Origin of the sequence: Nocardiopsis sp. NPDC006938, from assembly GCF_042869555.1 — a bacterium.
GTDB lineage: Bacteria > Actinomycetota > Actinomycetes > Streptosporangiales > Streptosporangiaceae > Nocardiopsis.
The window spans coordinates 1-57,671 of the sequence record NZ_JBIAGA010000020.1; the positions used below are offsets into that span (position 1 = coordinate 1).

Consider the following 57,671-nt stretch of genomic DNA (forward strand, 5'->3'; position numbering starts at 1 on the left):
CGCCCCCGGGGGGGGCCGGGGCGGGCGGGGGGGGGGGGCGCCGCCGGGGGGGGGGGCCGCGGGCGGGGGGGGGGGCCCCCCGGGGGGGGGGGGGGGGGGCGGGGGGGGCCCCCCCGGCCCGCCCCCGGCCTCGCGTTGCCCTGCGCCGACACCCCTCTGACCTCCCCTTTCCTTGGGCCGGAGCCGTCCGCCGCACGTCCTTCGACGCCGTCCCCCTCCAGGCCGTCCGTGAGCCCGACCTCACAGAACCGGCTCTCCACCCGCTCGGACCTCGGGACATAGCCTTCCCATGGGGTGAGAATTTGCCCTATTCATCCCTTTTGTCCGATCCGTAGAGTGAGCCGGTCCCGAGCCCGCACCGCCGCTCGGAGCTCACTCGGCCCGGGGAAGGAGACGCCATGTCCGCCGACGCGGCACCCACCGCGGTCTCCGGTAACGCCGGGAGGACCACCGACCGCCTGCTCGGCGTGCTGATGGTCTTCGCCGAGACCGAGGAAGCCACGGCGGCACAGGTCGCCGAGATCACCGGCATCCCGGTCAGCACCGTCTACCGCATGTTGGAACGCCTCTCGGCGAGCGGCTTCGTACAGCGCCGGGACACCGGTCCCGCGTACGGAGCCGGGCCCGTGGCGGTCCGGTTCGCCGAGCGGTACCGCAGCGGCGCGCTGGAACGCACCTCGATCGGCCCCCGGCTGGCACGGCTCTCCCACGAGTCCGGAGAACTGGCGGCCTTCATGGTGCCGATGGGCACCGAGGCCCTGTGCGTGGACGCGGTCGAGGGGGCCCGGGTCCTGCGCTGCTGCTACACGCGCGGAGCCGTGCGGCCGCTGCTGCGCGGCGCCACGGCCGAGGCCCTGCTCGCCCACCTCCCCGAGTCCCGACGCGAGGAGGTGTACGCCGCCTACCGCCTGCCCGCCGCGCGGGTGCGGGGCCTGGAGGCGGCCCACCCCCTGGTGCGGGAGCGCGGGGTCGCGGTCAGCGAGAGCGCCCTCGACGAGGGCGTGTGGGGCGCGAGCTCCCCCGTGCTCGACGACTCGGGCGCCCTGAAGGGGGTCGTCACCGTGATGGCCCCGGCGGCGCTGACCGAGCGTCGGCGCCCCTACTACGTCCGCCTCGTCAAAGAGGCGGCGCGTGACCTGAGTGGAGGAACGATTTGAAGAGGGTGAATCCCCCCGTCTGGACCGGGCGCGACGACGGCCCCGGCTCCGGGCACCGGCGCTGGCACACCACGGTCCGCACGCTCGACGGCGCCGACCGACGCGGCACCGTGATCGTCGGCTTCGCCTCCGACGAGGGCGTGCGCAGGAACAAGGGCCGCACCGGTGCCGCCGAGGGCCCCGCCGCCCTCCGCCGGGCACTGGCCCCGCTCGCCCTGCACCGCGACGACGCCCTCTACGACGCGGGCGACGTCCTCGTGGACGACGGTGACCTGGAGGGCGGCCAGACCGCGCTCGGCTCGGTGGTGGCCTCGGCCATGGCCGACGGGCACTTCCCCGTCGTGTTCGGCGGCGGCCACGAGGTCGCCTACGCGAGCTACCTGGGCCTGGACGAGGGGCTGGGCGCGGACCGCAGCCGCACCCTGGGCATCCTCAACATCGACGCCCACTTCGACCTGCGCGAGGAGCCCGAGCCCACCTCCGGCACGCCGTTCCTCCAGATCCACGAGGCCGAACGGGCCCGCGGCCGCGACTTCCGCTACGCCGTCGTCGGCGTCAACGAGGCCGGGAACACCCCCGTGCTGTTCGACCGCGCCGACCGGCTCGGGGTCGAGTACCTCACCGACGACCAGTGCGCCGCCCACCACATGGAGCGGGTGCTGGGGTTCGTCCGCTCGTTCGTCGACTCCGTGGACGACGTCTACCTGACGCTCGACCTGGACGCCCTGCCCGCGTGGGTGGCCCCCGGGGTGAGCGCCCCGGCGCCGCTGGGCGTCCCCGCCGAGGTCGTGCAGGGCGTGGTCGAGGCGGTCGCCGCCTCGGGCCGGCTGGCCCTGTTCGACGTGGCCGAACTCAACCCGTCGCTGGACGTGGACGGACGGACCGCGCGCGTGGCCGCGCGCATGGTGGACCGCGTACGCGCGGCCAGAGGGCGGAGCGCATGAACATCTCCCTGGACCTGATCCAGACCACGACCCTGGCCGCCGGTCTGCTGCTCCTGGGCGAGTTCGCCCGGCGCCGTATCGGCTTCCTCCAGCGGTTCAGCATCCCCGGTCCGGTCATCGGCGGCTTCGCGTTCGCGCTGGCCGTGCTGACCCTGCGGGAGACCGGCGTGGCCCAGTTGGAGCTGGACACCACGCTGCAAGAGCCCGCGATGATCGCGTTCTTCACCACCATCGGCCTGGGCGCCAGCGTGAGCCTGCTCCGCAAGGGCGGCAAGCTGCTGATCGTCTACCTGCTGGCGTGCTGGACGCTGGCGATCCTCCAGAACGTCGTCGGCATCGGCATGGCGACCGCCCTCGGCCTCGACCCGGTGCTGGGCGTGATGGCCGGGGCCGTCGCCCTGGAGGGCGGGCACGGGGCCGCCGCCGCGTTCGGGCCCACCGCCGAGGCGCTGGGCACGGACGGCGCCACCGCCGTCGCGGTCGCGGCCGCCACGTTCGGCCTGGTCGCGGGTGGTCTGCTGGGCGGACCGATGGCCTCCTGGCTGATGCGGCGCCACGGGGTGAAGGTGCCGTCCGCCGCCGAGGTCGGGAACGGTCCGGTCGAGGTGGAGGAGCGCGAGGAGCCGGTGGGTTACGGTCCCCTGGTGAACACCGCCGTGCTGATCGGCACGGTGATGGTCGCCGGGGTCGCGCTGGGCACGTGGTTCAGCGAGGTGACCGGGTTCGTGCTGCCCACGTACGTGGGGGCCATGATCGTGGCCGCGCTGGTGCGCAACGTCGGTGACCGGTTCGGGCTGCGCATGCACCAGGGCGCCCTGACCCTCGTGTCGTCGCTGTCGCTGGGCCTGTTCCTCACCATGGCCATGATGGGGCTGCGGATCTGGGACCTGTACGCGCTGGCCCTGCCGCTGGTGCTGCTCCTCGCGGTACAGGTGATCGTGCTGCTGCTGTTCGTCGCCCTGGTGGTCTTCCGCGTGCTGGGCAAGGACTACGACGCCACGACGATGGTGGCGGGCATGGTCGGCCACGGTCTGGGCGGCACCCCGAACGCGATGGCGAACATGGACGCCTTCAACCGCCGTTTCGGGGTTCGTTCGGAGAAGGCCTTCCTGATCGTCCCGTTGGCGGGCGCGGTGCTGATCGACATCGTGGCGCTGCCGTGGATCGTGTGGTGCATCAACGCGGTGGCCTGACCGAACGTCGCCGCCGGGGCTCCGGGTCGTCGTCGACCCGGGGCCCCTCGTCGTTGCGGCGCCCGGCTCCCCGGCGCCGCGCGTGGTGACCGGCCGCGGGCACTCCTGGCCCCCGTGGGGTTACTCCAGGGCGGGCGGCCCCGGTGAGCGCTGCCGGGACAGCTCTGTCAGCAGCCCGCCGAGCAGGGCGGTCTCCTCCTCCGTTCCGACGGAGACGCGCAGGCGCCCCGGGTATCCGAGCAGCGAGCACTCGTGCACCTGGACGCCGCGTTCGGAGAGCCACCGCTGGATACGGACGGCCTCGGCCGGGTCCGGGCACCGGGCCACGACGAAGTTGGTCCGGGTGCGCAGGACCTCGACGAACAGTCCCGAGGAGGCAAGGAGGTCCGCGAGGTGCTCCCGCCCCCGGACCACCCGGGCCCGGTGCCGTTCCAGGTAGGCGTCGTCGCCGATGGCCGCCGCCGCCAGGTGGAGGCTGACCGCGTCCGCCGAGTAGAACCGCTGCCGCTCCCGCAGCCGGGCCGCGAGCCGGGGCGGGGCGGCCAGTACGCCCAGGCGCAGTCCGGCCAGCCCCAACGACTTGGACAGGCTGCGGAAGACGCAGAGGTTGTCCCACTCCCCCAGGCGCGGGACGTACCCGGGCTCCTCGGAGAAGTCGACGTAGGTCTCGTCCACGCAGACGTAGTCGACGCGGTCGGGCAGCGCGTCCAGCCACGCGCCGGAGACGATCGTCCCGGTCGGGTTGTTGGGTCGGGCGACGAAGACGACCCCGTGCGGGCCGACCCGCTCCGGGACGACCGAGGGCTGCCCGTCCTCGCGCAACGGCAGCCGGGTGACGGGCACGCCGTGGGTCTCCGGGCGCGTCCAGAAGGCGTCGAAGCCGGGAACCGTGCACCACACCCGGTCGGTGAGCGAGGTCAGCAGGTCGATGGCCTCGTCGACCCCGTTGGTCAGGACCAGGGACTCCGGCCGCACCCCCCAGTGCCCGGAGATCTCCGTGCGCAGCCGGTCGCTCGCGCCGCGCGGGTAGCGGTGCAGGGTGTGCTGGAGGGCGAGGAGCCGGTCCACCGCGGACGGGGGCGGGCCCAGGGGGGACTCGTTGGAGCTCAGCTCGGCCCCTCCGGGTACGGGCTCCCGGTCGGCCTGTGCGCGTGTCTCGATCAACGGGCCCCTCCGGCGTCGGCCCGCAGTCGGTACCCCAGCAGGAAGCCGGTGGAGTCGACGCGGGGGTCCGCGGTTCGTTGCCGTTCCACCTCGGCCCCCGCCTCCGTGAAGAGCTCGTGCCAGAACCGGTCCCGTTCCAGGCGCTGTTCGGTGAGGTAGTGCACCAGGAAGTAGGGGTTGTAGTAGGCCAGGGCCAGCCGGTGGGCCATCGCCGTGCGGTCGTCGATGCGGTTGTCGACCTCGATCACGATCCAGTGGGCGTCGGGGCGGTGCGCGAACACCTCGCGCACGAGGCCGACCACCGCGTCGCGGCCCCGCTGTTCGAGAAGTTCCTGGAGGACGAACGCGGAGACGAGGCAGACGGGGCCGGAGCCCAGGTCGAGTTCGGGGGCGTCCTCCGCCCCGGCCACTCGAAGCCGGACGCGGTCGTCCAGGCCGCGTCGGCGCATGAGCTCCTCCCCCGCGCGCACGCTGGCCGGTTCGGGGTCGACGCCGACCGCGGGCAGGTCGGGCAGGAGCTCCATGAGGTCGGCCAGGGAGCTTCCGTCCCCGCAGCCCAGGTCCACCACGGAGGCGAAGCGGTCGCGGACCTCCTCGATCAGGTCGACGATCACGGGGTAGGCGTCGTACTGGCTGATGCCGCAGCTGCCGACGCCGACGTCCAGCCCCGACCGGGTGGCGAAGCCCGCGCCCTCGCGCAGGGTCTGGCCGAGTTGTTCGAAGGTCTGGGTGTAGCCGCCGACGAGGAGTTTGTACCAGGAGGAGAACACGGCGGTCTCCTTCGCCTTCTCCTCCAAGGAGAATACGCCGTCGTTCTCGCTCAGGTAGCCCTCGTTCGCGAGATAGTGCAGCACCCCCTCCAGGCGTCGGGGCTGAAGGGAAAGGGATACGGACAACTGCTCGGCGGTTCGGGGACCCGCGGTGAGCTTTTCCTGGATTCCGGAATCCATGAACTGGTGGAGTACCTGCGCCAGAACGAAGTACCTGACCGGCTGCAAAGCCTCCACCAGCCTGATCTCCAGCCCGGATTTCATGGTTTCAGGCATGACGAATCCCTTCGCGATCATTGCGCGTGATGTGCCTGGGCCCCGGTTCGGTTAAAGGCCCGGGTCGGCCGTGACGACGTGCAGTGCGAGCAGGACGAGGGCGAGCCCGCAGACGGCCTGGACCGTCCGGTACCACACGGGTTGGTGGAGGCGTCGGAGGGCGTGGTGGGCGAAGAGGGAGAGGGCTCCGAGCCAGGTCGCCACCAGGAGGGAGTCGACGAGACTGAGGAGCATCATGGCGGGCATGGGCGCCCATCCCTGCGGAACGAACTGGGGCAGGACCGCGAGGAAGAAGAGTCCGGCCTTCGGGCTCAACAGGTCGGCGAGGAGCCCTTGCCGGAAGGCCTTGTACCTGGTGGCCGGGCGTGTGCGAGTGCGACTGGCGGAAGTCCGACCGGCCGCCGGGGCCGTGTCGGGGGCGGGCTCCGCGGAGGGGGCGGCGGGGTCGGGGGGTGTGACGGGATCAGGGGAGGGCGGGCGCTCGAGGGCCGTCCGCACCCCCAGGTAGGCGAGGTAGGCCGCGCCCGCGTAGCGCAGGACGCCCAGCGCGGTGTCGGAGCCCGCCACGAGCGAGGCGACGCCGAGCGCGGCGGCGAACCCCCACGCGAGCGAGCCGAGGGCGGCCCCCGCGGACGCGGCGAGCGCGGGCCGCGCCCCGTGCACGATGCCGTTTCTCAGGACGATCACCGTGGCCGGTCCGGGCGTGACGATGACAATGGCCGAGAATACGACAAAGGACACCAAAGCCTGCTGAGCGTCCATACCACTCGTTTCGCGAGGATGCTCATTCAGATACGCGCACACGCTATAACGCACCGTGAGAACAGACAAGAGACCAAGGCACGGTTTCTTCCCCGACCCGCCCGGGAAGCGCGTTTCGCATATGAGGGTTTCACGCCGATTAATGGAACAAGAAGGCCATTTTAACCATCACACAACGCCGGACCGCCGATCGGCGGGGTGACCTCGGAGCCCCATTCGGGAAAAGCTGGCCGTCCAGGTACGACGCGGCCGCGCGACCTGCCGACCACCGATACCTCAGCGTGATATCACATGTGCTGACAGTAGCCATTCGGGCCGCGGTCGGACCTTCCGGTGCCGTCCGCGCGGCCCCCCACGACCCCCGTGTCCACCCTCGACGTCTGTCCGGTGCCCGCTCCGCCGCACAGCACACCCCTGCCCCGACCCGGCGCCAGCGTGCCCGCAACCGTGGAGAAGACCCCGTGAGCCAGACCAGCCGTCCCCCGACCGCTCCGTCCCCCGAGGAGGCGCCGTGACACGTGAGGCCGTCGTCACCGGAATCGGGGTGGTCGCCCCGGGGGCGACCGACACGGCCGGGTTCTGGGAGATGCTCACCGCGGGGCGGACCGCGACCCGGGGCATCACCCTCTTCGACCCGACCGGTTTCCGCTCCCGGATCGCCGCCGAGGTCGACTTCGACCCCACGGCGCACGGGCTGGACCCGCACGAGGTCGAGCGCATGGACCGCTACGCGCAGTTCGCCGCCGTCGCCACCGCCGAGGCCCTGGCCGACAGCGGCCTGCGCCCGGCCGACCTGCCGCCCTGGCGCCTCGGCGTGAGCATGGGGACGGCGGTCGGCGCGACCACCCGGCTGGACCGCGAGTACGCCACGATGAGCCGGGGCGGCGCCGACTGGGTCGTCGACCACCGCGCCGCGGGCCCCCACCTGGAACGGGCCCTGTCACCGAGCACGCTCTCCGGGGAGATCGCCGAGCGGGTCGGTGCGCGCGGACCGGTGCGCACGGTCTCCACCGGCTGCACCTCCGGCCTCGACGCGGTCGGCTACGCGGCCCAGGCGATCGAGGACGACCTCGCCGACGTGGTGGTCGCGGGTGCCGCGGAGTCCCCCATCTCACCCATCGCCATGGCCTGCTTCGACGCCATCAGGGCGACCTCGGACACCAACGACGACCCCGGGCACGCGTCCCGGCCGTTCGACCGGCACCGGAACGGCTTCGTCATGGGCGAGGGGGCGGCGATCCTCATCCTGGAGGAGGCGTCCGCGGCGCGGCGCCGGGGCGCACGCGCCCGGTGCCGGGTCGCGGGCTTCGCCAACCACGGCAACGCCTTCCACATGACCGGCCTGCGCCGTGAGGGGACGGAGATGGCCCGCGCCATCACGACCGCGCTGGACCAGGCGCGACTTCCGGCCACCGCGGTGGACTACGTCAACGCGCACGGGTCCGGGACCGTGCAGAACGACCGGCACGAGACCGACGCGGTCAAGCGCGCCCTGGGCGAACACGCCCGCCGGACCCCCATGACCTCCATCAAGTCGATGGTGGGGCACTCGCTGGGGGCGATCGGCTCCATCGAACTGGCCGCGTGCGTGCTGGCCATGGACACCGGGGTGGTGCCGCCCACCGCGAACCTGACCTCCCCCGACCCCGAGTGCGACCTGGACTACGTGCCGCTGACGGCGCGGGAACGGAGGGTCGACGTGGTGCTGTCCGTCGGCAGCGGCTTCGGGGGTTTCCAGTCGGCGGTCGTCCTGGACCGGGGAAGCGAGGTGCGGTCATGAGCCTGGTGATCACGGGACTGGGCGTGGTCTCGCCCTCGGGAACGGGAACCGACGGGTACTGGGCGGCGCTCTCCGAGGGCCGCTCGTCCATCGCCCCGCTGACCGGCTTCGACACCGACGACTTCCCTGTCCGCCTGGGCGGCCGAGTGCGCGGCTTCGACCCGCACGAGCACCTGGACGGCCGCTTCGTCGTCCAGACCGACGCGTTCACCTGGTTCACGATGGTGGCCTCCCAGGAGGCGCTGACCGACTCCGGGTTCGACGTCGCCGCCGACCCCTACGCCACCGGGGTGCTGCTCTGCTCCGGCACCGGCGGCGGCGAGTTCGGCCAGCGCGAACTCGCCTCCCTGTACGGAAGGGGCCCCAGCCACGTCGGGCCCTACCAGTCCATCGCCTGGTTCTACGCGGCCAGCACCGGGCAGGTGTCGATCCGCAGCGGCCTCAAGGGCATGTGCGGCGTACTGGTGACCGACGAGCCGGGCATGCTCGACGCCCTCGGCCAGGCGGGTCAGGCACTGCGCCGGGGCGGCTCCGCGATGCTGGTCGGCGCGGGCGAGTCCGTGCTCGGCGCGCCCTACTCGCTGGCCTGCCAGGCGGCGTCTGGTGTGCTTGACGACGGCGACGACCCCGAAACGGCCTACCTCCCCTTCACCGAGGGGACCCGCGGCTACGTGCCCGCGGAGGGCGCGGCCGTCGCGTTCGTGGAGGAACGGGCGCACGCCGAGGCACGCGGGGCCCGGGTGCGCGCCGTCGTCGCCGGGCACGCGAGCGCCTTCGGCGGGGTCGGCGGCCTCGACCCCGGCGGTGAGGGCCTGCTCCACGCGGCCCGGGGGGCGATGCACCGCGCGGGGGTCGCTCCGTCCGAGGTGGACGTGGTGTTCGCCGACGCCCTGGGGGTGCCGAAGGCCGACGCCGACGAGGCCGCCGCCCTCCGGCTCCTCTTCCCCGACGGGGTGGCGGTCACCGCGCCCAAGGCCGGTTTCGGCCGGGCGCACGCCGGGGCGGGGGCTCTCGACGTGGCCGCCGCCGTCCTGAGCCTGGAGCACCAGACCGTCCCGCCCACCCCCCGGGTCCCCGACCCGCCCTCCGGACTCGACCTCGTGGTCCGGGTGGCCCGGCCCGCACGCCTGCGGCACGCGCTGGTCCTGTCCAGAGGGGCGGGCGGCGGGGTCTCGGCGGTCGTCCTCACCAGCCCGCACCACGTCTGACATCCGAGATTCGAGATCCGAGGAGAAGCATGGCGCAGGAACACGTCACGTTGGAGGAGCTGGTGGAGCTGATCTCCACCAGCGCCGGGGTCCGGACCGACGCGGAGACGGCGGCCGACCTGACCTTCGACGAGCTGGGGGTCGACTCCCTCGGCGTCCTCGGCGTCGTCGCCGAGATCGAGCGCAGGGTGGGCCGCAGGTTGGGCCCCGAGGCCGAGCTGTCGCCCTCCCCCAGCGCACTGATCGCCCTCGTCAACGAGGGCTCCCCTACTTCCGTGGAAAGTGTGTGATCACGATGGCCGTCGACGTCAGGTACAGCGTCGTCATCGACGCCCCCTACGACCTCGTCTGGGAGGTGACCAACGACGTCGCCTCCTGGCCCGACCTCTTCCCCGGTCACGCCTCCGTGGACGTGATCCACCGGGAGGGGGACACCGTCAGGTTCCGCATCACCAAGCACCCCGACGAACAGGGCCGCGTGATGACCTGGGTGTCGGACCGCACCACCTACCAGGACGCGGGCGAGGCCCGGGCCGTGCGGGTGGAGACCGGACCGTTCGACTACATGCACCTGAACTGGATCTACGAGGACCGGCCCGAGGGCGTGGGCCTGACCTGGCACTACCAGTTCACGACCAAGCCGGGCGCGCCCTACGACGACGCCCGGATGCGGGAGCACTTCGACGAGAGCGCCCCGAGGGAGCTGGCCGGTATCAGGGACACCCTGGAGGCCAGGGCCCGGCAGCTGGCGGACGACCCGGTCTCCTGACCCGACCGCCCCTTCGGGGGCCTGCGACCCGACCGGCCGCCGTGACGGCGCCGGACGGGCGCGGGCCCCCGCGCGTCCCGGGGCTCAGGCGTCCGGGCGCCAGGTACCCCGCGCGACGTCGGGGACAAACCCCGCGAGGAGTTCGAGGGTGGCCGGGTCGGTGAGGTCGACCCGGCGGCCCTCCTGGGCGGACAGGTAGGCCGCCATCAGCAGCCGGGTGACGTCCCGGCCGTCGTGGAGGTCCTCCCTCGGCGGCTTTCCGTCGAGGAAGCGCTCGACCATGTGCCGGTTCTCCTCGGTGTACCCGTAGGTCGCGGCCTCGTCCGGCACCACCGGCATGAGTCCGCCCTCGGCGTTCTGCTTCTCCACGAGGTCCTCGCCGACCCCGCCGGCGATCTCGCGGCTGAGGAACACCCGCGACTCGGTGTCCAGGGTGTTGGAGGACATGGAGTACTCCGGGCCGAGGAGCTCGTAGCTGAGCCGCAGCCCCGCCCCGACGTAGCTCCAGGAGGTGGTCGCCTCGGCGATCACCCGGTGGCCGTCGCCGTTGACGTAGACCACGGTGGCCCGGGCGTAGTCCTCGGACGGGCTCCTGCGGTAGTCCACCTCCGGCCCGAACCGGCGGGCCAGCTCGTCCGCGTGGTGCGGCCGCGCCCACTTCAGGCACGCGATGGTGGCCTCCACGCTCACCGGCCGCAACCAGTCCCGGGCCCGGGTGCCGGGCGGGGTGAGCAGGTACCGGGACGCCTCGACGCTGTGGCACATCATGTCGTTCAGGACCCCGCCGCCCTGGTGCTCGCCCTGCCAGAACCACGCCCGGTGGGGTCCGCTGTGCTCCTCGGCGCACCGTGCGAGGTAGGGGGAGCCGGACGCGGAGGCGCCGCGCGCCCACACGAGTTCGTGGGCGCGCGTCACTCCGGGGGCGAAGACCTGGTTCTCCAGGTAGCCGTGCAGCAGCCCGGCGTCCTCCACCAGCCGCAGGACCTCCTCGGCCTCGGCGACGGTACGGCCCAGGGGCTTCTCGATGGCGACGCCCCGCAGCTCGGCCCGGCCCGACGCGACCTCCTCGCAGATCGCCCGGACCGTCTCCACCCGCACGTGGTTGGGGGTGGTCACCCACACCGCCTGGACGGCGGGGTCGCGCACCATCGCGCGCACGTTGTCGTAGGCGGCGGGGTCGCCCACCCGCAGCTCCCGGGCCAGGTCCGCGACCTGGCCCACGGTCTCCGCCGTCCGGCCGCACACCGCCACCACGTCCGCGTCGCGTACGCCCCGGAAGGAGCGGGTGTGGAAGTCGGCGATGAACCCGCTGCCGACGATGCCGACGCCGAGCCGACCGTTCACTGAAGTCACGTTGGAGTCTCCCCATCGAGTTGGTGGTGCGAAGGTGTGGCGGGCCGCGACGGCGCGGGGGGTGTCCGCGTCACGGCCCCGGGGGTCAGGCGCGCAGGTGTCTCTGGCGGCCGTAGGCGGTGAGCACGACGATCAGCACCAGCCCGAAGAGGATCTGGCGCGGCGCGTCACCCCACTCGCCACCACCGATCTGCATGGTGCGCAACAGCGCGCTCAGGACGGTGAGCAGGACGGCGCCCACGACGGTGCCCAGGTAGCCGCCGACCCCGCCGACCAGCGCGGTCCCGCCGATCACGACGGCGGCGACGCTGTTGAGCATGTAGTCGGAGCCCAGGTTCGTGTAGACGTTCTGGGAGTAGCCCAGGAGCAGCAGCCCGCCCACCCCGGCGAACAGGGACGAGAGCACGTAGGCGCTGAACCGGACCGCCGAGGGGTTCACGCCGGACAGGTGGGCGGTGGTCCGGTTGGCACCCACCGCGTAGAGCCGCCACCCGAACGACGTGCGCCGGAGCAGCCAGACCACCACGACCGACAGCGCCAACCACAGCCACAGGACCCCGGGGATGCCGAACACGGTGTCGCCGGTGACCAGCTGGTTCAGTAGCGGCGCCGCCGAACCCTCGGGGCGGCCGCCGGTGTAGAGCCTGATGAACCCGGCCACGACCGCGATCATGCCGAGGGTCATGACGAGCGGGGGCACCCGGAAGACCAGGACTCCGATCCCGTTGACCACGCCGATGACGCAGGCCGAGCCGAGGGCGATGAGCACCGCGAGGAGGAATCCGTCGTTGGAACCGTCCATGAAGCGGGAGGCCACGATCGCCGACAGTGTCGCGGCCGAGCCGACGGACAGGTCGATGCCCTCGCCTCCGGCGATGATCACCAGGGTCTGGCCGATGGCGATCACCCCGAGGAACGAGGCGACGGTCAGCGTGGTGACGATGTGCCCCCACGTGGCGAAGGCCGGGGAGTAGAGGCTGGCCACGGCCCACAGCACCAGGGTGACGGCGCCGGAGACGACCACCGGGTCCCGGAGCAGGCGGCGGGCGGGGAGGGTGGGGGTCATCGTTGTCCTCCTGGTGCTGCGGCCGCCGAACCGTCGCGGGCGGTGAGGAGCCCGGCGAGCGCGATCGCGGCGATGATGACGCAGCCGTAGACGAACTCGCGGGCGTTGGTGGGAACACCGGCGAAGAACACGAGTCCCTGGATGAGCGAGAGCACCACGGCGCCCACCAGCGCCCCACCCACGCCGCCGGAGCCACCGCGCAGCCGGGTGCCGCCGATGACCAGGGCCGCAATGGACCCGAGGGTGAGTTCGGTGCCCAGGGTGGGGTCGCCCGCACCGGCGTCTGCCAGCAGCGCCACCCCGGCCAGGGAGGCCACCATCCCGCCGAGCGTGTAGGAGAGCACCCGCACCCGAGAGACCGGGACGGCCGAGGTGTAGGCGGCGTCGGCGTTGCCTCCGACCGCGTACAGGTGCTGCCCGAAGCGGCTTCCCCGCAGCACCCGCCAGCCCAGGAACAGGACCACCAGCAGCACGGCGGGGACGGGGACGTACAGGGCCAGGACCATCCGGTAGGTCCCGGTGAGCACCGGGGACACCTCGCCGCCGGGGGTGGGCAGCACCAGCAGGGCCAGTCCGCCGAAGACCGAGCTCGTGGCGAAGGTCGCCACGATGGGTTGGAGCCGCAGGACCGCCACCACCAGGCCGTTGAACAGCCCGCAGGCGGCGCCCGTGGCGAGCCCGGCGGCCAGTGCCAGGGGCAGGCGGGCGTCGTCGCCCTGCATCAGCACCACCGACACCGCCGAGGACAGCGTGACGACGGTGCCGATGGACAGGTCGATCCCGCCGCCGAGCACGATGATGGTCTGCGCGGCCGCGATGGTGGCCAGTGGCAGGAAGGTGGCGAAGCTGGCGCTGAGGCCGTAGGGCGAGAAGAAGCCCGGTTGGAGGATCGCGGACGCGGTCACCGTGACCAGGAGGAGGACCCCCACGGCCAGGGTCGGCATGTGCGCGGACAGCACGGACCGCGCCGGTCCCGGCAGGTCGTGCGTGCTGGTGCCCCTCAGGAGGTTCATGTTCCGCCCTCCTCGGCGGGGTGGGGTCGGGGTGCGGGGGGCGGCTGGCCCGGGGGGCCGGGGTCGGGAAGCTCCGCGGAGCGGCCGTCCTCCCGCGCGGCGGCGAGGTCGTCGCCGGTGACGTGCATGGCGCTGGAGATCAGGGTGTCCTCGGTGAGCCGGTCGCCGGACACCTCGTCCACCACCCGTCCCTCGAACATCACCAGTACCCGGTCGCAGACCTCGACCAGCTCGCGGTCGTCGCTGGAGCCCACCAGGACCGCGGCCCCGGAGGCGGCCAGCTCCGCGACCACCTCGAACATCTCGGCCTTGGCACCGATGTCGACGCCCTTGGCGGGGTCGTCCATGAGCACCACGGTGGGTTGGGTGGCGAACCACTTGCCCACCACGACCTTCTGCTGGTTGCCGCCGGAGAGCGTCGAGACGGGGTCGTCCAGGGAGCCGTACCGGGTGTTGACGCGCTCGGCCACCGCACGGGCGGCCGCGACCTCACGGCGCCGGGACAGCCCCACGCCGAGCAGGGCGCGGCGCCCGACGGAGGGCAGCGCGAGGTTCTCCAGGATGGGTCGGCCCAGTGCCAGCCCCTGGACGCCCCGGTTGCCGGGCACGTAACAGAACCCGGCCCGGACGGCCTGCTTGGGCGAGCGGGCGCGCACGGGGACGCCGTCCAACAGCACGGTGCCGCCGGTGCGCCGACCCGCGCCGAACAGGGCCGCCATCAGTTCGGACTGGCCCTGCCCCTGGAGTCCGCCGAGCCCCAGCACCTCGCCCGCGCGCACCCGCAGGGACACCCCGTGGAGGCGGTCGCCGGTGAGGTCCCGCACCTCGAGGCGCGGCGGCGCGGCCGGGTCGTCGGAGGAGGCGGGTGTGGCCCGGGCCGCCCCCGAAGCGGCGCGGGGCGCGGGGGCGGCCCCCGGGCCCTCGGCGGGGCGGCCCGACATCAGCTCCAGCAGCTCGGCCTCCGGGGTCCCGGCCACCGCCACCGTCGCCACGTCGGTCCCGTTGCGCATGACCGTGGCCCGGTCGCACACCGCGTAGATCTCGGCCAGCCGGTGGGTGATGAACAGGACCAGCGCCCCGCGCGCCCGGAGTTCGTCCACGACCTCGAAGAGCACCTCCACCTGGCCCCGCCGCAGCGACGCGGTCGCCTCGTCCAGCACCAGCACCCGGGGGTCGCGTACCAGCGCCTTGCACACCTCCACCACCTGGCGTTCGCCCGGGTCGAGGTCGCCCACGCGTTCGCGGACCGGCACCCGGCCGCCGAAGGCCGGGGCGAACCGCTCCAACCACGGCAGCGACCGCGCCAGGGCGGCCCGGCGGTCGCGGAGCCCGAAACGGGAGGGCTCCACCCCCAGCACCAGGTTGTCGAGCACCGTGAAGTCCTCGACCAACGACAGCTCCTGGTACACGGAGCTGATCCCGGCGGCCAGGGTGTCGCGGGGGCCGCGCGGGCGCAGCGGCGCTCCGTCCAGCCGCACCTGTCCGGCGTCCGGGGCGACCACCCCGGTGAGCACCTTCAGCAGCGTCGACTTGCCCGACCCGTTGGGCCCCAGGACGGCGTGCACCGTCCCGGAGTCGGCCTCGAAGTCGGCGCCGTCCAGCGCGGTGACCCCTCCGTAGCGTTTGCGCACCTGGCTCATACTCAGGAACGGCGGTGAGTCCACGGGTCCTCTCCCTGGTCCTGTCCGGTCGCGGCCACTGCCACGGGGTGGGTACGCCTCGGCCACTACTCGAAGTAGGCGTCGGCCTCCTCGGGCGTGAGCGCGTGGTCCACCGCGTAGGCGTCGTTCTCGTCGGAGACCTCGGCGAACCGCTCGTCGAAGGTGTCGTCGGTGACGGTCTCCGGGATGGGCAGCCAGGCGTTGTTGCCGTCGAGGGCGTCGGCGGTGAACTCCTCGCCCTGGAGCATCCGGATCACCACGTGCAGGGCGGACACCGAGACGGACGGCGGGTTGGGGACGCCGATGCTCGTGAAGTCGCCCTCCCCGCGCAGGGTGTCCCACTCGCGCATGAAGCCCACCCGGGCCTCGCCGGTCATGACGACGTCGTCCACGAGGCCCTCGGCCTGCAACGCGCGGAACGCGCCGAGGGCCATGCCGTCCTGCACGAACACGCCGTCGACGTCGGGGTTGCTGGCCAACAGGTCGCGGGTGACGGTCTGGCCCTGGTTCTGGTCCCACTCGGCGTAGTCGTTGGCGACCACCTCGACCCCGGCGGAGTCGAAGACCTCGCGCGCCCCGGACCAGCGGTCCTCGTTGGCGGGGTGCCCGTCGATGCCGTTGACCGCGATGATCCGGCCGCCCTCGCCGACCTCGTCGGCCAGCCACTGGGCGGAGAGCGAGGCCCACTCGGCCTGGTCGATGACGACGTTGACGACGTCCTCGGAGGCGACGGCCTGGTCGATGGCGACGATCTGGATGCCCTGCGCGGCGGCCTCGGCGAACACCTGGTCCAACGCGGTGGGCGAGTTCGGGTTGACGATGATCGCGTCCACGTCCGAACGGATGAGGTTGCGGATCTGCTGGATCTGGCCGTTGATGTCGACGTCGGCGCTCTCCACGACCAGCTGGTCGACGACGCCCTCGGCCTCGTACTCGCCGAAGGCCGTCTCCAGCTCGGACAGCATCTGTTCGCGCCACTCGCTGCCGATGAAGCCGTTGCTGACCCCGATCGTGAAGGGGCCCTCGGTGTCGTCCGCCCCGCCGCCTTCGGGTGTGCTGCAGGCCGTGGCCAGCAGTGTTCCCGCTACTGCCGCGGCTCCCAGCGCCAGCGACCCGCGCCAGCGTCGCCCAAGCATGTTCCGGTGCCTCGTCGAACCCATCGGGGGGACCTCCATCCTGTGAGCTGAGTCACGAATCTACGCACCCTTGTGGCGACCGTCAATAACCTTTTTGCCGCCAATCGACGAAAGTATGCGATGATCCGCTCTCCGTTGACACAAAAGAACGGAGCGTGACCACCCCGGGACGGCCCTGCCTGCGGAAACGGGACGGAGCCGGTTGCGAGGTCCGGGGCAGCCCACGGGGCCTCCGGTGCCGAGGAGCGAGAGCGGAGGCCCGAAGGGGGTGCGGAAGAGGTGCTGTGCGGAAGAGGTGCGGTGCGGAGGAGGCGACGGGCGAGAGCCGCCGAGGGACGGGCCGGGGGCGCCGGTCAGCCCAGTCGCGCGGCGAGGGCGCGCAGGGCCCGCAGGCCGATCGGCTCCGAGGCGCCCAACGGCACCTCCACCGTGCCGTGGGCGGCGAAGCGTTCCCGGACGGCGCCCAGCACCGCCGGGTCCACGTCCTCGGGGACCTGGTTGACGATCACCCGGCCCAGACGGAAACCGGTCTCCACCAGCCGTGCCGCCGCCCGGTCGGTCTCGGCCAGCACCATGCGGCGCGGCAGAAGGACCAGCCTCACCTCGGCGTCCTCACGCAGACGGGCGGCGGCCCGCTCCAGCCGTCGGCGACGGGCGTGCAGCCTCTCCAGCAGAGGGTCGTCCGGTGCGCCGTCCCCGGTACCGCCGACCACGCCGACCACGAAACGGTCGGCGTCCACGGCGCGCTCACGCTGGCGCACCAGGCCCTGGACCCACGGGGTGAGCAGCTCGGGCAGGTCGAGCAGGCGCAGCAGGTGACCGGTGGGGGCGCTGTCCACCACCAGCCGGTCCCACGTGCCGGGAACCTCCTCCATGGCGTCCATGAGCAGGTCGGCCAGGGCCGACTCCGCCATCCCGGGACCGGCGGCCGCGTGCTCCAGGTGGCGGGTGACGGCGGGCAGGATCTCCCGGGGCAGGGCGGCGCTCGCGTCGTCGCCGATCCTGCGCACCCTGCGGCGCAGGGCCGCGTCCGCGTCGGGTTCGCGCGCCCACAGGTGCTCCGCCACCCGCACCGGGTCGTCGCCGAGCGGCACGTCCAGGGCGTCGCCGAGGGAGTGGGCCGGGTCGGTGGAGACCAGCAGGGTGCGCAGGCCCGCGTCGGCCAAGCCCAGCGCGTACGCGGCGGCGGTCGTGGTCTTGCCGACCCCGCCCTTGCCGCCGAAGAAGACGATGGGAGCCTCCCCCGGCACTGGCGCGGGTGGCACCCGCCGTTCACGGCGTCCTCGGCCGAGCCTCAACAGCACACCCCCGGTCCGCCGAGATCGTCGCGCCCCATACGCAGGTGCCACTCGTGCAGGTCGGCCACCATGTACGGGATCAGGTCGAGCGTCTCATAGGAGACGGGCCCCTCCACCCCCAGGGTCTCCAGGAGCAGGAGGGCCCGCAGCGTGTCCTCCTGGGTGCGCGCCTCCCGGCGCAGTTCCTGACGCCAGCGCGAGGCGAAGACCTCGTCGTGGAAGGCCTCCAGCCGTTTCCAGGCGTCACGCACGCGGGAGAGCGCACCCGTCGGGTCCACGTCGTTACTTCTCCTTCGGGTCGGGGTCGGTGCCCTCGGCGGTGACGCCCTCGGAGCCCGCGGCCCCGGACGGAGCGGTCTCCGGCGAGACGGCCCCACCGGACTCCTCCTCGCCGTCCACGGGCAGCTCCCCCGCCCGGCGCGCGGCGAACGCCTTGCGCAGCGCCAGCCCGGCCTCGATGACCAGCCAGATCGCCAGCGCGAAGATGACGAAGTCCAGCGGGGCCAGCAGGAAGAGATCGATCAGCGAGTCCGACTTCAGGAACGCGACCAGGTTGACGACGAGCGCCCACGAGGTCATCACCAGCAGGAAGACCAGCGGGATGAGGATGGCCAGCGGGTTGCGGCCGCGCTTGGTCACCCACACCGCGATCACCGCGAGCGCGAGCCCGGCGGTGAGCTGGTTGGTGGTGCCGAACAGCTGCCAGAGCGTACCGAAGGCGAAGTCGCCCGGGATGAGCGCCAGGCCCAGCGGAACGATCGAGGCGACCAGGGTCGCCGCGGTGAGGTTGCGCGCCAGCGGGCGGAAGCGGACGATCTCCGCGATCTCCTGGACGATGTAGCGCTGGAGGCGCACACCGGTGTCCATGGTGGTGGCGGCGAAGCTGACCACCACGACCACCGCGAAGATGACGCCGATCTCCAGCGGGACGCCGAGGTTGTGGGCGAACTGGCCGACACCCTCGACGAAGTTGCCGGTGGCCCCGGCGGACGCGGACCCGAAGTCGCTGTACAGGCCCTTCCAGTCCGCCAGCGGAGAGGCGGAGGCGGCGACCACACCGGCGGTGCAGGCCAGGATCGAGCAGACCGCGAGCGTGCCCTCACCGGCGGCGCCCAGGTAGCCGACCATCCGGGAGTCGGTCTCCTTGTCGATCTGCTTGGCGGTGGTACCCGACGAGACCAGGCTGTGGAAGCCGGAGATGGCCCCGCAGGCCACGGTGACGAACAGCAGCGGGAACCAGGGCGGGGAACCGGCCGGGACGTCGCTGTTGATCACCGGGGCGACGATGGTGTCCCACCCGACGATGACACCGAGGAAGATGACCACGAAGGCCAGCATCATCTGGTGCAGGTTGATGTAGTCGCGCGGCTGGAGCAGCATCCACACCGGGATGCGGGAGGCCACGAACGCGTACACGAACAGCAGGATGATCCAGACCGTGTTGGGGGTCATCCCCATGGCCTCGGAGACGCCGGTGATGTCGATCGGGAACATCACGCCGAGCGGGATGCACACGTACACCAGGGCCAGCGCGATGATCGACGGCACCAGCGCGGAGGAGCGCCTCTTGTACACGATCTGGCCGACCGCGATCGCCAGCGGGATCTCGATCAGGACCGGCAGGACGGCCGCCGGGTAGTTCACGAACAGGTTCGAGATGACCACGGCGAACACCGCGTTGACCATGGTCAGCAGGAAGAAGATGATCACCAGGAAGAGCGTGCGGGAGCGCTTGCTGATGACCTCCCCCGCGAGGGTGCCGATACTGCGGGCCTTGTGCCGGACCGACACCACCAGGGCGCCGAAGTCGTGCACGCCGGCCGCGAAGACGGTGCCGAGCAGAATCCACGCGAGTGCGGGGCCCCAGCCCCAGAACACCGCGACCGCCGGACCGACGATGGGGGCGGCTCCCGCCACCGAGATGAAGTGGTGGCTGAAAACGATGTGCCGATTCGTCGGAACGAAATCGACACCGTCCTTGTAGGTGTGCGCCGGGGTGATGTACCCGGGGTCGAGCGCGTACACCTTCTCTGCCAAATATCGCGAATAGTAACGGTAGCCAACGGCGAACACCGCCACCGACGCGAGTAGGACTAGGGCTGCGGGCATGGCCGTGGCCTACCTTTCACGCTCCGGGTCCGATCCGTCACCGCGACCCCTCGATCCGTGCTCGTCAGCCTGGGGGGTCGCGGCCGATTCGGAACATGGGTTAAAGTCACCAGAAATTAACATGCGGCATTCCTCACATATAAGGCCTGACCTTGGCTGATCTGATCACGGTTTGGCAGCGATCCACCGTCGCCGAACTCTCATGGACCACCCCTTCCGGCCCTTCGGGTATTCCCGTCGTTCCGCTCATGTGGCGTGACTTCCCGTGTGTCGCGCTGCCCTACTCGATGGCCGACACCGCCCTCTCCCTCAGGGGCCGGACGGCGGCCCTCAGCGTGAGCGCGGCGGACGCGGGCACCGGCGCGGCGGTCGTCGGCACCGGGCCGGTCGAGGTGCTGGAGGACGTCGACGGCTCCCTGTTCGTGGAGCACCTCGTGGAGCAGGAGGCGCTCAAGCACCCGCCCACCCGCCTGCGCGCCGACAGCCTCATCGCCCGCCGGGAGAACTGGTGGTGGGTGCCGCGCGTGATCGTCTCCCTCACCGAAGTCGAGGAGCAGCGCGACCTGCACCCGCGGACCCGGGCCGCCGACGCCCTGCTGGTGCGCGACCGGCGGGGCCGCCCCGAGGTCGAGGTGGTCACCGCCGAGGACTGGACGGGCCAGGACGGCGTGACCCTGTGGGCGCGCGGTGGAGCACCCCTTGACGGAGCGGGGGAACCAGCCCTCGTCTTCTCCCACCAGTACAGCCCCGACTTCGAACGGTGGGAGCGGTGGTCCCGGCGGGGCACGCTCACCGGCGACACCCTGACCGTCACCGAAGCGCAGGGGTCTCCCACCGGAGCGGACCCCGCCGGTCCCCTCTCCCCCTATGGTCTGCTGGAACGCCTCTCCAACCACCGCTCCCTGGCCCGCTCCTGCCGCACCGGCATCGCCCGCGCCGAGTCCCGCTCCACCACCTGACCCCGTTCGTCGTCACCCGCTGGAACACTCACCGGTACGTCCCCCTTCGTCACCGCGTGGTGCGTTCCCCTGGAGCCTGCGATGAGCCAGACCGGTCTTTCCCCCGAGATACCGCTCGGTCCCTTCGAAGAGGTCCCCTTCCGGGTCCTCGGTGATGGGGAGGACGGGCTGTGGCATACGGTGCACGACTGCCCGGGGCTCCTCCCTGGCACCGACCCGTGGCTACGAGTCCCGCTCACGTCGGCTGTTCTCGGCGAACTCTGCTGGGACTGCGAGACGATCAGGGGTGGTGGTCCCGTCACCGCTGTGGGCCTCTTCGTGGATGCCGTGCTCACGGTGCTTCGCCTGTCGTCCCTGGTCCTGACAGAGCCTGACGAGGAGGACTGGGACGACGAGGGGGGACTGGGAGGAGTGGACGGACGGGGCGGAACCGCGGGACGACGGAGAGCCCGCGCAGGAGGAAGCGCGCGAGGGACCGTACAGAACGGCACGCGACCTCGCCGAGGACTCCTGGCTGACCTACGTCGATCTGTCCCGACGCCTGTCGGAGACCGTGTTTCGCTACCCCTGGCTGGAAACGTGGGCGAGACCCGCCCTCACCGCGATGGCGGCGGAGACCGAGGAGCGGCGCCAGTCCTTCGTCAGCCTCGTACGGGAAACGGACCTGTTGGAGGTGGCGGCGGCGTTCCTGCTGCCTTCGCCGGAACTCCCCACCGACCACTCCGGGTTCGACGCCATGGAGGAGTCGGTCGTGCGCTCCGCGCTGGAGGACCTCAGGGACTCCTGGGAACGGAGAGTCCGCATCCACCCCGGTGGCCTCTCCGAAGAGGCCTTCGCACGCAGCCTCGAGGTCTACGTACCGGACTCCGCGAACGACGCGGCTCGCCACGCCTTCCAGGAGTTCGTCAACGAACGGATCGCGAGAGCCCGAGCGGTCGTCGAGCAGTACACCTCCGCCTCACCACGCTGGGTCCTGCTCACCCTCCCCCGGCACTGGCGACACCCCACCGGCTGGTGGACGGGAACGATCGCCACCTACTCGAAGGCTTCGGACTGGGGCAGGAGGGCCGCGCTCCTGCTCGCTCCCGAGCTGGTCGTCCGACGCCTCGCGGAGGAGGCACAGGAACACGGCATCACCTACGAGGAACTGGACCAGGACCCGGCCTCGGACGCCACCGACCTGCTCTCCGCTCTCTTGTCGTGCGCTCCTCCGGAGCCCGTCCACTTCCTGGCCCCCGGTGTGCTCGATGACGTACCGGTGCACGAGCGGCGCTCCCTGACCGCCGAGGACGCCGCTCTGCTCCGCACCACCGAAGCACTTCCCGAACAGGTCTACGTCGTTCTCTCGGCCACACACGGTGTCGAGATCCTCCTCCCCACCGTGATCGAGGAACGCTGCCGGAACGGCTGGTCCGGTGTGCTTCTCGCCGGAGCTTCGGACCTCCCCGAGGCGCTGGCCGCTCCGGTGGTGGAGCGTGCGCTCACCGCCCGGGCCGACCGGGAGGCATGGAGTCGTGATCACACCGACGAAGCCCTGGGAAGGCAGGACGGAGAGGCCTGGTTCAACCGGTTCGGAGCCGATTCCCGGCAGGAACTACGGTTCAGGAACCGCCTGCTGATCCTGGCCAGAACCGTGCCCGACCTGCGCGACCTGGGAACGATGGCCGACACCTTTCACGAATCCCGCCTGGGCCACGGCCTGCTTTCCGGGCGCCGTCTCGACCTGGACCCCTTCCATCCGCTCGGCAGGCCCCTGTTCGAGAGAGGCGGCCCCCTCGTCAGGAATCCCGGCCTGGGGCTGCCCCTCGCTCACCTGGCCGGAGTCCAGATCTACTCCACGGATATGCGACAGGACCTGGAGAGGATGGGCCACGCTCCCGGTTGCCAGCACGCCCCCAGCCGATTCGGGCACGAGTTCAGCCTGATGTCGGCCGAAGAGTTCATGGGGATCTTCTCGCGACGGTGGTGTTCCGTCTGCGGCGGCTACGCCGTCCGGTACCTCGACGACGGACAGCTCACCTACTACCGCCTCGCACACGGCCTCCACCGCCTGTGGATGGAGGTGAACGGATGGGCGGACCGACTGGACCGGCTGCCCGAGGAGGAGGTCAGGAACACCCTGACCGAACTCACCGGGTTCGAGACCGCGCCACTCGACCCCAGGATGGACCTCGCGGACCGTCTACGGTGGAAGGGGGCCGTGCGCCACGTTAGGGTCCAGGCCGACCGCGTACTGCGGCATCTCCGCAGACCGAACCGCTCCACCAGGGCCAGACTCACACGGGACCTGCGTCAGTTGCCGGAGACACCACAGGAACTGGCCAGCGTCGACGTCCGTACGGACCCACTCCTGAAGCGTCACCTCAAGGCTGTTCTCAGCAGGGCGGTGGACCCGGGTCTCCAAGCACGTGTCTCGACCGTCCTGGACCATCTCGGGAGCGGATCACCCCCCGAAGGGTTCCCGGCTCTCACCCTTCTGCGGCAGGCCCGCGCTCACGCCGCCGAAGCCGACGAATGGGAGATCGTCCCCCTCCTCCAGAACTGTCTGGACTTCGCCGAGAACCGATTGCCCGCCCCCGACCTCCAAGAACGCCACCGATTGCTGAAGGAGGGGCGCCGGGACGCCGGGCTTCTCGAGATGCTGGTCCCCCAGCTGAAGAACGACCTCAGATGGGATATTCGGTACCTCGAACGGTTCCTCGAGCAGAACCCCGGTGCGGAGGCCCACCGGGTCGTGGAGCAGCTCACGTCGCTGTACAACGACGTAGGGCACCTGGAGGCTCCCCTGAACCGTCCCGGACGCTACGTCATCAGCCGAGGCCGCTCCGAACTCGAGTCGTGGTTGCGGCACGCCGCACGCAACCGCGTCGACGTGGAGGACATCGAGGAGACCGCCCGCCGGATCTCCCTGTCCCCGGAGGCCCTGTCACTGGTGGCCGCCGACAAGGAGGGGGAACTCCTACTCAGAGCCGCCGAACTCCGCCGCAGGAAGACGAGGTTGGAGGCGCTGAGGACACTCGCCGAGGACCCCTCGGTGCGGGAGTCGCAGCTCCAGAAGGCCCTGATGAACCAACCCTGGATCTTCGGCGGACAGTACGTCGGACAGGCGACCCACCGCCGGTTGTGCCCGGGTGACGAGGTGGACCTGCCCCTGATCCGGGGCGACGGGTCGCTACACGTCGTGGAGATCAAACGCGCCGCCCGCCTCGGAGCGTCGCTCGTGAAGCCCCTCCGCGGCGAATACGTCACGACGTCGCAGGTCAACGATGCCGTCGGGCAGGCCGCCAACTACTTGGTCAACCTCGACGAGCAGCGCGACAGGATCATGGCCGAGTTCGGTATCGAAACACGACGTGCGGGCGCGACGGTCCTGATCGGCCACCCCCACGCCCAGCCCGACGTGCCCGAGGCGAAGATCAACGAGACCCTGCGCAAGATGAACACCATGGTCTCCCGGGTCGAGGTCCTCACCTACAAGGAGCTCATCGACAACGCCCAGCGTGCCCTCGGCGAACCGTTTGCGGACGGTCCCACTCTCTCCTGAGGGACGTCGGGGTCTCCGCGCGGGGCGCGGGCCCCGGGGCGCGCCTGCGCGGCGGATAGAATGCGCGGGTACCGGTGATCGAGAAGAAGCACGCATGGGGAATCTGAACAGCGAACTCTTCGCGGCGATCGACAGCGTCGCCAGCGGGGCCGACGAACACGCGCTGGCCGCCTCGGTCCAGGAACTCATGGCGAAGTACCGGGGCCGGGTCGACCCCGAGGACCTGGTGCTCGCCTCCGACACCGACGTCGCCGCCTACGCCGCGTACCGGCTCCCCGCCACCTTCACCGCCGCCCGCGCGGCCTTCGAGACCGCCGCGGCCTCGATCCCGGACCTCGCGCCCGCGACCCACCTGGACGTCGGCGGCGGCATGGGCGCCGCCGTGTGGGCCGCCTCGGACGCCTGGCCGTCGCTGCGCTCCACCACGGTGCTGGAGCAGTCCGCCCCCGCGATCGCCCTGGGCAGGCGGATCGCCCGCAGGTCCACCGCCCCGGCCGTCAGCGGCTCCGAATGGCGGCGGTTCCGGCTCACCGGCGCCGTTCCGGACGGGCCGCGCGTGGACCTGGCCACCATGTCGTACGTGCTCAACGAGCTCACCCCCCGGGTCCAGGAGGAGGTCGTACGCTCCCTCGCCCGCCGGGCCGGGACGGTCGTGCTGATCGAACCCGGCACCCCGGAGGGCTACGCGCGCGTCATCGCCGCCCGGCGACAGCTCGCCGAGGAGGGACTGACGGTGGCCGCCCCCTGCCCCCACGGCGAGGCCTGCCCCATCGCTCCAGGCGAGGACTGGTGCCACTTCTCCGAGCGGCTCAACCGCTCCGGCGTCCAGCGCAGGCTGAAGTTCGGCACGCTCGGGTTCGAGGACGAGAAGTTCTCGTTCGTGGCCGCCACGTCCGCACCCGTGGCGCGCCCCGTGAACCGCGTCCTGCGCCATCCCCACAAGCGCAAGGGACTGGTGTCGCTGAACCTGTGCACCACGCCGCCGGGTGTCGAGGAGCGGGTGGTGTCCAAACGCCAGGGCGAGACCTACCGCGCGGCCCGCAAGACCGAGTGGGGCGACGCGTGGCCGCCCCCGGAGGGGGCCAGCCGCTGACCGTGCCCGGACGCGCGTCCGTTACCCTTCGGCGTGCACCCCCCGAGCATGGAAACGAAGCCCCGTGGAACCACTGCGCCCTGACGACCCCCGAGAGCTGGGGCGCTTCCGCCTGCTCCGACGCGTGGGCGAGGGCGGCATGGGGGTGGTGTTCCTCGCCGTCTCCACCGAGGCCTCCGGGGAGGACCTGGCCGCGGTGAAGGTGATCCGCCCCGAGTACGCCGGGGAGCGTGAGTTCCGCGCCCGGTTCGCCAGCGAGGTCGACCTCGCCCGCCGGGTGCGCGGCCCCTACACCGCGCGCGTCCTGGACGCCGACACCGACGGCACGCGCCCCTGGCTGGCCACCGAGTACGTACCCGGCCCCTCCCTGCACGACGCCGTACGCGACAGCGGCCCGTTCCCCGAGTCCTCGCTCCGAGTGCTCGCGGCGGGGCTGGCCGAGGCCCTGTCGGCGATCCACGCGGTCGGACTGATCCACCGCGACCTCAAGCCCTCCAACGTCCTGCTCTCGCCGCGCGGCCCCCAGGTGATCGACTTCGGGATCGCCCGTGCCGCCGACGCCACCCAGCTCACCCGCACCGGTCAGGCCCTGGGCACGCCCGCGTACATGTCGCCGGAGCAGGCCGTGGGGTCGGTCGTCGACCGGCGCAGCGACCTGTTCTCCTTCGGCGGGGTGCTGCTGTTCACCGCCACCGGCCGTCAACCCTTCGGGGCGGGCAACGCCCCGGCACAGCTGTACCGGGTGGTCAACGAGGAACCGGACCTGGGCGGCGTGCCCGAGGCTCTGCGCCCGCTGGTCACGGCGTGCCTGGCCAAGGCCCCGGACGACCGCCCGGAGCTGGGCGCGGTGCTGGCCGAACTGACCGGCACCGTGCTGCCGCTGGGCGACGACGACGCCACCGAGTGGTTGCCCGACGCCGTCGCCACCCAGGTCAGACGCACCCTCGCCCAGACCAGGATCGTTCCGACCCTGGCCGCGACGGCCGTGGAGGTCGAGGCGGATGCGGTCGCGCGGGGAGACGCCGACGAGGAGGGTCCCGGGGAGGGCCCAGCGGGCGGGGAGGCTCTCAAGGAGGACACCGCTACGGGTGGAGGGGAGTCCGGGAGCGTCGCCGCCGGGGCGCCCACCGGAGCTTCGGAGGACCCGACCGCCGAGGTGGGTGGGACGGAGGCGCAGGCGTCGGAAGGCCCCGACGTGCCCCCGGCCGAGGCCCCCGCGCGACCCGCTGGACCCTCCGACGACGCTCCCGCACCGTCCACCGGCTCCCCGTCCGTGCCCCCGGCCCCGGACGCCGAGCCCGCGCGGGCGGCCCCCACCGCGAGTTCCTCCGTGGCGGAGCGGACCAAGGCGGCCGCCCCGGAACCGCGATCTCCCGGGGCGGACGAGGGACCCGCCGAGTACCCCGGGACACCTCTGCCTCCCCCGCCGGAACCACAGGTGGTGAACGCCGAGGAGACCCCGAGTCCACGGATGTTCTGGGTGGTGGGCGCCGCCGCCGTCGCGGCCGTGACCGCCCTCGCCCTGGTCGTCAACGCCACGGGCGAAACCACCACCGTCACCGCGTCGGGTTCCGGTGGTGACAGGAGCGCGTCCAACGAACCCCCTCCGCTGGAGCCCACCCCCGACGGCACCCGGCCGAACCACAAGGCGGTGGTGGACTCGGTCTTCCTCGGTGGAGGCGACCGCTTCGCGACGCTTTCCACCGCCGGAGTGAACGTCTTCGAGACCGACCGCGTCGAACAGGTGAGCCGCCTCACCCGCGCGAACGAGAACTTCGCCTTCAGCTACTCGCACCTGGCGGCCACCCCCGACGGCTCCGCTCTCGCGGGTAAGGCCGTCAGGTCCGTCAACGACGGCGTGGCCGCGATCCACGTCTGGGACCCGCAGACGTCGGAACGGCACGTCGTCGAACTGCCCGACGCCGGGGACGACGGGTTCTTCGCGCTCGCCCCGGACGGCGCCACGGTGTACTTCGCCGACCCCGGGGAGAACACGGTGAGCGCGTTCGGCGTGGAGGACGGCGAGGAACGCTACAGCGTGGAGGTCCCCGGGGAACCCCTCTCCGACGGCGACCCCGAACGGACGGTCCAAGGTGTGCTCCACGGGGTGGGGACCTCACCCGAGGGAGACCTGCTGGTCGCCGCTCTGGACAACGGTGTCGCCGTGTGGGACGCCGCCACCGGGGAGCCTCACCCGGAGGTCCCGGAGTTGCGGCCGTGGCCCGGCACGTTCGAGGAGGCCACCGCGATCAGCGACGGGACGGTCGTCTCCGCTGGTCCCCAGGGTGTGGCCCTGTGGGACCTGCGGTCCGGGGAGGAGCCCCGCACGTTCCCGTTGCCGGAGGAACTCCGGGAAACGACGGCCACGGTCCGGGAGGTGGCTCTCGGCGACGGCGGGGACCTGGTGTTCGCCTCGGGGCACGACGCGGATCGCGGCGACGGCTTCCTCGTCGCCTGGGACGCGGAGGGCGAACTCGTGGCGCGGGACGACTCCGCGCGCGTCTACCTGTCCCTCACCGCCTCCCCCGACGACTCGACCCTCCTGGTCTCCACCGACCGGTACGGCGGTGAGGAGACACGGCTCGTCCTCCTCGACGAGGAGCTGGAACCGGTGGAGGAGTTCACCGTCCCCACCCGCTGACCGCCCCGGGCCCTGCCGCGCGCCGCCCCCGTCCCAGGAACGGACACCCCATGCCGCATTCCGAGGAAACCGACCGCACCGTGGACGAACCGCTGGGCGGGCGGAGGGCTCCGATCGTGCTCGACACCGACGTCGGCGGCGACCCGGACGACGCCGTGGCGGTGGCTGCGGCGGCCCGCTCCGTGCCCGGGTTGGCCCTGGTTCTCACCAACGACGAGACCGGCGGGAGCGTCGGGTACGGCCAGCGGGCGCGTCTGGCCCGACGGCTCCTGGACCTGTTGGGAAGACCCGACGTCCCGGTCGTGGCGGGCCACGGTTCCGGCGGCACCCGCTACTTCTGTGCCGGGACGCTGGTTCCCGGCGAGGTGCCCGCGCAGCCCCGGGACGTCGTGGGCGCCGTCCGCGACCTCCTCTCCCGCACCGAGGGAGTCGTGCGCTGGGTGGGCATGGGGGCGCTGAGCAACCTCGCCCTCGTACTCTCGGAGGTCCCCGAGGCCCGGGAGCGCCTGTGCGTGACACAGATGGGCGGCGCCCTGAACTACCGGAACCCCTCCGTCGCCGAGCACAACATCCGGATGGACGTCGGTGCCGCGCACCGGGTCTTCTCGGCGATCGGGCGGGGGCGGCTCACCGGTGTCCGGCTGGTCATCTCGGACGTCACCTTCCGGACCGACATCGAGGTGGACCGCGACAGCGCGCTGTACCGGCGCCTGTCGGTGTTCGGCGAGCACACCTGGCAGGGGCTGCTCCACCGCCACCTCGACCTCTGGTTCGACTCCTTCCATCCGGGCAGCATCCAGCACGACGCCCTCACGCTGTCGGCCGCGCTCGACCTGCCGTTCGTTCACCTGGACCGGGCGGAGGTGGCTCTGGACGACCGGGGAAGGATGTCCCTCGCCCCGGGCGGTGCCCCAGTGTGGTTGAGCGCCTCCGCGACCTACGCCCCCTTCAACCGCTGGCTCGAGGACTGCCTCTTCCTGCCCGAGGGCGGCGGTGCCGAGCAGGGGTGATCAGGGCCCGCGGCCCCAGGCCAGCTCTCAGGACCGGCCCTCGCGGCCCTCCTCCGTTCCCGAGGGCTCCGAGCTCTCCCGACGCCGACCGGTACCCCACGGCCGGACCGGGGGCGCCGCCTCCGTGGGACTGACCCCACCAGGGCGATCCCCGCCCGGTGCTCCCGCGAACGCCCCCACCCCCACGGCCGGACCGGGGGCGCCGCCTCCGGAAACTGGCCCTCCCAGGGGCAGCACGCCCTGCGGAGCCGTCAGAGCCAGGCGGCCGTGTCCCCGCCCCACCGGGTGGACGCGTGCTCCCAGTCGGCCGGACCGCCCTCGTAGGAGACCGGCGGGAGCGCGTGGCGCAGCCTTCCGTACGCGGACGGGCTCTCGGTGAGCCACGCGGCGGGGTCGTACCCGCCCCCGTCCGACGGCACCGGAGCGATGTCGTTCATCAGCCATCCGGCGGTCCCCGCCAGGGAGAACCTCAGGTGGCGGCCCCGGCCGTCGGTCTGCCGGTCGGTGAGGGCCCGCAACACCCCGGCGGCGAGCAGGTAGCCGGTGCCGTGGTCCAGGGCCTGGGCGGGCAGCGCCCCCGGGCGTCCCTCGGGGCCCGACTCGATCGCCGCGATCCCGCTCGCGGCCTGCACCAGGCTGTCGAACCCTCTTCGCCGCGCCCACGGCCCCGTCCAGCCCCAGGCGCACAGTTGGGCCACGACCAGCCCGGGGCGTCGGGCGACCAGTTCCTCGGCGGCCAGTCCGTGGCGGTCCAGCCCGCCCGGCCGGTAGCCGGTGACCACCACGTCGGCGGTCTCCAGCAACGCCTCGAAACTCGCTCGCCCCTCGTCTGTTCCCAGGTCCAGCAGGGTGGAGCGCTTGCCCATGCCGGTGTCGGTGTGGCTGTCCGGGTCCTCCTCCAGGTCCGGGGAGTCCACCCGCAGCACGTCGGCGGCGAACAGCGCGAGGGTGCGGGTGGCGACCGGTCCGGCGATGATGCGGGTCAGGTCGAGGACCCGCACCCCGCTGGCGGGCAGGTGTCCCTCGGGCAGTCGGCGGCCGCCGTCCCCGCCGAGCACACTGGACTCGGCGAGCGGGAGCCCGGCGGCCCGGAACGCCCCCTCGGCCCCGGGCTCCCCACCGTCTCCGGGAGCGGGCGCCACGGCGACCGCCAGGCCGCCCTCCGCGTAGACCCGCTCCTCGATCTCACGCGCGGGCATCGCGGCCAGCCGCTCCGCGAGCGCCTCCGGGCCGGTGTCCTCGGCCATGCCCAGGGCGGCGAGCAGACGGGCACGGTGGTGGGGATAGTTGGCGTGGGTGCGCACCCAGCCGTCGGCGGCCCGCCAGAACCCGGACAGCGGGGCGAAGGGGGTCGGGGCCCGGTCGTCCACCAGCAGGTGGCGTTCGCTGATGAAGGAGGTGGCCACGGCGCCCTCGTCGACAGTCACCGGGGGAACCGGCCCGTGGACGCGCGCGGCCAGGAGTTCGGCGGCTGCCAGTGAGCAGACGCCCACGGTGGCCCGGGCGAGTTCACGGACCGGTAGTGCGGCCGGGAGCACCTCGCCCGCGCCCCGGTAGGAGACCCGTTCGGTGAGTTCGGGCGCGCCGCCGATCGCCTGCCATGCCCGGGCCGTCGCTTCGTCTCGTACTCCGCTGGGGGTGGTCATGAGGCCATTGTGCCCATCCGGGCGCGGCGCCGCAGCGGTCGGCTCCGGGTTGTGGACAACGGTGGTGTCCACAACCTCACACGCATCCCTCGGGCCTCCCGAACACCACGGACACCCCGTGCCCCGTCCCCGCCGTACCGGCCTCCTCACCGGTCTCCTCCACAGGCCCGAAGGAAGGGACACGGTCTGTCACCGAACGGTGCGATACTCCCGGCATGCCCCTACCTCTCCCCTCCGACCCCTCCTCGTCCACCCTCTACCTGGACTGGGTCCGGGCCCACTCCCCCGAGCACGAGCCCCAGGCACGCCGCCTCCTCGACCGGTTCACTGAGCAGCTGCGCACGTCTCCCCACGACACGGGATACCTCCAGGGGTACATGGACAGCTGGCTCAGGGAGACCGGACTTCCCACAGAGCACCGGCCCTGGCTCGCCGACACGGTCGCCCACCGCCTCCTCAGGCACAGGGGCGGGCACGCGGACGGACAGGCGGCCAGGCACGCGGCCGCCGCCTACCTCCGGGCGCGCGAGCTGGAGTCGCGGCACGGTCTCACCCGCGACCCCCACCACGTCGCCGAGAACGCCCTCCTCTTCGCACGGCACGGCGTACTGCCCGCCTCGGAAGTGCGCGCCCACCGCGACCGGCTGGCCGAACACCGCACACCGGAGGAGGCGCACCGCGAGTTCGTCCGCTTCCTGGACGCCTGGACCTCCGGCGGCGCCGTGGCGGCGGCCACCGTGCGATCACCCCACAACCGCGCCTCGGTGGGCACCCCGCCCCCGGCCGACCTCGTCTCCCAGGTGCGCGTCTCGGTACGGTCCCTGGGCCTGGCCCCGGAACCCGCCGCCGAGGAGACCGCCCGCGTCATCGGCCGGTTCCTCGCCGCCTCCCGCGGCAACCCCGTGCCGGACGGTCTGCTGAACCAGGCGGGGGCCGCCTTCACCAAGGCCCCGCCCCGCCCGGAGCACACGGCCGGGATCGCCGCCCTCTTCCCCACCACGGCCGGGGACGGCGCCGCCTGGCTGCGGATGTTGGAGACCTCGGGAATCGCCGACGCCATGGTGGAGGGCCGTCTGCGGCCCGAGGGCGGCTACGCGGCCTGGCTGTCGGAGTTCCACTTCATGTACGGGCACCTGTGGTCCCGCAACGCGGTGGGCCAGCAGGAGCTCCCCGAGGAACTGTTCACGATGCTGTCCCGGTTGGCCCCCCGGCTGCGCGCGGAGGCGGCCCCGGTCCGCCTGTTCGAGGGCCGCTACCTGCACAACCGTGTGAACGGGCGCCTCCTCATCGCCTGTGACGACCTCGGTATCGCGGTGGACGCGCCCGAGGACCGCACCCGGCCCATCCGTGAGGCCGTCCGGCTGGCCCGTTCGCCCCAGCTCGACCCCCACCTCGTGGAGGAGACGCGCGAGCGACTCACCCGCCTGCGCTCGGTGCCGCTCGGCGAGGTCGAACTGGAGCTGTCCGCCCTGGACCTCAACCTCTCCCACCCGGTGATGGCCGCCCTGGAAGGCCTCCCCGCATCCCTGGCCGAACTCGACATGGTCGAGCCACTGGCCCGCACCCTGCGGTTCGGTGTCCCCGCCGAGCACACCTGGCCCGCCTTCGAGGAGGCCGTCGCGGAGGTCGCGGCCCTTCCCGGGGGCGTCCTGGGAGCGACCTCCACGTGGCCCGCCCTCACCGTGTACGGCCGTGACACCGCGATCACCGTCGACCACGCGGGGCGGCGCGGCACCCACCGGTTCCACCTGCCGGAGGAGGCCGCCGCGCACGTCGTTCACCATGTCGGCGGCGACGCCCTGGTGACCTGGTGGAAGGCCGAGGACCACGAGCGTTGGGGCGACCGCCGACCGCGCGCGTTCTGGTGCTCGGCCCCCGAGGACACGTTCTCGACCGGGCCCGACCCCGCCCTGTACAACAGCGGCACCGCCCACCACTACGACCTCGGTCTCATACTGGAGAGTCCGGACGGAGGCCGGTACGACAAGGACCGCATCCTCTACCCGGGCGACCGCACCGGCATCACCTACGGGGGAGAGCACACCACCGACGGCGTGCGGGTGTGGAACGACCCGAACCACTGGAACACCCCGGCCCCCGAGGTCGACGCGGCCACCGGAGCCCCGGCGGGGCGCTCCGGACCCGACTTCCTCACCGAAGAGGAGCGCCTGGACTACGCCGCCCTCCTGTCCACACGGCTGCACCTGGTCCGGCTGCCCGACGGAGTCGACGACTCCCCGCTGGGCGCCAAGGACGGGCTCGCCGGGGCCAGGGCCGTGTGGACCGGCCCCGGAAAGGCGGACGACCGCCACCCCGATCGCGCGATCGAGGGCACCGACGGCCGTCGGGCCGCGTTCTCGGACCACCGGGACCTCATCTACTGGGGTGTCGTCCGTATGCCCGAGAACCCCGCCGAGGGACTCCTCGCCTACCGCTGGCAGTCGGGTCACACCGTGCTCCAGTGCCGGGACGCCACCGACGACTCCCTGGTCTGGGAGGTCTGGGCCTATCCCAAGGGCAGGCTGCGCGAACTCGACGCCGTGGGCCGCCGCCCCCTCGCACCACCGCCCGCCTACTGGCACTTCCTGGCCCCGCGCGACCCCGCGGCCAGCAGGGCCCTGCGCGCGGTGGACTCCGAGGCCGCGCGGCTCCTCCTGGAGAGCGCCCTGGCCGCGCCGGTACCCGAGGACCCGGCTCCGGACGTCGCGCTCCCCGAGGTCGCCGACGGCATCGCCCGGGCCCGCGCCGCGGCGGTACGCGAGGCCCTGCCGCGCGTGCTTGCCGAGGTCACCGACCCGGAGGTCGTCGAGGGGGTGGTGTGGGCGGTGCTGTGGGCCGTGGAACTCCGTCTGACGGCGGAGGCGATGGCCGACCGCACGGGGCGGGTCCGGTCCGGGCGGCTGCCCCGCCCGGCCGGGGAGGTCCCGGACCGGAAGCTGGCGGACGCGCTGGCCGGGCTGCTGCCGGACGGCACCTTCACGCTCGGCTTCCCGGACAGGTCCGGCATGATCACGGCGATCGCCGCCGACGGCGCCCGGTTGGACGGCCGGTCCGGTGAGTCCGACCGGCGGCTGGGCCCGCCCGGAACTCCGGCGGCGCCCTGGCCCCGTCTCCTGGGTCTGACCGACGCCGTCGTCTGGCGCCTGGCCACCGGGTCCGCCGGGGGCGATCGGCGGGACGCTCTGGTGGCGCTGGTGCGCACGCTGGCCGACCAGCCCTTCACGAACCCCGGCACGGAGTGGGTCACGGGCACCGCCACCGGCGCGGCGCTGGGCCCCCTGCTGGCGACGGGCCGGGCGGTGGTGACCGATCCGCCCCGAGACCGGCAGCGCTACGCGAACGCCGCCGCACCGCACTGGTCCGGGCGCTACCTCCCGGAGCGTCGTTACGGCTACCTGCGCCCCGCGACGGCCCCGGAGCCGGAAGGCGCCGAGGAGGCCCCGCCCCTGCGTGTGGAGCGCGACGAGGCGGAAAGGCTGCGCGGTTTCCTGGAGTCGTGGGAACGCCGGGGCCCCGTGGAGGTCCCCGCCGAGGCGGTCAAGGTCTTCCGCCAGCACACCGGGGTGATGCGCCCCGTGGCGGAGTTCGTCCTGTCCGGCGGGGCTGGCTGGCCGGGGGCGCTCCCCAGCAGCAAGACCGCGCAGACCGAGTACCGCAAGACCGGGGCGAGGCTCTCCGCGGCGGACACGAACCGGCTCCTGGGATCGGCCGTGCCCGCTGACCCGGCCGACCTGTGGGAGGACGGCGGCATGGTGCGAGCCGCCGAACGGATGGCCCGGGTATGGGTGGAGCTCCTCGGGGTCCGGCCCTCCGCGTCCGCCAGGAAGGCGAAGAAGGACGCCCTCCCGGCCCTGGTCAAGAAGGACCTGGGGTTGGGTCCGGAGTGGGCGGCGCTCCTGACCGGACCGGGGGGCGCATCCGAGGGCGAAACCTCGGGTGGGACCGCGGACGCGGCCGCGGACGCCTCCGCCGGCGGCGGGGAACCCGAACCCCGCGCGGACACCGGAGCCGGGGAGGTCGCGATCCCGCTCCCGAACGGACCGTGGGAACGCCCCCTGATGCTCGACCGCTCCGACGGCGTGTACCCCGTGAGCCCGGCCACGGACAGCCAGGTCTACCTCTTCTCCCCGGAGAACCAGGTACGCCCCTACCTGTACACGGCCTCGCTACTGGTGTGGGCGCTCACCGAGCTCCCGGTGGGCCACCCCGGCCGGGCCCGCGCGGACCTCGTCCACGACGAGATGGTCCGTCGGCTCCGGTCGCCGCAGGTCGTCGTTCCCGCACCCGCCTACGTCAGCGCGGGCAAGGACGAGAAGTGGATCGATCTGACCGGAGCGCGCGAAGTCAGGGTCAGCGTGGAAGGCACCAGGATCAGGGTGGGCGCAGGGGGGACCATCGAGCCGGGCACCGGGCACGCGCTCTGGTCGGACGGCGTGCTCGTGGTCCCCGAGCACAGGACCTACCGGTTCTCGCACGTCATGCTCCTGCTCGCCGGGTTCTTCGACGACGAGGCCGTCGACCGCTGTCTGCGCGGCCTCGACGAGGGCGGATGGCACGAGTTGGCCTTCCTGGTCCGTCAGACGCGCGTGGTCTGTGGCGGTGGCCTGACACGCATGGTCGAACGGGCCGCGAACACCCCGGTTCCGGCGGGTGGTTTCGAGGCCGACCCGCGCCTGAGCGCCCCGGAGCTCGTGGCGGAGGTGTCCGAGCGGCTGAGGGTGAACGACGACGCGGCGACGCTCTACCTGCAAGTCCTCGCGCTGGCCCACCCGACGGACGGCAGGGTGCGCCGGTGGAACGGGTGGGGAACGGACCGGCACCGGAAGGCGGAGGAGCACCTGCTCGCCAGGGGGGTGGTCGAGCGCCGAAGGCGTTCCCGGGCCGGGCGGACGCTCTTCCTACCGGGCGGGTGGACGGAGCTGAAGGCGCCGTTCCCACCGATGGAGACGGCCAAGCTGGAGTCCCACTTCATCGGCACGGACTCAAGGCGAGCGGGACACGGTCCGTTCAGCCGGGCGCTGCCGGTGGCTCCCCCGCACGAGATGTTCGCCGAGGCCTGGCGAGAGCGCGGAGTCGGCTGATCCTCGCCGGGGAGAGCGGCGCGGTGCGGGGATGTCAGGGCGTCAGGGTGCTGGTGTGGAGAAATCCGGGGACTTCGGTGGTGAGAGAGGCCCGTTCTCGGAAAGAATCCCAGTAGCACCTCGAACACCCCGTGCCGTGGGGTGTTCCCCGTCGAGGTGCTGGAGGAGGGGGAAGGGACGTCGTTCATCTCGACCACCCGGCGCCGACGGTGTCGGGCCGTCGGGCTGGTCGACACGTTCCCGCCCTGGTCACCGTGTGGACCGGGGCCGGGTCATCGGCTCTCCCGATGGTCCACCCCCAGGCCCCCGAAGAGAAGGAGTTCCACGGATGTCGACGATCACTCCGGTGTGCCAGGCTCGGGCCACGGCGGCCCCTCGTGCCGGGAGGGTGCTGCCGCTGCCCAGCGCCGGCATCTGCGGCACGTGCAACGGCGAGGGCGGAAGCTGGGTCACCGGCTCCGGAGGTATCCGGGAGTGGGTGACGTGCGGCAACTGCCACGGCCGGGGTACCACCTGACGCGCTGAACCGGGACGGAGCCCGTCCGAGGCCGGGGGCTCCGTCGGCGCCGGGAGGCCAGCCCGAGGCCAGCCACCCGCGCCGGCCCCGGTCCCCTCCTCGGACCGAACACCGCGGTGTCGTGGGGCAGACCCACCCACGCCACCGGCGTCCCGATCCGACCGCACGACGAGGGCGGGGCCCGGCGCCCACACCGGGCCCCGCACCACCGCCGCGCACGCACGCCGTCGAGGAGCAGTCGTTTCACCCGAGCGCGTCACGACCTCCCGTCCCCTGCGTCGCTTGCGCCGCTCCGGTTCCGGGGCCGGAGGTGTTCGCCCTCCCACCGCTCCGCGCCCGTGTGCGTCGCGCTCCCCGGGGGCGCGTACTCCAGTCCGATCCCGCGCGCCCACAGGCGGGTGGCGGTCTCCACCACGACGTCCGGGTCGTGTTCCTCCCCGTACAGGAACAGCACGCGGGCGGTGTGCTCCACCATCCCGCCCAACATGCTGGCGGTGGTCTCCACGTCGATGTCGGCCGAGGCCAGCCCCTCCTGCTGGAGACGGCGGGTCCCCGACGAGATGCGTTCGACGAACAACCCCCGGATCTCCAGGAAGAGCGTCCGGAACACCGGGTGACGCGGCGAAATCTGCTCGATGACCTGCATGATCCGCGCGTTGTCGCGGTAGGCGGCGAGGAACCTGCCGGTGGCGTGCCTGATCCGTTCGACGGGGTCGGTGCCGGGCGGCGCGGCGGATCGGGCCGCGTCGAACATCTGCCCCGCCACCCCCTTGGCGACCTCGTGGAACACCTCGTCCTTGGAGTCGAAGTACGTGTAGAAGCTCCCGTAGGCGATCCCAGCCCGGCCGGTGATCAGGGCGACCCTGGTCTCCTCGAACCCGCGCTCCTCGAACACCTCGCGGGCCGCGTGCACCAGAACCCCCCGTGTGCGCCGTCCGCGTTCGGTGGGAGGCCTGCCCGTCGGCGTCCGTCGTCCCACTGCCACCCCTCGCTCCGTGGTCACCGCAGGGGAAGGAACTTCGCGATGACCTCGTTCATGATCTCGTAGGTGCCTCCCCCGATGCTGAACACCCGGGCGTCCCGGTAGTGCCGTTCCACCTCGGTCCCGCGCATGAACCCCGCTCCGCCGTGCAGCTGGACGGCGTTGTCCACCACGTAGTCCATGGCCTCCGTCGCGGTGTTCTTCGCCATCGCCACCTCCGAGACGAGCGGCTCGCCGTCCTGGAGCCGCTCGGCGATCCCCCGTACGTAGGCGGTGGCCACCTCGGTCCGGCGGTGCATCTCCACCAGACGGTGCCGCAGTACCTGTCGCCGTGACAGCGGCGCGCCGAACGCCTCGCGTTCGCGCACCCACGCCACCGACAGGTCCACGCACCGGCGCGCCACCGCGCAGGCCTGCACCGACAGGCCGATGCGTTCGCTGGCGAACTGGCGCATGATCTGGAGGAACCCCTCGTCCTCCCCGCAGACGAGGTGGTCGGCGGGCACCCGCACGTCCGAGAACGAGAGCTCCGCGGTGTCCGAGGAGCGCCACCCCATCTTGTCCAGCTTGCGGGCCGCGGTGAACCCGGGGGTCCCGCGGTCCACGACGAACAGCGAGATGCCCTCGTGCCCGGTGTCGGAGGTGCGCGCGGCCACGGTCACGAAGTCGGCCCGGTAGCCCGAGGTGATGAAGGTCTTCGAGCCGTTGAGCACCCAGGAGTCGCCGTCGCGGACCGCCCGTGTGCGCAGGTGCGCCACGTCCGACCCGGCCTCGGGTTCGGTGACGCCCAGCGAACAGACCAGATCGCCCGCCAGGGCGGGCCGCACGTAGTCGCGCACCAGGTGCTCGCGACCGTCCGCGACCAGGGCGGGGAGCGCGATGGTGTGCGTGAACAGGGAGGCGAGGACCCCGGTCGGCACACCGGCCAGGACCGCCTCCTCGGAGACGATCAGCTGGTCGATCATCTCCCCCTCACCGCCCACGGACTCCGGCTGGCCGAGCCCGAGCAGGCCGAGTCCTCCGGCGGTGCGGTGCAGGTCGCGCGGGAGTTCGCCCTCGTCCTCCCAGCGCTCGACGTGCGGCAGGATCTCCTTGGCCGCGAAGGCCCGCACGGTCTCCCGGAGCGCCGCGCGGTCGGGGGTGTTCCAGCGGTCGGTCCGGGGGGAGTCGGTCGCGGTCATGTACGCACACTCGCATCCGTGTCGCGGGAGGGTCGGCCGAACCCCCTGGGAGATCCAGCTCACACTTTGTTATGGTGCGCGGAACATGACAAGTCAGTCAACATCTGGGGCCGACTGGTCCCGGTGAGGAGCCCCCGTGGTCGACACCGCCGCCCTCGTCGAGGACCTGCGTGCCGAACAGGAGGACCTGGCCGCGCTGCTCCGGGGCTCCGACCCCGCCGACTGGTCCAGGCCCACCCCCGCACCCGGCTGGAGCATCGCCGACCAGGTCGCCCACCTGGCCTTCTTCGACGGTTCGGCACTGACCGCCGTGACCGATCCGGAGGGGTTCGCGGCGGTCCTGGAGGCGGCCCTGGCCGATCCCGAGGGGTACGTGGACTCGGCCGCCGCACCGCTGACCGCCCTACCGCCGGGAGCCCTGCTCGACCGCTGGGTCACCGCCTCGGCCGCGCTCCGCGCCGCCCTCCTGGACGCGTCCGCCGGGACCCGGGTCCCGTGGTTCGGCCCGCCGATGAGCGTGCCCTCCAAGGCGACGGCGCGGCTGATGGAGACCTGGGCGCACGGCCAGGACGTGGCGGACGCGCTGGGAGTGACCCGTGCGGCCACCGACCGCCTGCGCCACGTCGTGCACCTCGCCCTGCGCACCCGCTCCTACAGCTACCTGGTGCGGGGCCTGCCCGAACCCGGCGAGGAGGTACGGGTGGAGCTCACCGGGCCGGGCGGTGACACGTGGCGGATGGGACCCGAGGGGGCCGGGGCGGTCGTGCGCGGGGACGCCGAGCAGTTCTGCCTGGTGCTGACCCGCCGCCGCCACCCCGACGACACCGGGCTGGAGGCCGAGGGTCCGGCGGCGCGGGAGTGGTTGGAGGTGGGACAGACCTACGCGGGCGGCCCGGGGGCGGGGCGCCGCCCGGGCCAGTTCCCCCAGGGGTGACCTCAGTGGTGATCTCGGGACCGGGTCGGGGGGTGGAGCGACGGCAACGCTCCACCGCCCCCGGTGCAGAACCCGACCGACGTGTCACATGGAACCCAGCCTGTGCACAACGTCGATCTGTCCTCCGTACTTGCGATACTCGACCCATGCCCCACACCCTCCCCGGCTCCCCTCCCTCCACGCTCCACGCGGACTGGACGAGCGCGCACGACCCCGCCCGCCTGCCCCAGGCCCGCGAGCTGACCGACGCCTACGAACGGCTCACCCTCCGCGGAACACGGGCGGCGAGACTCCTGGCCCACGTCGGCGAGACCATCGACGCCCTGGAACTCCCGGTCGAACACCTGCCCTGGGCCTGGGACACCATCGGGCAGCGGTTGGCACGGGGCAACCCGCGACTGGCGGGCACCGCCTACTCCCGCGCACGCGGGGCCGAGACCGAGCACGGACTCCCCCTCGACCCCGACCACACCGTCGACAACGCCCTGCTCTTCGCCCGGCACCGGGCCCTGCCCGCCAAGGAGCTGACGGCCCAACGGCGCAGACTCACCTCCCTGTTCGAGCCCGCGGACGCGCACCGGGAGTTCGTGCTCCTCCTGGAGGACTACGCCCGGGGCGGGGCCGCTCTTCCCGCCGCCCTGGTCTCCCAGCTGCGCACCTCCGGTCGAAGGGCCGGGCTCGGAGACGGCGAACGCGCCCGCGACCTGGGCCGGGTGCTGGCCGCCGCGCGCGGCCGCGGAATCCCGGACCGTGTCCTGGACGACGCCGACGAGCTCTTCGCGACGGCCGCCCCGGAGGACACCGTCCGCCAGCACCTGGCCGGGCTCTTCCCGGACTCGATCACCGACGGCGGCGCCTGGCTGCGCGTGCTGGCCACGCTCGGCATCGACGACGACCTGGCCACGGGCCGAATCGTCCCCGAGGGCGGCCTCGCCGCCTGGCTCTCCGAGTACCACCGCATGTACGGCGACCGATGGGTGGGCGAGGGCGTGTGCCGCCAGCCCATGCCCGGTGAGCTGTACACCCTCCTGCCCCGGATCGCTCCGCGTATCAGGGCCTCCGGAGCCACCGTGGACCTCACCGGCCGCCGGTACAACGTGCGGGAGCGGAGCGACTCCTCCCTCGCCAGCGCCTGCCGCAGGGAGGGGCTCACCGTACGGGTGGTCGCGTCGAGAAGGCGCGCGTCCAGACCGGCGGAGCAGGCCCCCCAAGCCCCGGTCGGTGCCGACACGGGCGAGGTGAGCTGAATCGGGCCCGCGCCCACACGGGTGCGCGAGTTCGACCGAGGCGCCGGGGCGGGTGGGCCCCGCCACGCCAACGAGGCGAACGCGACCGTGCCCCGCGCCGACGAGACGGGGTGGCTCGGCCCGCCGCTCCTCGCCCCGGGCCGGGCCCCCTCCTCCCGCGTCACCCCCGCATCAGCGTCCCGAGGAGCTCCCTGAACTCGTCGTCGCCCGCGTGCAGGGTGACCGACCGCTTCTCGTGGTCGACCTCGACCGCCACCTCACGGAGGTCGGGGAACCCCTTGGCCCCGGAACTCGGGTGCCACCAGTACAGCTTCGAGCTGACCGGCTTGGGCGCGTCCGACACGAACCGCTCGACGAGGTCCTGCATGTGCTCCATCGCCGCCACGGGGTGGCCGCGACCCAGCACGTGCGCCATGACGACCGGTGGGGACGGGACCACCACCAGCGCCCCGTGCGGGGCCTCACCGAGGTAGCGGTCCAGTACGTGCAGGTGGGCGAGGGTGTACTCCTGATCGGGGCCGCCGATGTGGATGATCGGGGTGCCGAGCAGGTCGTTCTCGGAGACCTCGAAGGGGTCGACCAGGGAGTTCTCCACGGCGGCGGCGAAGGCCCGCTCCGGGGTCAGGTCGCCGAGCTGGCGGCGCTGGAACAGGGCGATGCTCCGGGGGTGGTCGACCACGACCGCCTCGACCAGCTCGGGGGTGAGCGCTCGCGTGACCAGGGAGTCCAGGGCCTCTGCCGGGATCGCGTCCCGCCGGTACACCCGGACCCGTAGCCGTTCCACGGGCACCTCGGTGGCCGTCCCCGAGGCGAGGTCGGCCTCCACCTCGTCCAGGTAGGCGGACGCGAGCCGCTCCGCCTCGTGTTCGCCCGCCTCCTCGACGGCGGAGAGGTAGCGGTGGACGCGGAGCGTCGCGGGGCCGACGTCCCCGCCCTGTCCTCCGTGCCGGGACACGACCACGGTCTGGGGGTCGTGGAACCGTGCGTCGAAGCCGCGCTGGGCGAAGGCCGCGAGCAGGGCCCGGCGGACGTGGTCGCCGGACAGCGGCGGGTAGTGCGTGCCGAAGGCCATGCCGCGCGAGCGCAGCTGTCGCATCATGCCGAACACGATCTGTTGGGCGTAGTCGGGGTGTTCCTCGGCCGGGACGGACTCCATGTCGGTGAGGATCGTGGCGCAGTCCATGTCGAAGTACCGCTCCTCACCGTCCTCCGACGGGAGGGGGAGGCGCACCACGGCGGGCGGGAGGGGCGTCGCCGCGACGTCGTACTTGGCGTAGGTGGCGGCCAACAGGTTCAGGAAGGCCGGGAGGGTTTCTGTGTGGCTCATATTCCGTGTGACTCCGTGCCTCCGGCGGAGGTTCGGCCCGATGTGCGGGTGGCGACCGGGAGCGTGTTCCGGCCTCAGCGGGCGCGGGAGAGGACCTTCTTCTGGAGCGCCTCCAGCGGCCCCTGGCGGAAGCGGGGCAGCCAGAGCTGGGCCCCCGTGACGAGTGCCAGGGACACCACCGCCCACAGGACCAGCACCCACCACCGTCCGGTGTCGGCCATCCGGTCCGCGAGTCCGAGCCCGAAGCCGTAACAGACGAACATGAGGACGACGTTCTGGGTCACGTACCCGGTCATCGCCATCCGGCCCAGTGAGGAGATCCCCGACGCCACGGGCCCGGTGCCGCTCGCCCGGTCCAGCAGGAGTCCGATCAGGCCGATGAGCCCGACGGCGACGAGCGGAGCCACCACGTAGCGGTCCAGCAGCAGCCAGTCCGGACCGGCGAGGGCGGTGGCCGCGGTGAGCGGGACACCGAGGCCCATACCCCACCTGAGCAGGCGGGCGCGGATCGCCCGCCCCGCCGGGGTGTCGGTGAACGCCCCGGCACGGAACAGCCGCACTCCCAGCAGGAACATGAACACCATCAGCCCGAAGGTGAGGACGGGTTCGAGACGCAGACCCACCACGTGGTCCAGGCGGAACGCCACCTGGTCCGGGTAGGACCCGTGGGCGTAGAGCTCGACCGCCTCCCGAGGCACCGCAGAAGGGCCGGACGCCAAGGTGGTCAGGGCCGCGGTGACCAGCCCCATCAGTGCCACGTGCAGGGAGACCGACACCCACATGACCGTGTTCCTGGTCCGCTCGGAGCGGGTGAGCAGCCAGGCCACCAGCAGCGCCACCACCGCGTACCCCATGAGCACGTCTCCGGCGAAGACCAGGGTGAAGTGCACCGTGCCCTCGACGAACAGGAGCAGAGCCCGCCACCGGTAGGGGCCCGGCCAGCGCGCGCCCCGCCGCGCCGCCGAATCGAACTGGATGGCCAGGCCCGCTCCGAACAGGAGGGTGAGCAGGGCGAGGAACTTGCCGTTGGCGATGGTTCGGAAGACGCCCTCGGCCAGGGTGGCCGCGGAGGGGTCGGCGTGGAACGGTGTGAAGGGGCTGAGGTCGTCGGTGCCGTAGAGGATCACGGAGTCACCGCCGGGTCCGGCGAAGAGCCACACGTTGGTGGCGAGCGTGCCGAGGATCGCCACGCCCCGCAGCACGTCCAGCAGGGGCAGCCGACCGCCGCCGGGGGTGCGGTCGCTGGCGGCGCGTTCGGGGGTGCCCTTCGTGCGACCGGGGGCGGGTGCGCCGGAGGGCCTCCCGTGGGGGGCGTGCTCCCCGGTTCCCGAACGCCGGGGAGCGGTGTCGTGGCCGCTCATGTCAGGTGTCCTCCGTGGTCGCCGCGAAGAGGCGGTCGAAGTGCCGCCGGAGTACGCGCTCGGCGGTGGCGTCGTCGAACAGGTCCGGAGTGGCCAGCTGGTGCAGGGTGAGGCCGTCGGCGAGGGCGACGAGCGCGGCGGCCTCGGCGCGGGGATCGAGGTCGGAGGAGAGCTCCCCCAGCCGTTGGGCCGCCTCGAACCCCTCGGCGAGCCCCTCCACCAGCGTGCGGGTGGTGGTTCCGTGCAGCTCGGCCATCTCGGGGTCGCGCACGGCGGTGGGCAGGAACTCCAGCCACACGGTGAGTTCCCTGCGGCGTTCCTCGTCGAGGGGCAGGAGGGTGTGCGCGATCCGGAACATGTGGTGGCGGACGGGCGCGACCCGTTCCACCGCGTCGATGCGTTCCGCGCCGCGTTGGTAGAGGTGCTCGACACCGAAGCGCAGGAGGTCGGACTTGCTGCGGAAGTAGCGCTGGACCAGCCCCACCGAGGAGCCGAGTTCGTCGGCGACGTCGGCGAAGGTGGTGGCGGCCAGGCCCTTGCGGGCGATGGTGCGCAGGAGGGCCTCGGCGACCTGGCGCCGTCTCTCGTCGTGGTCAGCGGTGCGTGGCATATAAAAATATTACGAGCATATTTTTATTCGCGCAACCGGTGGCCGCCTCCGGCCACACCCTCTCCGAGGGCTCTCACCCGTCGGGCTCGACCCGCCCGCTCCCGACGCCGGACCCGCTCCGACCGGTCCGGCCCGGTCCGCACCGGTCGGGGTCCGCACCGATAATGCGGAGGACGACGCCTCCGTACCGGGGGCCGGACCGAGTGGAGGCGGCGTGAGCGCGGACGGGCGGCAGAAGGGCGGCGCTCCACGTCGCGCGTTGAGCCGCAGGTCCCTCCTGCTCGGCGGCGGCGTACTCCTGGGCGGAGCGGCCGTGCTCGGCGGGGCGGCCCACGCCGCCCGCGAGCGCTGGGACGTCGCGGTGGTCGGTGCCGGTGTGACCGGGTTGTCCGCCGCACGCAACCTCGCCGACCACGGGCTGTCCGTGATCGTCCTGGAGGCCCGCGACCGGATCGGCGGCCAGCTGTACACCGACCACTCCTTCAGTTCGGTCCCGGTCGAGCTGGGCGCCGGACTGATCCACGGCCGCGAGGCCTACACCTGGGAACTGGTGGCCGAGGCCGGGGTGGAGACCGTCCGGATGCACGCCGGGGACGGTGTGCCCGCTCCCGTTCCCACCCCCGAGGAGCCCCGCGACGACGAGGACGCCGCCGCCTACCTGCGGCGCATGGGCGTCCCGGAGGACCGGTGGCCGCCGGTGTCCATCGACAACGAGGCCCTGGACCGGTGGAGCGCCAGGTGGATGCGCGACTACGGGCTCTTCGACTGGTGGTCCGAGCCCCGGGAGAACTTCCGGGTGGTCGGCGGCTACGACGGCCTCCTGCCCCCGCTCGCGCACGGCCTGGACGTCCGGCTGGGGCACGCGGTGCGCCGCGTGCGGTGGTCCGGCCGGGGTGTGGAACTGACCGCGGCCACGCCGGAGGGGACCGTGGGCGTGCGCGCCGACCGGTGCGTGGTCACCTTGCCGATCGGGGTCCTCAAGGCGGGTGACGTGGTCTTCGAGCCCGAGCTGCCCGCCGGACACCGGGACGCGGTCGGCGCCCTGGACCGCACTGACGCCCTCAAGCTCGTGTACGAGTTCGACCGCGCGGTCTTTCCCGCCGACGAGGACGCCCTGGGGTGGGACGAGGACACGGGGTTCGTGTTCTGGTGCCTGTCCCGGGAGAACCCCGAGGTGGTGGTGGCCTGGGCCGCCGGCGAGCGGGCGCGCGAACTCCTCGCCCTCCCCCTCGCCCAGCGGTTCGCCGCCGGGCTGGACGCGCTGTCCGGCGCTCTCGGGGAGGAGCCGCCCGCACCGGTCGCCCGCACCACCCACGACTGGGCGGCCGACGTGTTCAGCCGGGGCGCCTACCTCTACGTCCCGCCGGGCGCGCACGACGCGCCGGACGCCCTCGCCGCGCCCTTGGAGGGGGTGCTGTACTTCGCGGGCGAGCCGACGACCGGCGAGAACACCGTGGAGGGTGCCTACGTCAGCGGCTACGACACCACGGACGGCCTGCTGGCCGCGTGGTGAGGGTGTCGGCAGGCCCTGCGGGGCCTGGCCTCGCGTTCACCGCACCATGCACGTTGTGCCGGAAATGAACAGTTGTGATGCAATATCCCCTGGGTTCGTGACCCGCGAGGGCCCCGACACCGCGCATCTGCACAGCAAGTTAGAGGGAGGTTGGCGATGACCAACCGCGCGTACGTGATCGCAGGGTCGGAGGCCACCGGCGGCGCCGGTATCCAGGCTGACCTGAAGGCCTTCCAGGAACTGGGCGTCTACGGCATGGGGACGATCACCTGCATCGTCTCCTTCGACCCCGGGAACGGTTGGGGCCACCGGTTCGTCCCGGTCGACCCGGGTGTCATCGCCGACCAGATCGAGGCCGCCACGAGCTGCCACGACCTCGACGTCGTCAAGATCGGCATGCTCGGCACCCCGGACACCATCAACGTGGTCTCCGAGGCGCTGGCCCGTCAGCCGTGGCGGCACGTGGTCCTCGACCCGGTGCTGATCTGCAAGGGTCAGGAGCCCGGCGCCGCACTGGACACGGACAAGGCCCTGACGGCGCAGATCCTGCCGCTGGCGACGGTCATCACCCCGAACCACTTCGAGGCCCGCACCCTCGCCGGGATGGAGTCCATCGAGACGGTCGACGACCTCGTGGAGGCCGCCCGCCGCATCCGCGAACTCGGCCCCCGGCACGTGGTCGTCAAGGGCGGCACGGAGCTGCCCGGCCCCGACGCGGTCGACGTCTACTTCGACGGCGAGGAGGTCACCGTCCTGAGCGCCCCGAAGATCGGCGAGGAGCGCGTGAGCGGGGCGGGCTGCACCTTCGCCGCCGCCATCACGGCCGAGCTGGCCAAGGGCGCCGAGGTGGGCGACGCCGTGCGCACCGCCAAGGCGATGGTCCGCGAGGGCATCGCCGAGCGGCTGACCACCCACGCCCCGTTCGCCTCGGTCGTGCCGGTCGCGCCCGCCCGGGCCTGAGCCCCCGCACCGCGTGCCCTTGGTCACTTCGGCCACATCCGTCGCACTGATCGCGAATGATTCCGCGTGAATCGGACAGGGCTGTGAGTGCATCCGATCGAAGGAGGCTCGCGTGTCCGAGAGCGACAAGGCCGAGAACAAGTTCGACGAGTTCAAGGGCAAGGCCAAGGAGGGCCTCGGCAAGGCCACCGGCAACGAGCAGTGGCACGCCGAGGGCAAGGCCGAGCAGACCAAGTCGAAGCTCAAGCAGGCGGGCGAGAAGGTCAAGGACGCCCTGACCCCGAACGACAAGCGCGACTAGAACCGGCTTCCGGACACCGCGCCCGCACGCGGGCCGTGCCCGGGACGCTCAGCATCAGGGGGGAGGACCCGGACGGGGCCTCCCCCTCGTCGTTGTCAGGGCACCTCGGGGGCGGTGTCGCCCAGAGAGAGCAGCAGTGTGCGCAGGAGGCCGGAGAGCCGTTCCCGCTCCTGTCCGCTCAGGCCGTCGAGCAGGCGCGCCTGGTTGGCCACGTGCCCGGCCACCGCGTCGTCCACCAGTTCCCGGCCCCTGTCGGTCAGGGTGACCAGGACCCGGCGCCTGCTGGCGGGGTCGGTCTCGCGGTGGACCAGCCCCTTGTTCACGAGGCGGTCGACCCGGTTCGTCATGGCGGGCGAGCCCACCATCATCATCCTGACCAGGTCCTTGGCGGTCAGCTGGAACGGTTCCCCGGACCGCCGCAGCGTCGCCAGCACGTCGAACTCCGAGCGCTCCAGGTCGTATTCGGCCAGGAGTTCGCCGACCCCGCGCCCGAGCAGCCGCTGCAAGCGGTTCATCCGACCGATCACCCCCATCGGGGAGACGTCGAGGTCGGGACGTTCGCGGGCCCACTGGGCGAGGAAGAGGTCGACGGCGTCGTTCATCCGGTGATCATAGCGCCGCGACCTTGACGTCCTCGGCGCCCGTCGCTTAATCTTTCGACATCGAACAATTCGACACCGAAAGTTGCACCGATGACACCCCCCACCGTCACCGAGGCCATCCGCGACCGGCGCAGCGTCCGCCGCTTCCACCCGGAACCGGTCCCCGAGCACGTCCTCGCCGAACTCCTCGAACTCACCATGCAGGCACCGTCCAGCTGGAACTTCCAGTCCCGGTCGGTGGTGGTCGCGCGCGACCCCGCCGTACGGGAGGCGCTCTCCCTCGCCGCCCACGGACAGCGCCAACCCCGCGAAGCCCCCCTGACCCTGGTCTTCCTCGCCGAGACCGGCCGCTGGAAGGAGGACCTCGACGAGGTCTACCGGGCCGCCCGCGACAACGGGGCCTGGGACGAGGACTTCCTCCGGGCCACCGCCACCTCCGGGATCGACTTCCAACGCGACCTCGACGCGCGCGGTCTGGGCCGCGAGTACGCGGTCAAGGACGCGGTGATCGCCGCCACCCACGCCATGCTCGCCGCCACCGCGCTCGGGCTGGCCTCCTCGCCCATGAACGGCTGGCGGGAGGACCAGGTACTCCGGGCGATCGGCGCCGACCACCGGGACGACCTCGCCGTCGCCCTCCTGCTCTCCGTGGGGCACCCCGCCGAACGCCGCCCCCACCCCGGCCGCCTGCCCCTGGACCGCCTCGCCTTCGGCGACCGCTACGGGAAGGCGCTGTGAACGGGCGCGCGCGCATCGCGGGCGACTCCCTGCTCACCGCCCTGGCGCCGATGGTCTGGGGAAGCACCTACCTGGTCACCACCGAGTTCCTCCCACCCGACCGCCCCCTGTTGGCCGCGCTCCTGCGCGCGCTCCCCGCCGGTCTGCTTCTCGTGCTGTTCGCCCGGGCCCTGCCCTCGGGGGTGTGGTGGTGGCGCTCGCTGGTTCTGGGCACCCTCAACATCGGTGCCTTCCTCTACCTCCTCTACGTGGCCGCCTACCTGCTGCCCGGCGGGGTCGCCGCGCTCGTGATGGCGGTCCAGCCGGTGATCGTCCTGCTCCTGGCAGCGCTGCTCCTGGGCGACCGGCTCCGGCCGACCCACCTGCTCGCCTGCGTGCTCGGCGCGTCCGGGGTGGGACTGCTGGTGGTGGGCCCCGAGACGGCGCTGAACCCGGTCGGGGTGCTGGCCGGTCTGGCCGCCGCCGTGTCCATGGGCACCGGGATCGTCCTCACCAAGCGCTGGGGGCGCCCCCCAGGGGTCAGCCTGCTCGGGGCCACCGGCTGGCAGCTCACCGCCGGCGGGCTCGTGCTCCTCCCGCCGACGCTGCTGTTCGAGGGGCTGCCCGCGAGCCTGAGCGCGGCCAACCTGGCCGGATACGCCTACCTGGGGCTGATCGGCGCCCTGCTCGCGTACGTGCTCTGGTTCCGGGGGTTGGAGCGGCTGCCCGCCCTGGCGGCGTCGTTCCTCTCGTTCGCCAGCCCGCTCACCGCGACCCTCCTGGGGTTCCTCGTGCTCGGTGAGACCCTCACCGTCATGCAGGGGGCGGGGGCCCTCACCGCGGTCGGCGCGGTGCTGCTGGTCCAGTTCACCTCGCACGGCCCGCGCCCCGGCCGCGAGAGAGTCCCGTTCCCCCCATTGACAGCCCACGGGCGCACCGGGCACGGTAATCCCACAGACACGGCCAGCCACTGGGGAGCACGATGAGGAAGTCCTCCGCACGGCTGGCCGACGGCCGCGAGATCGTCTACTACGACGAGGAGGGCCACGACCGCGAGGACGCCCCGGACCGGCGGGAGCTGCCGCCGGTCGCCTCCGGCTCCGAGCTGCGCTGGGACCGGCTCCGGCGCGAATGGGTGATCGTCGCCGCACACCGCCAGGACCGTCTGCACCTGCCTCCCAGCGACGAGTGCCCGCTGTGCCCCTCCCGCGACGGCCGTCGCACGGAGGTGCCCTCCCCCTCCTACGACGTCGCGGTCTTCGAGAACCGCTTCCCCGCGCTGAACGGGCCCGGGGGCCGGTGCGAGGTGGTCTGCTTCTCCTCCGACCACCACACCTCGCTGGCCGCGCTCGGCCCCCGGCGGTTGCGCACCGTCGTCGACGCCTGGGCCGACCGGACCGAGGCGCTGTCCGCCCGCCCCGACGTGGCGCACGTGTACGTCTTCGAGAACCGGGGCCCGGAGATCGGCGTGACCCTGCACCACCCGCACGGCCAGATCTACGCGCTGCCCTTCGTCACACCCCGCACCGAACGCGAGCTGGACTCGGCCCGGCGGCACCGCGCCGCCACCGGAGGCGACCTGTTCGGCGACATCCTGGCCGCCGAGACGGCCGGGCCCCGGGTGGTGCTGCGCAACGAGCACTGGACGGCCTTCGTCCCCGAGGCCGCCCGTTGGCCGGTGGAGGTGCACGTCTACCCCCACCGGGCCGTGCCCGACCTGCCCGCCCTGGACGGCGACGAACGCACCGCACTGGCGGAGCTGTACTCCGACCTGCTCGGCCGCGCGGACCGGCTGTTCGGCGCCCCGCTGCCCTACGTCTCCGCCTGGCACCAGGCCCCCGCGCGCGACCCGGAGGCGCGCGGGCTCGCCCGGCTGCGCCTCGAACTCTTCTCCGTGCGCCGCGCCCCGGGCAAGCTCAAGTACCTGGCCGGAACCGAGTCCGGCGCCGGTGTGTTCAGCCAGGACGTGACCCCCGAGTCCACCGCCCACCGCCTCCGGGAGGCCTGACCGTGCACGACCCCGCGGTGGCGTTCCGGCGGGCGTTCGCCTCCGAGCCGGACGGGGTGTGGGCGGCCCCCGGGCGCATCAACCTCATCGGCGAACACACGGACTACAACGACGGCTTCGCCCTCCCCATCGCGCTGCCGCACACCCTCACCGTGGCCGCCGCGCGCCGCTCGGACGGCCGGGTCCGGATGCGCTCGCGGGAGTTCCCGGACACCTTCGAGGCCCGTACGGCCGACCTCTCCCCCGGGACGGTGCCGGGCTGGGCCGCCTACCCGGCGGGGGCGCTGTGGGCCCTGGCCGAGGAGGGGTACGGGATCGGCGGGATGGACCTGCTCGTGGAGAGCTCCGTCCCGGCGGGGGCAGGGCTGTCGACGTCGGCGGCGGTGTGCTGCGCGACGGTCCTGGCGGCCACCGGCCTGTACCCGCCGGGCACCGACCCGGCCGGAGTGGCGAGGCTGGCGCAGCGCGCGGAGAACGCGTTCGTGGGCATGCCCTGCGGGATCATGGACCAGTCCGCGGTGATGCTCGCCACCGAGGGGCACGCGCTGTCCCTGGACTGCCGTTCGCTGGAGACCGGGCAGGTGCCGTTCGACCCGTCCGCCCACGGGTTGGCGCTGCTGGTGGTGGACACCCGGGCGCCGCGCCGTCTGGTGGAGGGGGCCTACGCCGAGCGTCGGCGCTCCTGTGAGGAGGCCGCCCGAGCCCTGGGGGTGCGGGCGCTGCGCGACGTGACCGTCGAAGAGCTGCCGCGGGCCCTCGACACCCTGACCGACCCCGTGACACGCCGCCGCCTACGGCACGTGGTCACCGAGAACGCCCGGGTCCTGGAGACCGCCGCGCTGTTCCGGGCCGGGCGCCCACGGGAGGCGGGCCCGCTGTTCACCGCCTCCCACGTCTCGCTGCGCGACGACTTCGAGGTGAGTGTGCCCGAGGTGGACACCGCGGTGGAGGCCGCCCTGGCGTCGGGTGCGCTGGGCGCGCGGATCACCGGCGGAGGGTTCGGGGGCTGCGTCGTCGCGCTGGTGGACGCCGAGCTCGCGCGGGACTGCGGGGAGGCGGTGCGCGCGGCCTTCGGCGAACGGGGGTACACCGCCCCGGCGGTCTTCGCGGCGCCGCCGTCGTCGGGCGCCCGCCGCCTGGCCTGAACCGGGTCGGGGCAGGGGCGGGACCGGCCGCGGACGGCGGACGGCGGCGGGTAGGCGCCCGAAAGGCGGTCCAGACCCCCTAGACCAGGTACGACCTGAGTCGGGCGGCGTCGACCTCCCTGCCGACCTCGCGGTACAGGCGCTCGGCCTCCACCAGGTGGTCCCTCCAGTTCCGTTCCCCCGCCAGCTGGGTCACCCCCGCCAGCACCTCCCGGACACGCGCCACCTGCACGGTGTGGCCCCGCGACTCGAACCCGGCCAGGGAGAGCTCCAGCTCGCCCCGGGCCTCCTCGCCACGGCGCTTGCCGTTGAGCGCGCGCCCCCGCTCCAACCGGACCCGGGCCACGTTGACCTCGGCCTCCTCCCCGCCGCTCTCCGGCGCCGTGAACACCTCCAGCGCCGCGTCCAGCCGCTCGAGGGCGTGGTCGAAACGGCCCAGCGTCACCAGGGACCGGCCGCGCAGGAGGTCCAGCACGGCCGCGCCGTGAGGAAGGTCGTCCGTACCCCGCAACGGTTCCACCAGGTCGAACAGGTCCAGAGCCTCCTGGTCGCGCCGGTCCCGCTGGGCGACCACGCCCCGGCCCTCGAGGGAGGCGGCCCTGGCTCGGTCGTCGCCGTCGGCCTCCGCCAGCATGAGGGAGGCGACGAACTCCGCGTCCGCCCCCACCAGGTCGCCCGTGTCGAGCAGGGCCAGCCCCAGGAGGTGGTGCAGCCACGCCTCCAGGCCGGTGTCGCCGAGCGCCCGCGCCGCGCTCAGCCCCGCTTCGAGGAGTTCGCGGGAACCGTGCCCGGTGCCGGCGCCGGGGCCCGCGGCGACGCGCGGGATCGGCCCGACCCCGTACCCGGCGCCACGGGCACGGGACCACAGGGCGGGCATGTGGGTGCGCATCCACGCACTGGCGTCCTGCGGCCCCACGAAGCCGCGCAGGAGCGGACCGGCGTTGTCAGGAGTGTCCTTCATCTGGTCGGTGTCCACGGGTTGGCCCCCTTCATGGCGAACACGCGCACCGGTCGGGGCCCGCGCCGCGCCCTCGCGTACGTTCTCCGACCCGGTGGACGCTACGCCGCCGGTGCCCGCGCTGATCGAACCCGCCCAGTGCTCACGAGTGCCCATGATGGTCGAGACCGGAGGAATTCACCAGGAGTTTCACGGCTCCACGGGGCCCGCCCGACGCCGCCCTCCCCAGAGGAAAGCCCGCCTCACCTGCGGCGACGACGAAGGGGCCCGTCGCGGCCCGCGTCCGGACCTGGCCACGTCGACCGATCCGGTGATCGCGGGAGCGCCCGTCCCCGGCGACGACGAGGGGCCGGGGGCTTGCCGCGCCCGCGCCCCTGGGTCAGGGTTGCTGGGACGGAAGCCCGCACCGGACCACCGGGAGGCGGCACGACTGGCACGGAGGCCTCATGGGAGTGCGGTTCGGACTGTTCGGTACGGGGTTCTGGGCGGCCGAGACCCATGGTGCGGCGCTGGCCGCTCACCCCGGCGCCACCCTGGCCGGGGTGTGGGGGCGTGACACCGCCAAGGCCGAGGAGCTGGCCCGCGTCCTCGGCACCAGGCCTTACGCGGACGTGGACGCACTGCTCGCCGACGTCGACGCCGTCGCGATCGCCCTCCCGCCGGACGTCCAGGGCGACCTCGCCCTGCGCGCGGCCCGCGCGGGTAGGCACCTGCTACTGGACAAACCGCTCGCCCTGACCGTCGAGGCGGCCGACGCGATCGTCACCGAGACCCGTGGCCGAGGCCTGGCCTCCGTCGTCTTCTTCACCAGCCGGTTCTCGGAGTCCGTGAACGACTTCCTCCGCCGGGCCGCCGACGACGGCGGCTGGGACGGGGTGCGCGCGACCCTGTTCGCGTCGATCTTCCAGCCGGGCAACCCCTACGGAGCCTCCCCCTGGCGCCGGGAACGGGGCGGGCTGTGGGACGTGGGCCCGCACGTGCTCTCGGTGGTCCTGCCCGTCCTGGGGCCGGTCGAGGAGGTCACGGCGGTCAGGGGCCCACGGGACAGCGTGCACGTGCTCACCCGGCACCGGGACGGCGCGGTCGGCTCCCTCTCGGTGACCCTGGACGCCGCTCCGGAGTCGGGGGCGTTCTCGGTGGACCTGCACGGCGAACACGGGTGGCGGTCGGTCCCGGGCGGCGACCGGAGCGCGGTCGAGGCCTACGGTTCGGCGGTCGACCGCCTGCTGGCGCAGATCGCGGACGGCCCCGGGGACCCGTGCGACGTGCGGTTCGGCCGGGAGGTGGTGGCCGTCCTCGCGGCGGCGGAGTCCTCGGCCGACTCCGGCCGTGCGGTGCGCACGGCCGAGGCCACCGGGACGGGCCCGGTGGCCTGGGAGTGAGGCGTCGAACGTCGGGTCAGGCCGTACTGGCGTTCTTGGAGTACATGCCGTCCGCGAGGTACACGATGACCGCGGCGACCAGTACCTGAACGATCAGCACGAACAACCAGAACCCGGTGAAGAGGCTCGCGATCCAGCCTCCGACGAAGGCGGCGACGATACCCAACAGGAGGGTCAACCAGATGGGCAGGTGCTGCTTACCGGGAACAACGAGACGTCCGAGCGCACCGATGATCAGACCAACAATGATCGCGGTGATGATTCCAGTGATCTCCACGAGGCCTCCCCATTTAGACGCGTTCTCCCTGTTCCCGGTGGGTGCTTGGTAACACGGACCCCGACAGAGGTTTTGCCACGATTTGTGTTCTTCGCACATTTCACGGCCGTCTTCACGCGCAGGAGCACGTACGGCCTGGACTGTCGGGAATACAACGATCGGCAGAGGGCAGGACTCCGTCTGTCGACGTCGAGAGAAGCCCTCGCATGCCCCCTCCTGACGATGAAGGCCCACGGATGGAACGGACCGCTCCCACGGTGTCGTCCGCCGACCGCGTGAGCGGCACGGTGGTACAGGTCGGCACCGTGCGGGGTTCGGTCACCCTGCCCGGCGAGCCGCGCACACCCGTGCCCCGGCAGCTTCCGGCCCCTCCCCGGCTGTTCACCGACCGCGAGGCCGAGTTCCGGAGCCTGGAGGAGCTCCTCGGGGAGGTCGCCGCAGGCAGCGGCGGTCGGACCGCCGTGCTCACCGGGACCGGCGGGGTGGGCAAGACCGCCCTCGCCACGCGCTTCCTCGACCAGACCAGCCCCGCCTTCCCCGACGGCGCGCTCTATGCCGACCTGCTCGGGTTCACCGAGGAGGGACCGGCCGACCCCTCCGACGTCCTGGACGCCTTCCTCCGGGCCCTGGGCGCCGACCCCGCCACGATCCCCCAGGAGTTCTCCGCACGCGCGGCCGCCTTCCGCAGCCACACCCACGGGCGGCGGATCGCGGTCCTGCTCGACAACGCGCTGTCGGAGGCACAGGTCCGCGCCCTCACTCCCGGACAGGGGGCGCACCTGGTCATCGTGACCACCCGGCTGCGGATGCCCGGCCTCGGACTGGACGGGGCGACCCTCCTGGACGTGCGGCCCCTGGGCCAGGACGCCGCCGTCGACCTGGTCTCCCGCATGCTCGGCGACGACCGCGCGCGTTCCGAGCCCGCGTCCGCCCGACAGCTGGTGTCCCTGTGCGGGCGCCTCCCGCTCGCGTTGCGCGCCGCCGTCAGCGGTCTGGCGCTCCGCCCCCACCAGCCCCTGAGCCGCCTGGTGACCCGCCTCAACGGCGAGAAGCGGCGCCTGGCCGAGCTCAGCCACGACAGGGAGCAGTCCGTGAACACGGTCCTCACCACCTCGTACGAACCGTTACCCGAACCCGCACGCCGCCTGTACCGTCTGCTCGGCCTGGCCCCTGGGCGGGACGTCACCGCCGAGGCCGCCGCCGCTCTGCTCGACCGCGACGCCGCCGAGGCCGAGGACCTGCTCGTCGAGCTGGTCACCGCCAACCTGCTGGAGGAGACCACGGGTGGGCGGTTCAGCCAGCACGACCTGGTCCGCCTGCACGCCCGCGCCCTGGCGGAGGCGGAAGAGGACGAGTCGCGCACCGCGTCCACCGCCGCCCTGGACCGGCTGCTGGAGTACTACCTGACCACCACCGCGGCGGCCGACCGTGCCCTGAACCCCGACCGCTGGCACCTGGCCCCCGTCTTCGACCGGGCGCCAGAACGCGCGTTCGCGTCCCGGGAGGCGGCCCTGGGGTGGCTGGAATCCGAACTGGAGGTGCTGCGGGCCACCGTGCGGTTCTGCGCGGCGACCGGCAGACACGCCACGTGCTGGCAACTGTGCGAGGCGCTGTTCAGCTTCTTCGTCCTCCGCAAACACCTGCTCGTGTGGCGGGAGGTCGCCCAGGCCGGGCTGGCCTCGGCCCGCTCCCTCGGCGACCCGCGGGCGCAGGCCAGAACGCTCTCCATACGGGCGATCCAGCACCTCCATGCGCAGGAACCGGACCAGGCCAGAGATCTCCAGCGCCAGGCCCTGGACCTGTGGCGGACGGTCGGCCACTCCCTCGGGGAGGCCGCGTCGTTGGAGGGCCTCGGTGTGTGCGAACTCGCCCGCGGGAGGCCCGCCGACGCCCGCGGCCACTTCGAGAGCGCCCTCGCCATCCACACCAGGCTCGGCAGGAACCGGGGCATCGCGCTGATGCTGCGCAGACTCGGCGAGGTCAGCCGGGACCTACGGGACCACAGCAGCGCGGTGGTCTACTTCGAGGGCGCGCTCGACTTCTTCACCGAGACCGAGGAACCCTACGTCAGGGCCGTGGTCCTGAACGGGCTGGCCGCCACCCACGCGGCGGCGGCCGAACCCGTGCGGACACGTCGGGTGTTGGAGGAGGTCCTGCGCCTCAGTGACCGGATCGGGGCGAGGGCGGAGAGAGCCGGGGCCCTGGTCGTGCTCGCCGACCTCGCCGAGACCGGAGGACGGCTCGACGAGGCCCGCGAACGGCTCAGCGAAGCGCTGACCATCTACACCGAGCTGTCGTCCCCCCTAGCCGCACGGACACGGTCGAGACTGGACCGGCCTCCGTACGCGTGAGCAGGCTGACCGCGCCCGCTCGGACGGCCGCGACGACGGCGTCGCGACCGCCCCACTCCTTCGGCCAGGAGCAGGCGAGCGCGGCGACCGCCTCCGCCGTGGGCCGGTCCGGGAGTCGAAGCGGTCCGGGGACGCCGCGCAGGTACACGGCCGCTTCCTCCCCGAGGTCGACGGCGGCCCGTGAGCCGGGCAGCGAGGCCAGCGGGGCGAAGGCGTGCCCGGTCTCTCGGACGCCCGCGAGGGTTTCGCCTCCCCCGCCTCCGGCGACGATCACGACGACGTCGGCGGCGTGCAGCCAACGGGTGGGAACTCCCGGCACCAGCGGGACGGCCAGGTGCGCGCCGAGCCGCCGCTGACAGCCGCCCTCCCGCACCAGGCTCACATGACACCGGCGAACCCGGCCACGTCCGGTACTCACGCCGCCCTCCTCTCGTCGCTCCGGCCCCATCGGGGACGGTCGGTCACGAACTCGGGGCACCGCAGCGGGTCGAGACGGGCGGGCCCCATGGGCTTCGGCAGGCGCATCATGCCGTACATGAGGCGCCGCAGAAGCTCGGCCGAGCGCCCGGGGGCGGAGGTCAGCCGCGCGTGGACCCTCTCGGCGTCCTCCGGCCGCCACCGCTCGGCGGCCTCCTCGATCTGCCTCCAGACCGGCACGTCGTCCCGGTAGTGCGGGGCCAGCCGGTGGAGGAGTTCCGGGGTCGAGTCGGGAGCGATCACGGACACGCCCCCGGCGAGGAGCGGCGAGGCGCCCAGCCCGGTCGCGTACGCGGTGACCGATCCGGGGTCGCCCACGACAGAGTCAGCGGCGACCAGGAGGCCGAGCCAGGGCGACCCGGGCGCGAGGACGCGCAGTCCCCGACGCCGCGCCCCGGCGAGCCAGCCGAGCACCTGGCGGGGGCCGTGCCCCCACCAGATGCCGGGGTGCAGGATCAGGGCGGTGACGTACCCGCGCGGGGTCCCGGCCACCAACTCGTCCACGAGGTCGAGGTTCCTGCCCAGCACCCCCGAGGGCCCCCAGGTGCTGGTGACCACCACCAGGCGCTGATCCGTCCCGACCCCCAGGGCACGCCGGAACGACTCCCGCTCGGGACGTGCGGACAGCGCCCGGTCGTAACAGGGGTCGCCGACCTCGTGGATGATCTCCGCCGTTTCGGGGAGGGCGGCGACCAACCTCGCTCTCTGGTCCCGGTGGGCGATGGCGATCGCGGACACGGCCAGACGCCCGTACTTGGCGAGAGCACCGGCGACGGCTCCGCCCACGGGCCGAGCCACCTCGGGACCGTAGCCGTTTCCGCGCTCCGGGTGCCGGGAGAACCCGGTGCCGTGCGGCAGCACCAACACCGGAGCCCTGACCTGCTCCAACTGGCCATGATTGGCTGCGACCGCGAGAGCGTAGTCGAAGGAGGCGGCCTCCTCCCAGGGCAGAACGGCCGCGTCCAACCTCCGCATGAACGCTCGACCGCTCGACTCGAACTGCGAGCCAGGCGCGAGCGTCCAGACCACCTGCACCCGACGGTCGGTCTCCACCAGGGGCCCCAGAAAGTCGAGGAGCCTGTCTCCGCTCGCCTGACTGTGTACGACGGCCAGGACCACTCGCGCGGGACGCACGGTCAGCGGATAGACCGGCCCCGTGTCACCCCGCACCCAAGATCTGCTCATTTC

General features: G+C 72.8%; 47 protein-coding genes. 25 read left to right on the forward strand and 22 right to left on the reverse strand.

From position 1 onward, the window contains the following. Nucleotides 1-398 precede the first annotated feature (398 nt). Genes ACFYL4_RS23880 through gltS form a run of 3 tightly spaced genes read left to right on the forward strand, consistent with a single transcriptional unit; the run spans nt 399 to nt 3,294 of the window. On the forward strand, nt 399-1,157 hold the full coding sequence (locus tag ACFYL4_RS23880) for an IclR family transcriptional regulator (RefSeq protein WP_387521196.1): 759 nt from the start codon (nt 399-401) through the stop codon (nt 1,155-1,157). A gap of 5 nt (nt 1,158-1,162) precedes the next feature. Continuing rightward, nucleotides 1,163-2,101 (forward strand): formimidoylglutamase, encoded by a 939-nt coding sequence (hutG, locus tag ACFYL4_RS23885; RefSeq protein ID WP_387521199.1) that lies wholly within the window; start codon nt 1,163-1,165, stop codon nt 2,099-2,101. After that, complete coding sequence (gene gltS, locus ACFYL4_RS23890; RefSeq protein ID WP_387521202.1) at nt 2,098-3,294, forward strand: sodium/glutamate symporter; 1,197 nt, start codon at nt 2,098-2,100, stop codon at nt 3,292-3,294. Before hutG ends, gltS begins: the two co-directional genes overlap by 4 nt. 120 nt (nt 3,295-3,414) lie before the next feature. Here gltS and ACFYL4_RS23895 read toward each other — a convergent pair whose 3' ends face one another. Genes ACFYL4_RS23895 through ACFYL4_RS23905 form a run of 3 tightly spaced genes read right to left on the reverse strand, consistent with a single transcriptional unit; the run spans nt 3,415 to nt 6,245 of the window. Next, nucleotides 3,415-4,458 carry a pyridoxal phosphate-dependent aminotransferase gene (locus tag ACFYL4_RS23895; protein ID WP_387521205.1) on the reverse strand — a complete coding sequence of 348 codons (1,044 nt, stop codon included), beginning with the start codon at nt 4,456-4,458 and terminating at the stop codon, nt 3,415-3,417. Beyond that, complete coding sequence (locus tag ACFYL4_RS23900; RefSeq protein ID WP_387521208.1) at nt 4,455-5,504, reverse strand: 2-ketoarginine methyltransferase; 1,050 nt, start codon at nt 5,502-5,504, stop codon at nt 4,455-4,457. Before ACFYL4_RS23900 ends, ACFYL4_RS23895 begins: the two co-directional genes overlap by 4 nt. A 51-nt stretch (nt 5,505-5,555) precedes the next feature. Next, nucleotides 5,556-6,245, reverse strand: a complete 690-nt coding sequence (locus tag ACFYL4_RS23905; protein WP_387521211.1) for a LysE family translocator — start codon at nt 6,243-6,245, stop codon at nt 5,556-5,558. A 532-nt stretch (nt 6,246-6,777) separates the two neighbouring features. On the opposite strand from ACFYL4_RS23905, the gene ACFYL4_RS23910 reads away from it, so the two are divergent. From ACFYL4_RS23910 to ACFYL4_RS23925, 4 genes are read left to right on the forward strand one after another with little or no spacing between them, the layout of a single operon-like run. After that, the gene (locus ACFYL4_RS23910; protein ID WP_387521214.1) at nt 6,778-8,046 is read left to right on the forward strand and encodes a beta-ketoacyl-[acyl-carrier-protein] synthase family protein; all 1,269 of its coding nucleotides are present in this window, start codon (nt 6,778-6,780) and stop codon (nt 8,044-8,046) included. Continuing rightward, nucleotides 8,043-9,254 (forward strand): beta-ketoacyl synthase N-terminal-like domain-containing protein, encoded by a 1,212-nt coding sequence (locus ACFYL4_RS23915; RefSeq protein ID WP_387521217.1) that lies wholly within the window; start codon nt 8,043-8,045, stop codon nt 9,252-9,254. Before ACFYL4_RS23910 ends, ACFYL4_RS23915 begins: the two co-directional genes overlap by 4 nt. Before the next feature lie 29 nt (nt 9,255-9,283). Continuing rightward, entirely contained in the window at nt 9,284-9,544 is a 261-nt protein-coding gene (locus tag ACFYL4_RS23920; protein WP_387521220.1) for an acyl carrier protein, read from the forward strand. A gap of 5 nt (nt 9,545-9,549) precedes the next feature. Continuing rightward, on the forward strand, nt 9,550-10,023 hold the full coding sequence (locus ACFYL4_RS23925; RefSeq protein WP_387521341.1) for an SRPBCC family protein: 474 nt from the start codon (nt 9,550-9,552) through the stop codon (nt 10,021-10,023). An 84-nt stretch (nt 10,024-10,107) separates the two neighbouring features. Here the strand turns inward: ACFYL4_RS23925 and ACFYL4_RS23930 are convergent, their stop codons facing one another. The 8 genes from ACFYL4_RS23930 to ACFYL4_RS23965 form a co-directional block, all read right to left on the reverse strand. Next, nucleotides 10,108-11,376, reverse strand: a complete 1,269-nt coding sequence (locus tag ACFYL4_RS23930; RefSeq protein ID WP_387521223.1) for a Gfo/Idh/MocA family protein — start codon at nt 11,374-11,376, stop codon at nt 10,108-10,110. A gap of 85 nt (nt 11,377-11,461) precedes the next feature. Further along, nucleotides 11,462-12,442 (reverse strand): ABC transporter permease, encoded by a 981-nt coding sequence (locus ACFYL4_RS23935; protein WP_357767423.1) that lies wholly within the window; start codon nt 12,440-12,442, stop codon nt 11,462-11,464. After that, nucleotides 12,439-13,455, reverse strand: a complete 1,017-nt coding sequence (locus ACFYL4_RS23940; RefSeq protein WP_387521226.1) for an ABC transporter permease — start codon at nt 13,453-13,455, stop codon at nt 12,439-12,441. The genes ACFYL4_RS23935 and ACFYL4_RS23940 overlap by 4 nt, the downstream gene beginning before the upstream one ends. Then, complete coding sequence (locus ACFYL4_RS23945) at nt 13,452-15,119, reverse strand: sugar ABC transporter ATP-binding protein (RefSeq protein ID WP_387521229.1); 1,668 nt, start codon at nt 15,117-15,119, stop codon at nt 13,452-13,454. The genes ACFYL4_RS23940 and ACFYL4_RS23945 overlap by 4 nt, the downstream gene beginning before the upstream one ends. A gap of 62 nt (nt 15,120-15,181) precedes the next feature. Then, nucleotides 15,182-16,252, reverse strand: coding sequence for a substrate-binding domain-containing protein (locus ACFYL4_RS23950; RefSeq protein WP_357767415.1), 1,071 nt, complete (start codon nt 16,250-16,252; stop codon nt 15,182-15,184). A 353-nt stretch (nt 16,253-16,605) separates the two neighbouring features. Beyond that, entirely contained in the window at nt 16,606-17,550 is a 945-nt protein-coding gene (locus ACFYL4_RS23955; RefSeq protein WP_387521232.1) for an ArsA family ATPase, read from the reverse strand. After that, the gene (locus ACFYL4_RS23960) at nt 17,547-17,828 is read right to left on the reverse strand and encodes a cory-CC-star protein (RefSeq protein ID WP_357767409.1); all 282 of its coding nucleotides are present in this window, start codon (nt 17,826-17,828) and stop codon (nt 17,547-17,549) included. Before ACFYL4_RS23960 ends, ACFYL4_RS23955 begins: the two co-directional genes overlap by 4 nt. 4 nt (nt 17,829-17,832) lie before the next feature. After that, nucleotides 17,833-19,659: a carbon starvation protein A gene (locus ACFYL4_RS23965; protein ID WP_387521235.1), complete on the reverse strand. Its 1,827-nt coding sequence runs from the start codon at nt 19,657-19,659 to the stop codon at nt 17,833-17,835. A 152-nt stretch (nt 19,660-19,811) separates the two neighbouring features. On the opposite strand from ACFYL4_RS23965, the gene ACFYL4_RS23970 reads away from it, so the two are divergent. The 5 genes from ACFYL4_RS23970 to ACFYL4_RS23990 all read left to right on the forward strand — a co-directional run bounded on the left by ACFYL4_RS23970 (nt 19,812) and on the right by ACFYL4_RS23990 (nt 28,906). Continuing rightward, on the forward strand, nt 19,812-20,618 hold the full coding sequence (locus ACFYL4_RS23970; RefSeq protein WP_387521237.1) for a hypothetical protein: 807 nt from the start codon (nt 19,812-19,814) through the stop codon (nt 20,616-20,618). A gap of 604 nt (nt 20,619-21,222) precedes the next feature. Next, nucleotides 21,223-24,162 carry a Shedu anti-phage system protein SduA domain-containing protein gene (locus ACFYL4_RS23975; protein WP_387521240.1) on the forward strand — a complete coding sequence of 980 codons (2,940 nt, stop codon included), beginning with the start codon at nt 21,223-21,225 and terminating at the stop codon, nt 24,160-24,162. 94 nt (nt 24,163-24,256) lie between these two features. Beyond that, nucleotides 24,257-25,255 carry a small ribosomal subunit Rsm22 family protein gene (locus ACFYL4_RS23980; protein ID WP_387521242.1) on the forward strand — a complete coding sequence of 333 codons (999 nt, stop codon included), beginning with the start codon at nt 24,257-24,259 and terminating at the stop codon, nt 25,253-25,255. Nucleotides 25,256-25,319: 64 nt separating this feature from the next. Beyond that, the gene (locus tag ACFYL4_RS23985) at nt 25,320-27,896 is read left to right on the forward strand and encodes a protein kinase (protein ID WP_387521245.1); all 2,577 of its coding nucleotides are present in this window, start codon (nt 25,320-25,322) and stop codon (nt 27,894-27,896) included. A gap of 50 nt (nt 27,897-27,946) precedes the next feature. Continuing rightward, on the forward strand, nt 27,947-28,906 hold the full coding sequence (locus ACFYL4_RS23990; protein ID WP_387521248.1) for a nucleoside hydrolase: 960 nt from the start codon (nt 27,947-27,949) through the stop codon (nt 28,904-28,906). 251 nt (nt 28,907-29,157) lie between these two features. Here ACFYL4_RS23990 and ACFYL4_RS23995 read toward each other — a convergent pair whose 3' ends face one another. Continuing rightward, complete coding sequence (locus tag ACFYL4_RS23995) at nt 29,158-30,552, reverse strand: CoA transferase (RefSeq protein WP_387521251.1); 1,395 nt, start codon at nt 30,550-30,552, stop codon at nt 29,158-29,160. A 215-nt stretch (nt 30,553-30,767) separates the two neighbouring features. On the opposite strand from ACFYL4_RS23995, the gene ACFYL4_RS24000 reads away from it, so the two are divergent. Continuing rightward, nucleotides 30,768-35,633 carry a hypothetical protein gene (locus ACFYL4_RS24000; RefSeq protein WP_387521254.1) on the forward strand — a complete coding sequence of 1,622 codons (4,866 nt, stop codon included), beginning with the start codon at nt 30,768-30,770 and terminating at the stop codon, nt 35,631-35,633. Nucleotides 35,634-35,961: 328 nt separating this feature from the next. Next, nucleotides 35,962-36,150 (forward strand): hypothetical protein, encoded by a 189-nt coding sequence (locus tag ACFYL4_RS24005; protein ID WP_357767387.1) that lies wholly within the window; start codon nt 35,962-35,964, stop codon nt 36,148-36,150. Nucleotides 36,151-36,406: 256 nt separating this feature from the next. Here the strand turns inward: ACFYL4_RS24005 and ACFYL4_RS24010 are convergent, their stop codons facing one another. Both ACFYL4_RS24010 and ACFYL4_RS24015 read right to left on the reverse strand, forming a co-directional pair. After that, nucleotides 36,407-37,129: a TetR/AcrR family transcriptional regulator gene (locus tag ACFYL4_RS24010; protein WP_387521256.1), complete on the reverse strand. Its 723-nt coding sequence runs from the start codon at nt 37,127-37,129 to the stop codon at nt 36,407-36,409. Between the two features lie 20 nt (nt 37,130-37,149). Next, complete coding sequence (locus tag ACFYL4_RS24015; RefSeq protein WP_387521259.1) at nt 37,150-38,313, reverse strand: acyl-CoA dehydrogenase family protein; 1,164 nt, start codon at nt 38,311-38,313, stop codon at nt 37,150-37,152. Nucleotides 38,314-38,449: 136 nt separating this feature from the next. Here ACFYL4_RS24015 and ACFYL4_RS24020 point away from each other — a divergent pair, with 136 nt between their 5' ends. Further along, nucleotides 38,450-39,247 (forward strand): TIGR03084 family metal-binding protein, encoded by a 798-nt coding sequence (locus tag ACFYL4_RS24020; protein ID WP_387521262.1) that lies wholly within the window; start codon nt 38,450-38,452, stop codon nt 39,245-39,247. Nucleotides 39,248-39,393: 146 nt separating this feature from the next. Then, complete coding sequence (locus tag ACFYL4_RS24025) at nt 39,394-40,494, forward strand: hypothetical protein (protein WP_387521265.1); 1,101 nt, start codon at nt 39,394-39,396, stop codon at nt 40,492-40,494. 160 nt (nt 40,495-40,654) lie between these two features. On the opposite strand, the gene ACFYL4_RS24030 is transcribed toward ACFYL4_RS24025, so the two are convergent. The 3 genes from ACFYL4_RS24030 to ACFYL4_RS24040 form a co-directional block, all read right to left on the reverse strand. Further along, nucleotides 40,655-41,821 (reverse strand): hypothetical protein, encoded by a 1,167-nt coding sequence (locus tag ACFYL4_RS24030; protein WP_387521267.1) that lies wholly within the window; start codon nt 41,819-41,821, stop codon nt 40,655-40,657. Nucleotides 41,822-41,895: 74 nt separating this feature from the next. Continuing rightward, nucleotides 41,896-43,182, reverse strand: a complete 1,287-nt coding sequence (locus tag ACFYL4_RS24035) for a DUF418 domain-containing protein (protein ID WP_387521269.1) — start codon at nt 43,180-43,182, stop codon at nt 41,896-41,898. A gap of 1 nt (nt 43,183) precedes the next feature. Next, the gene (locus ACFYL4_RS24040; protein ID WP_387521271.1) at nt 43,184-43,792 is read right to left on the reverse strand and encodes a TetR/AcrR family transcriptional regulator; all 609 of its coding nucleotides are present in this window, start codon (nt 43,790-43,792) and stop codon (nt 43,184-43,186) included. A gap of 259 nt (nt 43,793-44,051) precedes the next feature. Between ACFYL4_RS24040 and ACFYL4_RS24045 the strand changes: the two genes are divergently transcribed. From ACFYL4_RS24045 to ACFYL4_RS24055, 3 genes are all read left to right on the forward strand, one after another. Continuing rightward, the gene (locus ACFYL4_RS24045) at nt 44,052-45,305 is read left to right on the forward strand and encodes an NAD(P)/FAD-dependent oxidoreductase (protein ID WP_357767454.1); all 1,254 of its coding nucleotides are present in this window, start codon (nt 44,052-44,054) and stop codon (nt 45,303-45,305) included. A 156-nt stretch (nt 45,306-45,461) separates the two neighbouring features. Continuing rightward, nucleotides 45,462-46,265 carry a bifunctional hydroxymethylpyrimidine kinase/phosphomethylpyrimidine kinase gene (gene thiD / locus ACFYL4_RS24050; protein WP_357767365.1) on the forward strand — a complete coding sequence of 268 codons (804 nt, stop codon included), beginning with the start codon at nt 45,462-45,464 and terminating at the stop codon, nt 46,263-46,265. 112 nt (nt 46,266-46,377) lie between these two features. Further along, nucleotides 46,378-46,566, forward strand: a complete 189-nt coding sequence (locus ACFYL4_RS24055; RefSeq protein ID WP_387521274.1) for a CsbD family protein — start codon at nt 46,378-46,380, stop codon at nt 46,564-46,566. A 95-nt stretch (nt 46,567-46,661) separates the two neighbouring features. Here the strand turns inward: ACFYL4_RS24055 and ACFYL4_RS24060 are convergent, their stop codons facing one another. Then, nucleotides 46,662-47,168, reverse strand: a complete 507-nt coding sequence (locus ACFYL4_RS24060) for a MarR family winged helix-turn-helix transcriptional regulator (protein WP_387521277.1) — start codon at nt 47,166-47,168, stop codon at nt 46,662-46,664. 90 nt (nt 47,169-47,258) lie between these two features. Between ACFYL4_RS24060 and ACFYL4_RS24065 the strand changes: the two genes are divergently transcribed. From ACFYL4_RS24065 to galK, 4 genes are read left to right on the forward strand one after another with little or no spacing between them, the layout of a single operon-like run. Then, nucleotides 47,259-47,906, forward strand: a complete 648-nt coding sequence (locus tag ACFYL4_RS24065; protein WP_387521280.1) for a nitroreductase family protein — start codon at nt 47,259-47,261, stop codon at nt 47,904-47,906. After that, a complete protein-coding gene (locus ACFYL4_RS24070; protein ID WP_357767354.1) occupies nt 47,903-48,871 on the forward strand; it encodes an EamA family transporter in 969 nt (322 codons plus the stop codon). The genes ACFYL4_RS24065 and ACFYL4_RS24070 overlap by 4 nt, the downstream gene beginning before the upstream one ends. Next, nucleotides 48,868-49,893, forward strand: a complete 1,026-nt coding sequence (gene galT / locus ACFYL4_RS24075) for a galactose-1-phosphate uridylyltransferase (RefSeq protein ID WP_387521282.1) — start codon at nt 48,868-48,870, stop codon at nt 49,891-49,893. The genes ACFYL4_RS24070 and galT overlap by 4 nt, the downstream gene beginning before the upstream one ends. 2 nt (nt 49,894-49,895) lie before the next feature. Further along, entirely contained in the window at nt 49,896-51,038 is a 1,143-nt protein-coding gene (galK, locus tag ACFYL4_RS24080; RefSeq protein WP_387521284.1) for a galactokinase, read from the forward strand. Between the two features lie 79 nt (nt 51,039-51,117). On the opposite strand, the gene ACFYL4_RS24085 is transcribed toward galK, so the two are convergent. Continuing rightward, nucleotides 51,118-52,014 (reverse strand): hypothetical protein, encoded by an 897-nt coding sequence (locus ACFYL4_RS24085; RefSeq protein WP_387521287.1) that lies wholly within the window; start codon nt 52,012-52,014, stop codon nt 51,118-51,120. A 428-nt stretch (nt 52,015-52,442) separates the two neighbouring features. Between ACFYL4_RS24085 and ACFYL4_RS24090 the strand changes: the two genes are divergently transcribed. Continuing rightward, entirely contained in the window at nt 52,443-53,378 is a 936-nt protein-coding gene (locus tag ACFYL4_RS24090; RefSeq protein WP_387521290.1) for a Gfo/Idh/MocA family protein, read from the forward strand. Between the two features lie 16 nt (nt 53,379-53,394). Here ACFYL4_RS24090 and ACFYL4_RS24095 read toward each other — a convergent pair whose 3' ends face one another. Beyond that, complete coding sequence (locus ACFYL4_RS24095) at nt 53,395-53,655, reverse strand: GlsB/YeaQ/YmgE family stress response membrane protein (RefSeq protein WP_357759960.1); 261 nt, start codon at nt 53,653-53,655, stop codon at nt 53,395-53,397. A 236-nt stretch (nt 53,656-53,891) separates the two neighbouring features. On the opposite strand from ACFYL4_RS24095, the gene ACFYL4_RS24100 reads away from it, so the two are divergent. Continuing rightward, entirely contained in the window at nt 53,892-56,006 is a 2,115-nt protein-coding gene (locus ACFYL4_RS24100) for a tetratricopeptide repeat protein (protein ID WP_387521292.1), read from the forward strand. Here the strand turns inward: ACFYL4_RS24100 and ACFYL4_RS24105 are convergent. Both ACFYL4_RS24105 and ACFYL4_RS24110 read right to left on the reverse strand, forming a co-directional pair. Continuing rightward, nucleotides 55,918-56,424 (reverse strand): hypothetical protein, encoded by a 507-nt coding sequence (locus ACFYL4_RS24105; protein ID WP_387521294.1) that lies wholly within the window; start codon nt 56,422-56,424, stop codon nt 55,918-55,920. The two genes, ACFYL4_RS24100 and ACFYL4_RS24105, sit on opposite strands and share 89 nt — an antisense overlap. Then, nucleotides 56,421-57,668, reverse strand: coding sequence for a hypothetical protein (locus tag ACFYL4_RS24110; RefSeq protein WP_387521296.1), 1,248 nt, complete (start codon nt 57,666-57,668; stop codon nt 56,421-56,423). The genes ACFYL4_RS24105 and ACFYL4_RS24110 overlap by 4 nt, the downstream gene beginning before the upstream one ends. Nucleotides 57,669-57,671 lie beyond the last annotated feature (3 nt).

What these genes read in the sequence shown, in the direction of transcription:
- ACFYL4_RS23950 (WP_357767415.1), bottom strand. Translation starts at nt 16,252, where the DNA reads ATGCTTGGGCGACGCTGGCGCGGGTCGCTGGCGCTGGGAGCCGCGGCA.
- ACFYL4_RS23935 (WP_357767423.1), bottom strand. Translation starts at nt 12,442, where the DNA reads ATGACCCCCACCCTCCCCGCCCGCCGCCTGCTCCGGGACCCGGTGGTC.
- ACFYL4_RS23980 (WP_387521242.1), top strand. Translation starts at nt 24,257, where the DNA reads ATGGGGAATCTGAACAGCGAACTCTTCGCGGCGATCGACAGCGTCGCC.
- ACFYL4_RS24110 (WP_387521296.1), bottom strand. Translation starts at nt 57,668, where the DNA reads ATGAGCAGATCTTGGGTGCGGGGTGACACGGGGCCGGTCTATCCGCTG.
- ACFYL4_RS23965 (WP_387521235.1), bottom strand. Translation starts at nt 19,659, where the DNA reads ATGCCCGCAGCCCTAGTCCTACTCGCGTCGGTGGCGGTGTTCGCCGTT.
- ACFYL4_RS24100 (WP_387521292.1), top strand. Translation starts at nt 53,892, where the DNA reads ATGGAACGGACCGCTCCCACGGTGTCGTCCGCCGACCGCGTGAGCGGC.
- gltS (WP_387521202.1), top strand. Translation starts at nt 2,098, where the DNA reads ATGAACATCTCCCTGGACCTGATCCAGACCACGACCCTGGCCGCCGGT.
- thiD (WP_357767365.1), top strand. Translation starts at nt 45,462, where the DNA reads ATGACCAACCGCGCGTACGTGATCGCAGGGTCGGAGGCCACCGGCGGC.
- ACFYL4_RS24035 (WP_387521269.1), bottom strand. Translation starts at nt 43,182, where the DNA reads ATGAGCGGCCACGACACCGCTCCCCGGCGTTCGGGAACCGGGGAGCAC.
- ACFYL4_RS23920 (WP_387521220.1), top strand. Translation starts at nt 9,284, where the DNA reads ATGGCGCAGGAACACGTCACGTTGGAGGAGCTGGTGGAGCTGATCTCC.
- ACFYL4_RS24090 (WP_387521290.1), top strand. Translation starts at nt 52,443, where the DNA reads ATGGGAGTGCGGTTCGGACTGTTCGGTACGGGGTTCTGGGCGGCCGAG.
- galT (WP_387521282.1), top strand. Translation starts at nt 48,868, where the DNA reads ATGAGGAAGTCCTCCGCACGGCTGGCCGACGGCCGCGAGATCGTCTAC.
- ACFYL4_RS24005 (WP_357767387.1), top strand. Translation starts at nt 35,962, where the DNA reads ATGTCGACGATCACTCCGGTGTGCCAGGCTCGGGCCACGGCGGCCCCT.
- ACFYL4_RS23990 (WP_387521248.1), top strand. Translation starts at nt 27,947, where the DNA reads ATGCCGCATTCCGAGGAAACCGACCGCACCGTGGACGAACCGCTGGGC.
- ACFYL4_RS24025 (WP_387521265.1), top strand. Translation starts at nt 39,394, where the DNA reads ATGCCCCACACCCTCCCCGGCTCCCCTCCCTCCACGCTCCACGCGGAC.
- ACFYL4_RS24060 (WP_387521277.1), bottom strand. Translation starts at nt 47,168, where the DNA reads ATGAACGACGCCGTCGACCTCTTCCTCGCCCAGTGGGCCCGCGAACGT.
- ACFYL4_RS23900 (WP_387521208.1), bottom strand. Translation starts at nt 5,504, where the DNA reads ATGCCTGAAACCATGAAATCCGGGCTGGAGATCAGGCTGGTGGAGGCT.
- ACFYL4_RS24030 (WP_387521267.1), bottom strand. Translation starts at nt 41,821, where the DNA reads ATGAGCCACACAGAAACCCTCCCGGCCTTCCTGAACCTGTTGGCCGCC.
- ACFYL4_RS23995 (WP_387521251.1), bottom strand. Translation starts at nt 30,552, where the DNA reads ATGACCACCCCCAGCGGAGTACGAGACGAAGCGACGGCCCGGGCATGG.
- ACFYL4_RS23925 (WP_387521341.1), top strand. Translation starts at nt 9,550, where the DNA reads ATGGCCGTCGACGTCAGGTACAGCGTCGTCATCGACGCCCCCTACGAC.
- ACFYL4_RS23940 (WP_387521226.1), bottom strand. Translation starts at nt 13,455, where the DNA reads ATGAACCTCCTGAGGGGCACCAGCACGCACGACCTGCCGGGACCGGCG.
- ACFYL4_RS23975 (WP_387521240.1), top strand. Translation starts at nt 21,223, where the DNA reads ATGGCGGCGGAGACCGAGGAGCGGCGCCAGTCCTTCGTCAGCCTCGTA.
- ACFYL4_RS24015 (WP_387521259.1), bottom strand. Translation starts at nt 38,313, where the DNA reads ATGACCGCGACCGACTCCCCCCGGACCGACCGCTGGAACACCCCCGAC.
- ACFYL4_RS24040 (WP_387521271.1), bottom strand. Translation starts at nt 43,792, where the DNA reads ATGCCACGCACCGCTGACCACGACGAGAGACGGCGCCAGGTCGCCGAG.
- ACFYL4_RS23880 (WP_387521196.1), top strand. Translation starts at nt 399, where the DNA reads ATGTCCGCCGACGCGGCACCCACCGCGGTCTCCGGTAACGCCGGGAGG.
- ACFYL4_RS24000 (WP_387521254.1), top strand. Translation starts at nt 30,768, where the DNA reads ATGCCCCTACCTCTCCCCTCCGACCCCTCCTCGTCCACCCTCTACCTG.
- ACFYL4_RS24065 (WP_387521280.1), top strand. Translation starts at nt 47,259, where the DNA reads ATGACACCCCCCACCGTCACCGAGGCCATCCGCGACCGGCGCAGCGTC.
- ACFYL4_RS23915 (WP_387521217.1), top strand. Translation starts at nt 8,043, where the DNA reads ATGAGCCTGGTGATCACGGGACTGGGCGTGGTCTCGCCCTCGGGAACG.